The following is a 51219-nucleotide window of genomic DNA, read 5'->3' as shown; positions in this document are numbered from 1 at the left end:
GGCGGCCATCGACCCCGATGAGCTGACCCCGAAGCAGGCACTGGAGGCGTTGTACCGCCTGAAGGCGCTGCTCTAGGACTGCCGCGCCCGGCTCCGGCTCCCGCCACGGCGCGGGCGGCCGTCCGAAAGGCTCTGCAAATCCTACTTCACGTTTCAATTGACAGAAACTATCGGCCTGAACGGATCATTCGATTATTCATTTCATCTGGCCCTAGCTAAAGTCGAGTGAAGATGTTCCACCCCCGTCTTCACCCGCAGGAGCCAGCCATGAGCCAGTCCGATAACACCAGTCCCAAGTGCCCGTATCACACCGCTCCGTCGCCGGCAGAAGGCGCCCAGCAGCAGGGTGAACTGAGCACCACGCCGAAGCAGAAGCACGGCGACGATCCGGTCACGCCGATGACCACGGCCTTCGGCGCACCGGTGGTGGACAACCAGAACAGCAGGACCGCTGGCCCGCGCGGCCCGCTGCTGATGGAAGACGTGTGGCTGCTGGAAAAGCTGGCCAACCTCAACCGCGAGATCATTCCCGAGCGCCGCATGCACGCCAAGGGCTCGGGCGCGTTCGGTACCTTCACCGTCACCCACGACATCACCCGGTACACGCGCGCCAAGCTGTTCGAGAAGGTGGGCAAGCAGACCGAGATGTTCGCGCGCTTCACCACGGTGGCCGGCGAGCGTGGTGCCGCCGACGCCGAGCGTGACATCCGCGGCTTCGCACTGAAGTTCTACACCGAAGAAGGCAACTGGGACCTGGTCGGCAACAACACGCCGGTGTTCTTCCTGCGCGACCCGCGCAAGTTCGCCGACCTCAACAAGGCCGTGAAGCGCGACCCGCATACCAACCTGCGCAGCGCGCGCAACAACTGGGATTTCTGGACGCTGCTGCCCGAGGCCCTGCTGCAGGTGACCGTGGTGATGAGCGACCGCGGCATCCCGCGCAGCTTCCGCCACATGCACGGTTTCGGCTCGCATACCTACAGCTTCACCAACGCCGACAGCGAACGCTTCTGGGTCAAGTTCCACTTCGTCAGCCAGCAGGGCATCGAATCGCTGACCGACGCACAGGCGCAGATCCTGGTCGGCCATGACCGCGAAAGCCACGGCCGCGACCTGTTTGCCGCGATCGAGAAGGGCGACTTCCCGAAGTGGAAGCTGTTCATCCAGGTCATGCCGGAGCTGGAAGCGGAAACCTACCGCATCCATCCGTTCGACCTGACCAAGGTGTGGCCGAAGAGCGATTACCCGCTGATCGAAGTGGGCCAGTTCGAACTGAACCGCAACCCGGTCAACTGGTACCAGGACGTGGAGCAGTCGGCGTTCGCGCCGAGCAACCTGGTGCCGGGCATCGGCCCGTCGCCGGACAAGATGCTGCAGGCGCGCCTGTTCGCCTACTCCGATGCGCAGCGCTACCGGCTGGGCGTGAACCATCACCAGATTCCGGTCAACGCCGCGCGCTGTCCGGTGCACAGCAACCACCGCGACGGTGCGATGCGCGTGGACGGCAACTACGGCGGCCTGCCGCACTACGAGCCCAACAGCTACGGCCAGTGGCAGGAGCAGCCGCAGTATCGCGAACCGCCGATGAAGATCCGGGGCGACGCCGACTTCTGGAACTTCCGTGAGGACGACGCCGACTACTTCAGCCAGCCCGGTGCGCTGTTCCGCAGCTACAACCAGGCACAGAAGGACCGCCTGTTCGCCAACACCGCCCGCGCCCTGGGCGATGCGCCGGACTTCATCAAGCAGCGCCACATCGACAACTGCAGCAAGGCCGACCCGGCCTACGGTGCCGGCGTCGCTGCGGCGCTGAAGGCGCTGGCCAGCCAGCCGTCGGATCCGTTCAAGCCGGCGCAGCCGGAAGCGGACTTCCCCACTGCCACCCCGGGCGCCGAAGACATCGAGCTCTGATCGCCCTGCCCCGTGTACGGCACGCCGCCTCCGTGTGGGGCGGCGTCGCCGTTTTAACGGTCCGCGTCGTACCTTCTGCACGCCCAACCCCAATCAAGGATTCCGCAGATGAGCCTGACCGATGAACTTCTCGCCAAACTGCAGGGCGCCCCGCTGCAGCAGGTGTCGCAGCAGCTCGGCATCAGCGACACCCAGGCCTCCGGTGCGATCAGTGCCGCACTGCCGGTGCTGATGGGCGCGCTGGGCAACAACGCCTCGCAGCCGCAGGGCGCGCAGGCGCTGCTCGGCGCACTGCAGAACAACCACAGTGGGCTGGACCTGGGCAGTGTGCTCGGTTCAGTGCTGGGCGGCGGTGGCGGTGGTGCCGCCAGCGACGGCGCCGGCATCCTCGGCCACATCTTCGGCGGCAGCCAGCAGAAGGTGGAAACCGGCCTGGCCCAGGCCACCCAGCTCGACAGCGGCCGCACCAGCCAGCTGCTGCAGATCCTGGCACCGATCGTGATGGCCTTCCTCGCCCAGCGCCTCGGCGGCGGACAAGCCGATGCAGGCGCGCTCAGCCAGGCCCTCGGCCAGGAAAAACAGCAGGTGCAGCAGCAGGGTGGCATCGCCGGTGGCCTGCTCGGCAGCGTGCTGGACCAGGACGGTGACGGCCAGCTCGGTGTCGGCGACCTGCTGAAGATCGGCGGCAGCCTGCTGGGCAGCAAACGCTGAGGCTTGTGTGCGCCGGGCAATGACCCGGCGCACGCCTACAACGCGTCGATATCACCCAGCGCGCGGATCAACCGGCGTGCGCGCTTGTCCGGCTTGTGCTCCGGCGGCTGGAAACCATCGCGTGCGGCGATGCGCAGCGCACGCTGTTCGGCACGGCGCGCCTTGGAGGCCTCGCTCTCGGCATACAGCTGCTGCGCCGCCGGCGCCGGCCCGCGCTGGTCGCTCAGGCCCAGCACCTGGATCTCGAAATGCTCCTCACCACGGTTGACCTGCAAGTGCTCGCCGACGCGCACCGCGCGTGAGGATTTCGGGCGCTGCCCGGCCACGCTCACCTTGCCGGTTTCGATCGCCTGCTTGGCCAGGCTGCGGGTCTTGAAGAAACGGGCCGCCCACAGCCAGATGTCCAGGCGGACACTGGGCGACAGCGGGGAAAGCTCGGTCATCGGCAGGGACTACTCCGTTCGCTTGTTCAGGGGACGCGGGTTGTCGGGGTCGGTGCGGCAGCCGCTGCCGCCGATCAACGTGGGTACGCCAGCAGACAGATCCTGGCGCTGGCTGCCGACCAGGCACTCGGGGCGGTCGGTCGGCCGCACCTGGGTATCGCCCAGCCGGTCACCCGTCGAACATGCGGCCAGGGCGGCGCCGATCAAGGCCAGCGCCACGCTCCGCTTCACCTGCAGTCGTTGATGCATTGCCACATCCCGCAAACCGGCTTGGTGCTAGTGTGCGCCTCCCGGGATTCGATCACCACTCCATGGCCAAAGCGCCGCTTGACCTGACCTCCGGCCCGATCGGGCGCAATCTCCTGTTGTTTTCGCTGCCGATCCTGGCCGGCAACATCGCGCAGTCGCTGAACGGGTCGGTGAACGCGGTCTGGGTCGGGCGATTCCTCGGCGAGGCGGCGTTGACCGCCACCGCGAACGCCAACAACATCATGTTTTTCCTGATCGGCTCGGTGTTCGGCTTCGGCATGGCCTCGACCATCCTGATCGGACAGGCGATCGGCGCGCGCGACATCGCGCAGGCGCGGCGCGTGGTCGGCACCAGTGCCACCTTCTTCATCGGCCTGTCGGTGATCATCGCCATCGCCGGCTGGTTCATGGCCCACCCGCTGCTGGCGGCGATGGGCACGCCGGCCGCCTCGCTGCCGTTGGCCGAGGCCTACCTGCAGATCATCTTCCTGGCGATGCCGACGCTGTACGCGTTCGCCTTCCTTACCGCGGCGCTGCGCGGCGCCGGTGATTCGCGTACGCCGTTCCGTTTCCTGTTGGTGTCGGTGGCCTTGGACATCGTGCTGAACCCGGTGCTGATCTTCGGCATGGGGCCGCTCCCCGCGCTCGGCATCGCCGGCTCGGCGTGGGCCACGCTGATCGCGCAGACGCTGTCGCTGGCCGGCCTGCTGTTGTACATGCGGCACAAGCGCCACACCCTGTGGCTGGGCCGCGCCGACATGCGCCTGTTCAGGCTCGACCTGACCATCCTCAAGGCGCTGGTGATCAAGGGCGTACCGATGGGCCTGCAGATGGTGCTGATCTCGCTGTCGGTGATCCTGCTGATGACCATGGTCAACCAGTACGGCACCGACACCGCCGCGGGCTACGGCGCGTCCCTGCAGCTGTGGAACTACCTGCAGATGCCGGCGATGGCGATCGGCGCGGCGTGCTCTTCGATGGCGGCGCAGAACGTCGGTGCGCAGCGCTGGGACCGCGTACGCGGCACCGCACGCCAGGGCGTGCTGTTCAATTTCCTGCTGACCGGCGCGCTGATCCTGCCGCTGGTGGTGTTCGATCGCCAGCTGCTGGCGCTGTTCCTGCCACCGGCCAGCCAGGCACTGGACATCGCGCGCCACCTCAACCACGTAGTGATCGGCTCGTTCCTGTTCTTCGGCGTCAGCTTCGTGATCTCCGGCGTAGTGCGCTCCACCGGCGCGGTGATTCCGCCGCTGCTGATCCTGGCCGGCTCGCTGTGGGGCGTGCGCGTGCCGTTTGCCGAACTGCTGCAACCGTACTGGGGCGCCGACGCGATCTGGTGGAGCTTCCCGGTCAGCTCGTTCGTGTCCATGCTGCTGTCGCTGGCGTATTACCGCTGGGGCGGCTGGCGCAAGGCGAAGATGATCGGCAAGCCTTCGCACGCTGAGGAACTGGCCACGCCGTCGGAGATTCCGGCCTGTCCGCCGTCGCCGGTGGCCGACCCGGATGCCGCGCTGGAGTCAGCCCCGCCACGGTGAGGTGGGTGCGGACCGTTGGTCCGCACAGGCCTGTCAGCCGAGCATGGGCTCGGCGCTACAGAAGACGGTCAGCGCTTCTTCTTCTTCGCCGCATTGAACGCCGCCGCCGCGCGCAGCAGTGCCTTCAACGCCGCGGAATCGGGCATCGCACCTTCATGGATGTCGATCGCACGCCGCGTGTTGCCCTCCAGGCTGGCGTTGAACAGGCCCTTCGGGTCCGCCAGCGCGGCACCGTTGGCGAAGGTCAGTTTCACTGCCTGCTTGTAGGTTTCGCCGGTGCACAGGATGCCGTTGTGCTCCCACACCGGTGTACCGCGCCACTTCCAGGCTTCCTGCACGTCCGGCAGCGCTTCATGGATCAATGCACGCACGCGTGCCAGCGTTTCGCCGCGCCAGTCCCCCAGCGCGGCGATGCGTGCATCGATCAGTTCGGCCGCCGGTGTTCCGGCATCGTCAGGGTTGGGAGCATGCGTGGCCATCAGGGACTCTCGTCGGGAAGGGAAACGGAATGCCGGGCTTACATGCGCTCGCCGGGCAGCGCAGCGGCCTGGCGCACCCAGTCCAGGAACTGCGCTTCATCCAACAGGCCGGATTCGTGGATGTGCAGGTAGCGCGTGTCGGCGCTCCTGGAGGGCTCCGGTGGCACCGGCGTCAAGGCCGCGCCGCGGAAAAAGGCCACCTTGATGTAGCGCGTGAAGCAATGGAAGCTGAGAAACCAGCCTGCGCCCGCAGCCACCGCATACATCGGCGAGTTCCACTTCACCGCCTTGTGCACCCCGGGTACGGCCCGTTCGATCAGGGCATCCAGCCGTGCGCCGATCGGACGTTTCCAATCCGGCATTGCGGCGATGTACGCCTGCACCGGAGCATCGCCCTCGCCCTTGGCGATCTGCGGGTTGCCACCGGTGAGCAGCGCGGGCACAGCGGTGGGTGCGGTTCGCTTGGCAGGCATCGCACGGTACGACCATCGGAATGACGCTGCAGCCTAGCGCGGCCTGTGCCGGGCGTCACGGCGCAGTGCGCCATCGGCTCAGTCCGCCTGCCGCGCGCGGAACCGGCGCCACTCCGGCAGCTGGCGGTGGCGGCGCAGCGAGCGCATCAGCACCGCCATCACAAGGCCGAACAGCGCTCCGGCCGACAGGCCTGCCACCAGCAACAGCACCAGCGGGCGCTCGCTGCCCTGCCAGAGCATCAGCCACATCAGCGCGGTCCAGAACAGCCCGAACAGCAGGCCCTGCACCAGCGCATTGGTACCGAAACCAGCCAGGATCGGGGGCGGCAGTGCGATGCCTGCGCGCCACAGCAGCCGATGCAACAGCGGCGCCGACTGCGCGCGTGCCAGCCCCTTGTCATCAAGAAAGCGCAGCGCCGATTGGATCACGACGGGATAGTGCGGATTGACGTCATTCATCACCCGATCGTGGCCGATGCAATGCCGGAAACGCAAACGGCCACCCGAAGGTGGCCGTCGCGGCAACAACCGAAGTTGTTTATCAGGCCTTCTCGGCCAGACGGGCAGCCTTGGCGGCAGCAGCGGCAGCCAGGTCTTCCTTGATGCGGGCAGCCTTGCCTTCCAGGCCACGCAGGTAGTACAGCTTGCCGGCGCGGACCTTACCACGACGCTTCACTTCGACCGAGTCGATGATGGCGCTGTGGGTCTGGAAAACGCGCTCGACGCCGTAGCCGTGCGAGATCTTGCGCACGGTGAACGAGGAGTTCAGGCCGGCGTTCTTGGTGGCGATGACGACGCCTTCGTAGGCCTGCACGCGCTCGCGGCTGCCTTCCTTCACCTTCACGTTGACGACAACGGTGTCGCCCTGGCTGAACTTCGGCAGTTCACGGGTGATCTGGGCGGATTCGAATTCCGCGACGATGGACTTGTTCAGCTTGCTCATGGGTTACACCGATTCTTGTTCGGGTGGGCGTGTCGTATCGACAACGTGGGCTCATGCAGTCACCGGACTGTGCTGCACGTTTGTTTTGGGTACTGCGCGCGCCAACCGGGGCTGGCGGGAATTGGCCATGATAGCCGATAAAGCCAGCCCTGCGCTAGGGGCTGGCCTTGGGTTTCCGGGCCTGGCGGGCCTGGTCCAGCAGTTTGCGGTCGGCCTTGCCCAGCGCCTGTTCATCCAGCAGGTCCGGGCGTCGCTGGGCAGTCCGGAGCAGCGACTGCTGGCGGCGCCAGGCGGCGATGGCTGCGTGGTTGCCCGAGCGCAGCACCTCCGGCACGTCTCCCAGCGGGTGCTGGGCCGGCTGGCTGTAATGCGGGCAGTCGAGCAGGCCGAGGTCGCCCTCGAAGCTGTCCTGCGCCGCCGACTCCGCATCGTTGAGGGCCCCCTCCTGCAGGCGGGCCACGGCGTCGATGATCACCGCCGCGCCCAGCTCGCCCCCGGACAGCACGTAGTCGCCGAGGGAGATTTCCTCGTCGACATTGGCCTCCAGGAAACGCTCGTCGATGCCCTCGTAGCGGCCACAGAGCAGGACCATGCGCGGCAGCGCCGCCAGCTCCCGCACCTTGGCCTGGGTCAACCGCGCGCCCTGCGGGCTGAGGTAGATCACCCGCGCCGGGGTTGGATCGGCATCGCGGATCGCCTGCAGGCAGGCCTGCAGCGGCTCGATCAGCATCACCATGCCCGGGCCACCGCCGAACGGACGGTCGTCCACCCGGCGATAGTTGCCTTCGGCGTAATCACGGGGGTTCCAGCCATGCAGGCTGAACAGCCCCTTCTCCCGCGCGCGCCCGACCACGCCCAATCCAGCGGACTGGGCGAGGAACTCGGGGAACAGGGTGATGACGTCGAAACGCATGCGTCTGCTCAGAACTCGGGATCCCAGTCGACCACGACCAGATTGGCCTCGAAATCGACCGATTTGACGAAGTCCGGCAGCACGAACGGGATCATCCGCTCGCGGTCACCACGGACCACCACCACATCATTGGCGCCGGTGCTGAACAGGTGCGAGACCTGGCCCAGGGCGACGCCCTCGGTGGTCGTCACGTCCAGGCCTTCCAGGTCCACCCAGTAGTACTCATCGGGCTTCGGTGGCGGCAATGCACTGCGGGCCACGTAGATTTCGGTGCCGCGCATCGCTTCGACCACGTCGCGGTCCTCGACGCCCGGGAAACGGGCGACCAGGTGCTTGCCGCTGTCACGGCCACGCACACCTTCTATCGTGGTTTCCACGCCGGACGGGCTGCGCACGATCCACGGCTGGTAACGGAAAATGGCGGAACGTGGCTCGGTCCAGGACTCGAGCTTGATCTCGCCGCGCACACCAAAAGCGCCGACAACCCTGCCCAGCAGGATGCGGCGCTCGATATCTTTCATCTGCTTCAACCAAGAGGGCCACGCCGAAGCGTGGCCCGTCAGGATCAGGCCGCAGCGGCCTGGGACTTGGTCGCTTCCTTGATCAGGTTGCGGACCTTGTCGGTCGGCTGGGCGCCGTTCTTGACCCAATGGTCAACACGGGCCAGGTCCAGTTCGATGCGCTTCTCGGCGCCCTGGGCGACCGGGTTGTAGAAGCCAACGCGCTCGATGTTGCGGCCGTCGCGCGCGCTGCGCACGTCGGTGACGATGATGTGGTAGAACGGACGCTTCTTGGCGCCGCCGCGGGTCAGTCGGATCTTGACCATGGTGTTTTTCCTATTGCCCAGTCGCCAGGATGGCGAGGTAAGCGGGCGATTATAGCGGCAGACCCCGGCCTAGCCAACCCCATATGACGCCGCGCCCTCACGGTAGCGCCGGGCCATGCCCGGCGGCTTTTGTTCAGCAATGTGATCAACTTCTGACTTACCCCGCCGACGTCCCCATGGCGATAACGTCAACGTGCTCCAGCGACAGGCGCCCGATGCATGTCCAGCACATCTACCTCGTGCCGCTGCAGCAGGTCGTCAAATGCATCGCCGCCAATCCGCTCGACAAGTTGCCGCTCGGATTCGTGGATGGCGATGCACTGCAGCCAATTGATCGCCACGGGCGGAACCTCCAACCCTGGAAAACTTGCGTCATTCCAGAAGAAGGGCAGCACCAGATAGACGTGCGGCATCCGGGTCGATGGGAAGTAGTCCTGCAGGATGTCGGGAATCACGCAGCCCGGCCACACCGCCGCACGATCACGCATGATTGCAAAGGCGGTCGAGGCGACCACGTTGTCCCAGTGCTGCGTGTCATCTTCCGCACACGCGCACAGCTCGACGCGGGTTTCCAGCTCGTGCCCCTCTGAATGACGTAAAGCAAAATCCGATAGTCCGATAGTCCGATGGACGAGATGGACTTCAGCCCTGCTTCCGGCGAGTTGGACGTCGTAAGGATATCGACCGAACGCAGGCGATGATCATCGTGAAAGGTCTGGACCTTGGGCCGCGCCTCACCGCCCATGATCTTGATTGCGTGCATCGCTACCGCGCGATGCTGCTCGGTGACCGTACTCATATCGGATTGGAACCCCGGTGCGTTGTTCGCTGCGGCGGCATCCGCCGGGCATGGCCCGGCGCTACCAGCTGCAACGCTTCAAGGTAGCGTGCGGCCATGCTTGGCGACCGGCAGCCCGCGCGCCTCGTTCAGGAGAGCGGCTGCCAGGCCACCGCCGCCAGCACCGCCCTGCCCTGTTCAGCCAGCGTCTGCGAGCCGGGCAGGACATGTCCGTCGATGGCCTCCAGTGCCCACAGGCCGCTGGCGTTGCAGGCAAAAGCGGCCTTCACACTGCCTAGTTCAGCCAGCGCCAACGGCCGCGTCAACTGCGCATCGGGCCAGTGCCGCTTCAGCAGCGCCTCAGCCGTACCGCGCAGGGCCGGCGCCTGCGGCCAGAGCAGCCGTTCACCATCGTGCACGGCCAGGTTCCAGGTACTGCCTTCACTCACTTCGCCATCGGCGGTCACGAACAGCACGTCGTCGAATCCTTCGGCCATCGCCGCGCGGCGCTCGGCGAACAGGCCGAAGGTGCCCACATGCTTGAGCTGCGGCAGCTCGCGCTGCCAGGTCACGCTGCGCACACGCTTGGAGGCGGTCAGCGTCACCGGCGCTGAAACCGCCACCAGCACGTCCACCGGCACCGCCGCCAGCGGATTGCGGAAATCGAAGCGGCGCGAGTACACCGTCACCCGCAGCGAGGCATCGGCCAGGCCGGCCTGCCGCAGCGCCTGCGCCATCCAGCCCCGCACCTGCGCCGTATCCAGTTTGCTGCCGAACAGTTCGCGCGTGGCCTGCGACAGCCGCGCCAGATGCAGGTCCAAGCCCTGCGCTGCGCTGTCGCGCACTTGCAGCGAAGTGAAGTGGCCGTAGTTCACCAGCGCCGGCAGCAGATCCTCCACCTGCGCCGCCCGGCCGTTGCAGCTCACCATCATGGCAACAGTGCCTGCGCCTGCTCCCACATGCCGCGCAGCACGTCGGCGGCCGGCTGCGCCGGCGCCATCCACGCCGACTGCCCGGCCCAGGCCTGCATCGCCGCCAGGCGGTTTTCCTGCGCGGCCTGCTTGCGCATCGGCGCGGTCAGCCCACGCTGCACCGGGTATGGACGCGGCGCGGGGGCTCCTTCTGCGGCAGCGGCGCGCACATAGGGTGTCGCCAGGCCACGACCCAGGCGACCGCTGAAGGCACGGGTCGGCCAAGTGTCTTCCGGTTCGCTGGCGGCCAGCCCATCAGCCCACGCCGAAGCGATCGCCGCTTCGGGCGTGCGCAGGAAGGCGGTGCCGATCTGCACGGCGCTGGCCCCCAGCGTGAGTGCGGCAGCGATGCCACGGCCGTCGGCGATGCCGCCTGCGGCAATCACCGGAATCTGCAGGTGATCGGCCAGGCGCGGCAGCAGTGCGAACAACCCGACCAACTGGCGCTCGGCCATCGCCGGATCGAACGCGCCACGATGGCCGCCGGCCTCCGCGCCCTGCGCCACCACCGCATCGGCACCGGCGTCCTGTGCCGCGCGCGCTTCGGACAAGGTGGTGGCACAGGCGATCCAGGCGATGCCGGCGTCCTTCAGCTGCTGCACGTGATGCGGCAACAGCACGCCCATGATGGTCGAGGCGACCGCCGGGCGCGCGGCCAGCAGTGCGGCGAACTGTTCTTCGAAGTCGGCGGGCGTGGCGTCGGCGGCACTGGCGGGCACGTCCGGGCCCCACTGCGCGAGGAAGGCGCGGCTGGCGGCTTCGGCGGCAACATCACGGGTCGGTGCGGGATCGGGCACCCACAGGTTCACCTGAGCCGGGCCGGTCGAAGCGGTGCGGAATTCGTCCATCCAGCGACCGATATCGGCCGAAGAGGACAACACCGCGCCCATCGCGCCCATGCTGCCGGCGTTGGCCAGCGCGGCCGACAACGGCACCGGGCAGGCGCCGGCCATCGGTGCCAGCAGGATTGGAACGGAAACGCCAAAGCGCCGGCAGAACGCCTCGGCGCGGGAAGCTACAGCGGAACTCTGCATGACGGCCCATCATTTTGGACAGGCCCTCATGGTGCGCGCAGGACAGGGGAAGAGTCGAGCCTGCTGCCTGACGGCCTGCTGCGGCGACTGTGCGCCGCCGCCCGAGCGTGGGCTCGGGCGCTACATCAGACTGCGACCGGGGCCGTCATCAACGGAACGGCATGCCGCGGCCACCCATGGCGCCCATCATGCCCTTCATGCTGCGCAACATGCCCTTCATGCCGCCGCCGGCCATCTTGCTCATCATCTTTTCCATCTGCATGTACTGCTTCATCAGCTTGTTGACGTCGGCCGGTGTCACGCCCGAGCCCTTGGCAATGCGCGCGCGACGCGAGCCGTTGAGCAGGTTCGGGTTGCGCCGTTCCTTCTTGGTCATCGAGTTGATGATGGCGATCATGCGCGGCACTTCCTTGCCCTGGCTGACCTGCTGCTTCAGATGATCGGGGATGTTGCCCAGGCCCGGCAGCTTGTCCATCAGGCCACCGATGCCACCCATGTTCTGCATCTGCTCCAGCTGGTCGCGCATGTCGTTCAGGTCGAACTTCTTGCCCTTGGCGACCTTCTCGGCCAGCTTGGCCGCCTTGTCCTTGTCGACCTGCTGCTCGACCTGCTCGACCAGCGACAGCACGTCGCCCATGTCGAGGATGCGGCTGGCGATACGGTCGGGATGGAACACGTCCAGGCCTTCCGGCTTCTCGCTAACACCGACGAACTTGATCGGCTTGCCGGTGATGTAGCGCACGCTCAGCGCGGCGCCGCCGCGGGCATCACCGTCAGTCTTGGTCAGCACCACGCCGGTCAGCGGCAGCGCATCGCCGAAGGCCTTGGCGGTGTTGGCCGCGTCCTGGCCGGTCATGGCGTCGACCACGAACAGCGTTTCAGCCGGATTCACCGCCGCGTGCAGGGCCTTGATCTCGGCCATCATCGCTTCGTCGATGGCCAGGCGGCCGGCGGTATCGACCAGCAGCACGTCCACGAACGACTTGCGCGCATCGTCGATGGCCGCGCGCACGATGGCTTCCGGCTTCTGGTCGGCGCTGGACGGGAAGAACAGCACGCCCACCTGCTCGGCCAGGGTCTTGAGCTGCTCGATCGCGGCCGGGCGGTAGACGTCGGCCGACACCACCATCACCTTCTTCTTGCGCTTTTCCTTCAGGTGCTTGGCCAGCTTGCCGACCGTGGTGGTCTTGCCGGCACCCTGCAGGCCTGCCATCAGGATGATGGCCGGAGCGGGAACGTTGAGGTTCAGGTCGCTGGCTTCGGCGCCCATCACGGCGGTCAGCTCGTCGCGCACGACCTTGATCAGGGCCTGGCCCGGGGTCAGCGACTTCAGCACTTCCTGGCCGACTGCGCGTACCTTGATGCGCTCGATCAGCGCCTGCACCACCGGCAGCGCGACGTCGGCTTCGAGCAGTGCGATGCGCACTTCACGGGTCGCCTCGCGGATGTTCTCCTCGGTCAGGCGGCCACGGCCACGCAGGCGCTCGATGGTGCCGGAAAGGCGCTGGGTCAGGGACTCGAACATGCGGCGCAACCTGTCTGAAAGCGGGGGACAATAAGGCAGACAGTATAACGGGTCCGGCCGTCGCCCCGGACTGCGACCACAGGGCCGTCGCCAGCATCACAGGGGTATGCGAAACTGCAACGATGACAATCGTTCTCATCGCCGTCCTGCTCTACCTGGCTGCCAGTGCCCTGCTGGTGCGCGCGCTCGGCCGCGATGAAACCACCGGCTCGCCCACCTGGCTGTGGCCCGCCCTGCCGGCGATGCTGCTGCATGGCGGTTACCACGTGATGGTGGCGATGCGTACCACCGGCGGGCCAGACATGCACTTCTTCGCCGCGCTGTCGCTGGTCGGTCTGGGCATGGCCTGGCTGACCTCGCTGGTCGGCGCGCGCGGGCGGATGTCGGCGCTGGGCGTGGTGGTGTTCCCACTGGCTGCCGTGCTGCTGCTGGCCTACCACGGCTACGGCCACGAGCCGAGCAAGGTGCTGGGCTGGCGCCTGGCCAGCCACGCCTGGCTGGCCCTGCTGGCCTATGCCACGCTGAGCATCGCCGCCCTGCTGGCGATCATGCTGTGGCTGCAGGAGCGCGCGCTGCGCCGCCGCGAGTTCCGGCCATGGCTGCGCGCGCTGCCACCGCTGGCTGACCTGGAGTCGCTGCTGTTCCGGGTGATCACCGTCGGCTTCGCGCTGCTGACCCTGACCCTGGTCACCGGCGTACTGTTCGTCGATGACCTGCTGGCGCAGAAGCTGGTGCACAAGACCGTGCTGAGCGTGCTGTCGTGGATCGTGTTCGGCGTGCTGCTGATCGGCCGCCGCCGCTACGGCTGGCGCGGCATGAAGGCGGTGCACTGGACGCTGGCGGCGATGCTGTTGCTGCTGCTGGCGTTCTTCGGCAGCCAGTTCGTGATCGAGCTGGTGTTCGGGCATACGCGATAGGCCGTGTGCCGACCAACGATCGGCAGCCACCCCGGTACTGCAGGCCACCGGCCGTTCCCACCCACCCCGGTACTGCAGGCCACCGGCCGCCCCCACCCACCCTGGTAGTGCCGGCCGCTGGCCGGCAGCCACGCAATGCGCGGACGCTGCCGCCGGTCAGGGAATCGGCTGCGCCAGGATTTTCCGGACCGAACGACCGCTGTTGGTGAGGATGTCATCAACCTGCCAGCACCCCTGCCCGTGGCGCACCATCGGCAGGCGGGTCAGGTAGTCCTTCTTCCACACCGAATAGCGCATCTCGACCTGGCCGGCGGAGGCCGAAGCCTCCTTCCAGCTGTAGCGCACCGGGGTTTCGATGTCACCGTCCTGCGCATCCAGCCACGGATCCGAATCGATGGTGCAGATGCCCTCTTCGCGCTGCTGGCAGGCGCGCTCTCCACGCAGTGCCTTGCCGAAGGCAGGGCTGACCAGGGCCGAGGGTGGCTCCAGCAGATCACCATCGCCCGTCGTTGCCGCGTAGAAGGCGCGGGCCACCGCCTCTGGTTCCTGGCAGGCGGGTGACGCCTGCACGGCAGGGGCCAGCAGCAGCCCGGCGATCATCAACATCCCTGTCTTTCGCATGTATTTTTCCCTGAGGTAGTGCCGGCCGCTGGCCGGCAATACAGGATCTCCCGGTGCTGCCGGCCAGCGGCCGGCACTACCCGATATCCGGCCTACAACCCGTAACGCTCGATCACGTCCAGATGCGGCTGGCGATCCTGGTCACAGGCTTCAGCCAGGCGCAGCCAGCAATGCGGATGCGGCCACGTCGCGGTGTGCTGCTGCAGGAAGCGGTGCAGTGCCAGCGGTGCGTGGTCCTGCGGCTGGGCCACGGTGAACAGCAGGCCGGGCAACGTACCCTCTTCCACATCGGGGTCGGTGACGGTGTAGTCCGGCCGGCTGTGTGACCACACCTTCCAGCCCTGTGCTTCGGCCGCCTCGACGAAGGCATTCCAGGCCTCTTCGCCCGGGTGCGCGCCATCGATCATCCAGCTGCGGGCGAAGCCGCCGCGCTCCAGCACATGCACCTGCGCATAGGTCGGGATGAAATGCTCGCGTGCTTCCTCCTCCTCTGGTGCCGGATGCACCAGCGCGGCATCGAACACCACCCAGTCGCCCACCTGCTGGGCGCGGTTGGACGGTGCGTTCTCGACGATGCGCGCGGTCACCGGACCGCTGCGACGGGCGTAGTACTCCATCGGCTCGCCGTTTTCTTCGCTGCGGATGATCACCCAGCCCCACGGCTCCTCTACCACGCCGTCCTGGCTGGACAATTCCATGCCAAGCGCCGCCGCCGAGCGGCGCACGGCGTCCCAGTCGCGCGCGGCGCTGGCTGCGCTCATGTGGTCCCAATGCGCGGCATTGGGCTCGTCCAGCAGCTCCACCAGCTGTGCATAACAGGCCTGGGCCTCGCTGAAACGGCCGGTTTCCATGTACATGCGCGCCAGCGTGCCGCGCGCGCCGTGCGAGCCCGGAGACAGCTCCAGAAGCGATCGGGCCGCCTGCTCCAGCGCCGGCCAGTCGGACACGCGGCGTGCACGCTGCACCTCGCACCAGTGCGCGAACACCGGCACGCTGCCGCGATAGAGATCGGCCAGCTGGCGCAGTCCGTCGTCGTCGCCCTGTTCGGCCAGCCAACGCATCAGCGTGTAGGCCGCGGGGCCATCGTGCTGGGTGTGGCCGCGCACGAACCGCCACAGCAGCGACCGCGCCTCGGCCTGCGCGCCGCAGGCATTCAGTGCCGAGGCGGCCATGTCGGCCAGCGCCTCGTCATCGGGCAGCTCGGCATGCGCCTGCAGCAACCACTGCGCTTCGCGCTCGGGATCGCGCGACTGGTTCTGTTCGCCCTGCGCGTCCAGCCATGCCAGCAGCTCGCCCGCCGGCACCGGCAGCGGCGCGACGTCCGGCAATGCCTCGATGCGCGCGGCCAGGCCTGCCACGAGCGCCGCAGCACCCCGATCCTGGCGCAGCTGCGCCAGATGGGTGCGGGCCAGTTCCAGCTGCCGAAGTGCGACCCAGCGCGCGCCACGCTGCAGCGCCAGCTCAAGGCTCAACGCCGCGACTTCGATCAGCAGGCGGTGCGAACCGACCCGTGCGAAGTGCTCGATGATGGTGTTGAAGCGCGTGCCCAGATCCCACGTATTGCGCGCGGCATCACGCTGGCACAGTGCTGCGGCGGTGTTTGCCCACAGCCGCCAGTAGTTCGGGGTCAGCTCGCTCCACGGCACCAGCTGCTGCAGCGCCTCTTCGTCGCGGCCCAGCTGGGCCAGCGCCCAGGCCTTGGACAGGCGACGCGGCACCGTGCAGTTGGCCGGCTCGTACTCTCCGGACGCAGCAACTTCGGCCTCCCGTTTCTCGATCAGCGCCAGTGCCTCATCGGCACGGCCCATGCCCAGCAGGATCTTGATCTGCATCTCCGGGAAGCTGTCGAACACTTCCTTGCCACAGGCTTCCACGGCATCGGCCTGCACCTGCAGGTAATCCAGCGCCGCCTGGCCACGGCCATCATCGAGCAGCGCATCGGCCTTCTCGCAGCTCAGGCACTGGAAACAGGCCCAGCTCGGATCGATGCGGCCAAGGGTTTCGTCGCAGACCTCGATGCGCTCGGGCACCCAGCCCGGGCCGTCGATATTGCCGTAGCAGGCGGCCAGGTCCTGGGTCACGCAGATCGACTGCGGGCATTCCAGGGTGTCCTCGCGGTGCGCGCGCTCGAACAGCGCTACGGCTTCGCCGAGTGCGCTCTCGCCTTCCACGCGGTTGCCGACGCGGTTGCGCAGCGCCCAGTGGCCGACGTAGACGTCGACCCACGGGTTGTCCAGCGCCTTGCCCAGGGCGCGTGCTTCGGGCAGCAGCGCATCGACGCGGTCGATCTGCAGTTCACTGACCTCGTCGGCGAGACGATTCAGCAGGTGCGCGTTCTGCGCCTGGCCGGCCTGGCGCAGGTCACCCTGCAGCTTTTCGACCCAGTTCCAGATGTCCATGGGGGTAATTGCTCCTGTCTAGCGAAGGCTGGATGAGAAGGTGCGGTGCTCAGCGCAGCATCTGCTGCAGGGCGCCGGCGATGTCGGTGAAGGCGCCGTTGAGGTCCGGGCCGGGCGTAGCGTTCGTTCGTGCCAGCGGGCGGCCCTGCGCGGCGACGATGATTTTCAGCGAGCGCAGCAGGCGCGCCGCAGCCTCAGCCTGTGGGTGGCCCTCGTGCTGGGCGCGCAGCAGTGCCTGCACCGCCGGGTTGTCGAGATTGAGATACAGCCGCGACGGTGCGCGCGATTCGATGCGCGCGGTGAACTGGCGCGCCAGGCGCAGCGCGGCCATCGAGACGCGCTTGTCGTTCTCGTCGTCTTCCAGCCGCTGCTTCAGCTCGGCCTCGCGATCGGGCACCACCACCACCGGCAGCGCCTCCGGGCTGAAACGCGCGGGCAGCAGCTGCTCGCCGTCGCCCAGTTGTTCGCGCAGCCACGCCAGCTGCGCCTCGTCGAGGCTGTCATCACTGCGGAACAGTGCGCGGTTGCCCTGCTCGGTGCCGAGCTCGACCAGGCGCAGGCCCTTGGCCTGGGCCCAGCGCCGCAGGAACGGCACCACCGCGTAGCGATGGCCATGCGCGACCGGTACGCCCATCGCGCGGAACAGCATCTCTTCAAAGCCACCGCCGTTGTCGAGGATGACATGCACGGCACCGCGCGCCGGCAGCGCACTGGCCGGCAGGTCGCCCTGCGAAGTCGGCACCCGCACATGCTCCATCAGCAGTTCGAACAGGCGCTCATCGCACAGTGCCGCACCCAGCAGCGCCTCGTTGTGGCGGGTCAGCACGCGCCGCCAGGCTTCCGGTTGCTGCTTCGCAACGTCGGCCAGGCCGTCGATCAGCGCCTCCAGAAGTGCATGCTGCACCGCGCGGTACTGGTCATCGCGCTGCAGGTCTTCGCGGCTGGCGGTGGGCGTCAACCGCGAGGATTCGATCACCCCGCCGATGAAACCGGCCCACGGCGGCAGCAGGTCGCGCGCGTCGTCATCCAGCAGCATCCCACGCACGAACACCGACAGGTTACGGTTGTCGCTGGTGCCATAGGTGGCGCCGTCCTGCACCCACAGCAGGCCAGTGGCATCGCTGTTGCCATCGGCACGCAACGGCACGGTGACGATCGGCTCGAAATCATGCTCGAACCGCGCGGCGAACTGCAGCGCCTGGCGGCGGGCCTGCACCGGATGCACGGCAACATCCCCCTGACCGCGCCACGGTGGCGGCTCGGGATTGATCGCCTCGGTCGCAGCGCCAATGAAGATCGGCTCGGACAGCAGCGCGCAGTAGCGGCCCAGCACCTCGTGCAGGCGCGCCTCGTTGGCCAGCGGCAGGAAATCCGGATGCAGCTCCAGTTCCACCTCGGTGCCGACCGCACGTGCCGGCACTTCGCTTACCGTGTACTGCTCGGCATTGCTGGACACGTATAGATGGCCCAGGTCCGGGGTCTGGTACGAGGTGGTGCGCACGCTGACCCGGCGCGCCAGCACGAAGGCCGACAGGAACCCGAGGCCGAACATGCCGATCAGGCCCTCATCGTCCTCGCCGCCCTGGCGCAGGCCACGGGTATAGCCGACGCCGACGGTGGCCAGGTAATCGTGGATCTCCTGGCGGGTCAGGCCGGCACCGGTATCGGAGATGCGCAGCACGCCGGCACCGGCATCGACCTGCACCGAGATGCGCGACGGCACTGCGACGCCGGGCTGCTCGATGCGGCGGCGGATGATCGAGTCGTGCGCGTTCTGCACCAGTTCGCGCAGCGCCACCACCGGGGTGGAATACAGGTGCTTGCCCAGCACCGTCATCAGTCCATTGAGATCGACCCCGGCGCGACGGATCTCGGCGTTGGGGGCGGTGAGCGCGGTGTCCTGCATGTAATCGTTTACTCCTGGGCACGGAAAGACGCCAGAGGGCGTCTTCGTCGAGCGGGAAAAACTAGCACAGTGAAGCTGACCGTTACTGCATTGGACACTTGTAGAGCCGAGCCCATGCTCGGCTGCTGTTCGACCACCAGTCGAGCATGGCTCGACTCCACAGAAAGCAGCCGAGCGTGGGCTCGGCTCTACAGGGCCGGCCTCACGCCGCGTCGATGGCCTCGGACAGGCGTTCCACCGCGATCACCTCCATGCCTTTCACCGAACCGCCCTTGGGCGCATTGGCCTTGGGCACGATGGCGCGCTTGAAGCCATGGGTGGCGGCCTCGCGCAGGCGGTCCTCGCCATTGGGCACCGGGCGGATCTCGCCGGACAGGCCAACCTCGCCAAAGGCAATCGTCTTTTCCGCCAGCGGCCGATCCTGCAGCGACGACAGCACCGCCAGCAGCACCGGCAGGTCGGCGGCGGTCTCCTGCACGCGGATGCCGCCGACCACGTTGACGAACACGTCCTGGTCGCCGACCAGCACGCCGCCGTGCCGATGCAGCACCGCCAGCAGCATCGCCAGGCGGTTCTGCTCCAGGCCGACCGCGACACGGCGCGGGTTCGACAGCGGCGATGCATCGACCAGCGCCTGCACCTCCACCAGCAGGGGCCTCGTGCCCTCGCGGGTGACCATCACGCAGCTGCCCGGCTGATGGGTGCTGCCGCCGGACAGGAAGATGGCCGATGGATTGGAGACTTCCTTCAGGCCCTTGTCCCCCATCGCGAACACGCCCAGTTCGTTCACCGCACCAAACCGGTTCTTGAAGGCGCGCAACAGGCGGAAGCGGCTGCCGCTCTCGCCTTCGAAGTACAGCACCGCATCAACCATGTGCTCCAGCACGCGCGGGCCGGCGATGCCGCCCTCCTTGGTGACGTGGCCGACCAGGAACACCGCAGTGCCGGTTTCCTTGGCAAAGCGCACCAGCCGTGCCGCGCTCTCGCGCACCTGGCTTACGGAGCCGGGCGCCGCGGTCAGCGTTTCGGTCCACAGGGTCTGCACCGAGTCGGCCACGATCAGCCGCGGGCCGGCCTTGGCCGCGTGCTGCAGGATCGACTCGACGCCGGTCTCGGCCAGCGCATTGACGCCGTCCAGCGGCAGCTCCAGGCGATGCGCACGGCCAGCCACCTGGGCCAGCGACTCCTCGCCGGTGACGTACAGCACTGGCAGTTCAGCGGCCATCTTCGCCACCGCCTGCAGCAGTAGCGTCGACTTGCCGATGCCCGGGTCGCCGCCCACCAGCACCACCGCGCCTTCGACCAGGCCGCCGCCCAGCACGCGGTCGAACTCGCCGATGCCGGTGGAGACCCGGCGATGCTCGGTCTGCTCCACGTCTTTCAGCGCGGTGATCTTCGGCGGGTCGATCTTCCCGGCCCAGCCGGCCCGCCGCGAGGCCGGCGCCTTGGCCGCCGCCGCGCTCTCCAGCACGATCTCCGACAACGAGTTCCAGGCGTTGCACTCGGTGCACTGCCCCTGCCACTTGCTGAATTCGGCGCCGCATTCATTGCAGACGTAGGCGGTGCGGGCTTTTGCCATCGGATGATTTCCAGCAATGGGAACAGGCGTGGCAGGATAGCCGAGCCGGGTCGCAGGTGCTGCGACCGCTCAAGTCCCGTCCACCCGCGCCGATAGCTGTCGCGGGCGTGCGCCTTGCGGGCGCCCCTCCCTCTCCCTCTGGATTCAACATGACTGGCAGTTACAGTCAGAGCCTGGTCGCCATCTCGCTGCTGGTGGCCATTCTTGCTTCGTACACGGCGCTGGACATGGCCGGCCGCCTGGCCACGGCCGAGGGGCGCGTGGCACGCTGGTGGCTGGCGGGTGGCGCGGCGGCCATGGGCCTGGGGATCTGGTCGATGCATTTCATCGGCATGCTTGCCTTCGACCTGCCGATTCCGGTCGGCTACGACCTGGGCATCACTCTGTACTCGCTGGCCGTCTCGATCGGCGCTTCGGCCTATGCGCTGTGGCTGGTGTCGCGCCCCAGCCTGCCGTGGCGGCAGCTGCTGGCCGGTGCGGTACTGATGGGCCTGGGCATTGCCACCATGCACTACCTGGGCATGGCCGCGATGCGCATGCAGCCGGGCATCGACTATCACCCCGGCTGGTTCGCCGCCTCCATTGCGGTGGCCATCGGTGCCGCAGGTGCGGCGTTGTGGATCGCCTTCCGGCTGCGCGCCGAGCAGCGCAACACCCTGCTGCTGCGCGCGCTCGCATCGCTGGTGATGGGCCTGGCCATCGTCGGCATGCATTACACCGGCATGGCGGCGGCGCGCTTCCCCGAAGGCAGCATCTGTGGCGCCGTCGGCAGCGGCGGCATCGACACGCGCTGGCTGGCGGTGCTGGTGATCGTCACCACCGTGGCCACGCTGGGCATCGCCCTGGTGGCCTCGCTGTTCGACCGGCAGATGCGCGTGCGCACCGGGCTGCTGGCCGATTCGCTGGCGCACGCCAACGACAAGCTGATCCAGGCGGCACTGCACGACCCGTTGACCCAGCTGCCCAACCGCATGCTGCTGCAGGACCGCATCGAGCAGGCCATCGAGAAGGCGCGGCGACGCAATCATGCGGTGGCGGTGATGTTCTGCGACCTGGACGGCTTCAAGGCGGTCAATGATGCCTTTGGCCACCAGCTTGGCGACCGCCTGCTGGTGGCGGTGGCGCAGCGCATCGGCGGCCTGCTGCGCCCGCAGGACACGTTCGCCCGCCTCGGCGGCGACGAGTTCGTGATCGTGCTGGCCATCGATATTCCCGACGATGCGGTGGTGGTGGCCGAGCGCATCATTGCCGCCGCCGGTGAGCCGTTCACGCTGGATGCGGCCGAACTGCAGGTCAGCGCCAGCCTGGGCATCGCCCTGTACCCGGACGACGCCAGCAATGAGCGCGAACTGATGGCGCACGCCGATGCGGCGATGTACCACACCAAGGAAACCGGGCGGAACGGCTATACCTTCTTCACTCCCTCGATGCAGCTCAGTGCCAATCGCCAGCTGCGCCTGCTGCAGGACCTGCGCAAGGCCATCGCCCGCAACGAACTGATCCTGCATTACCAGCCCAAATTCCCGGCCGCGGGCGCACCGGCCACCGGCGCCGAAGCGCTGCTGCGCTGGCAGCACCCGGAGCTGGGGCTGCTGGCGCCGGATGTGTTCATTCCGATCGCCGAACGCAGCGGCCTGATCCTGCCGATCGGTGACTGGGTACTGGACCAGGCCTGCGCGCAGCTGCGGGCATGGCACGATGCCGGGCATGCGGAATGGACAATGGCGGTGAACCTGTCGCCGCTGCAGTTCGCCTCGCCGGCGCTTCTGGACAGCGTGCGCGAAGTACTGCAGCGGCATCGGATCGAACCGGCCCGGCTGACCCTGGAGATCACCGAGACCACCGCGATGAAGGACGTCGATGCCAGCCTGGCCATCCTCAACGACCTGACCACGATGGGCGTGCACATCGCCATCGACGACTTCGGCACCGGCTATTCCAGCCTGCTGTACCTCAAGCGCATGCCGGCCACCGAACTGAAGATCGACCGCGCGTTCGTTCGTGATCTGGAATGCAACGACGAAGATGCCGCCATCGTGTCGTCGATCATTGCGCTGGGCCGCACCCTGCAGTTGCAGGTGGTGGCCGAAGGCGTGGAAACGCAGGCGCAGCGCGAGTACCTGAGCGAGCTGGGCTGCGACCAGCTGCAGGGCTACCACCTGGGCCGGCCGATGGAGGCAGAGGAGTTCCTGCGCCGGGTGGCGGGGTAAAGCCGGCCGCTGGCCGGCTTCCCGCGATTGCCGGCCAGCGGCCGGCACTACCGGACAACGGAAAACCAGAAAGGCCGCCCGAGGGCGGCCTTTCTGCGTGGCAACGTCGCGAGGACGTCAGTGCATCATGTGCACGTTCATGTTGTGCATGACCCACAGGGTGCCGATCACGATGATGCCGATCACCACGACGGTGAAGGCCGCCGCGTTGACGTTCCAGCGGCTTTCCGAAGAGCGGTCCAGGTGCAGGAAGAACACCAGGTGGACCAGCATCTGCAGCACCGCGGTGACCGCGATCACCACACCGTTGACGGTGCGCGAGAAATCGCCCGACATCACCATCCAGAACGGGATGACGGTCAGCACCACCGCCAGCACGAAGCCGATCAGGTACGACTTCACGCTGCCGTGGCTTTCGCCGCCGGTGCCGTGGTCGTGTGCATGGTTGTCATGTGCCATTACAGCGCTCCATTGAGGTAGACGACGGAGAACACGCCGATCCAGATCAGGTCCAGGAAGTGCCAGAACAGGCTCAGGCACGCCATGCGGGTCTTGTTGGTCGCGGTCAGGCCGTACTTTTTCAGCTGCACGAACATCACCAGCAGCCACAGCAGGCCCGCGCTGACGTGCAGGCCGTGGGTACCGACCAGGGCGAAGAACGCCGACAGGAAGGCACTGCGGTCCGGACCGTAGCCCTGATGGATCAGATGCTGGAACTCCCACACTTCCATGCACATGAAGCCGAAGCCCAGCAGCCAGGTGATGCCCAGCCACAGGTACATCTGGCCCATCTGCTTGCGGTGCATGGCAATCATGCCCAGGCCGAAGGTCAGCGACGAGGTCAGCAGCAGCGCGGTTTCCCACGCCACGAACGGCAGCTCGAACAGGTCCTTCGCGGTGGGGCCACCATCGGTACCGCCTGCCAGCACCACGTAGGTGGCGAACAGCGAGGCGAAGATGAGGCAGTCGCTCATCAGGTACACCCAGAAACCGAAGACGGTGTTGCCGCCGGTGTCGTGGTGCTCGTGGTCGTCATGGCCATGGGCCGCCGCGTGTGCGGCGTGCCCGTGGCTCAGGGTCGAGGTATTGGTGCTCATGCCTTCAGCTCCGACTTCACCAGGCCCTGGGCTTCCAGGTGCTTGCGGTGTGCGTTCTCGATGCGTTCCACCTCGGCGGCCGGGACCCAGTAGTCCACGTCCTGGTCAAAGGTGCGGTAGATGAACGTGGCGATCATGCCGACGAAGCCGACGATGGCCAGCCACCAGATGTGCCAGATCATCGCGAAGCCGAACACCAGGCTGAAGGCACCGATGACAACGCCCGTGCCGGTGTTGCGCGGCATGTGGATGTCGGTGTACTTGGCCGGCTTCGGCCAGGCTTCACCACGCTGCTTGCGTTCCCAGAAATCGTCCAGCTCGGTGACGTCCGGCAGGGTCGCGAAGTTGTAGAAGGCCGGCGGCGAGGAGGTTTCCCACTCCAGCGTACGGGCATCCCACGGGTCACCGGTCAGGTCCACGGTCTTCTTGCGGTCGCGGATCGACACGGCCACCTGGATGATCTGGCACAGGATGCCGGCGCCGACGATGAACGCACCGCAGGCAGCAACCAGCAGCAGCGGCTCGTAGGCCGGGTTGACGGTGCTCTGCAGGCGACGGGTCATGCCCATGAAGCCCAGCACGTACATCGGCATGAAGGTCACGTAGAAGCCGATGAACCAGCACCAGAACGCGCACTTGCCCCAGAACTCATTGAGGCGGAAGCCGAACATCTTCGGCCACCAGTAAGTGATGCCGGCGAACATGCCGAACACCACGCCGCCGATGATGACGTTGTGGAAGTGGGCGATCAGGAACAGGCTGTTGTGCAGCACGAAGTCGATGGCCGGGATCGCCAGCATCACGCCGGTCATGCCGCCGATGACGAAGGTGACCATGAAGCCGATGGTCCACAGCACCGGGGTGGTGAAGTGCACGCGACCGCGGAACATGGTGAACAGCCAGTTGAAGATCTTCACGCCGGTCGGGATCGAGATGATCATCGTCGTGATGCCGAAGAAGGCATTGACGTTGGCACCCGAGCCCATGGTGAAGAAGTGGTGCAGCCACACGATGAACGACAGCACGCCGATGCAGGCGGTGGCGTAGACCATGCCCTTGTAGCCGAACAGCGCCTTGCGCGAGAACGTGGCGATGACTTCGGAGAACACACCGAACGCCGGCAGGACCAGGATGTACACCTCCGGGTGACCCCAGATCCAGATCAGGTTGATGTACAGCATGGCGTTGCCGCCACCATCATTGGTGAAGAAGTGCGTACCCAGGTAACGATCCAGGGTCAGCAGCACCAGGGTGATGGTCAGCACCGGGAAGGCAGCGACGATCAGCACGTTGGTCACCAGGGCAGTCCAGGTGAACACCGGCATCTGCATCAGCTTCATGCTGGGGGTACGCATCTTCAGGATGGTGATGAAGAAGTTGATACCACTCAGCGTGGTACCCAAACCCGCCACCTGCAGGCCCCAGATGTAGTAGTCCATGCCGACGCTTGGACTGTATTCGATACCCGACAACGGCGGGAACGCCAGCCAGCCGGTGGCGGCGAACTCACCGATCCACAGCGACAGCATGATCAGCACCGCGCCCGCCACGAACAGCCAGAAGCTGAGCGAGTTGACGAACGGGAACGCAACGTCACGCGCACCGATCTGCAGCGGCACGGCCAGGTTCATCAGGCCGGTGATCAGCGGCATCGCCACGAAGAAGATCATGATCACGCCGTGGGCGGTGAAGATCTGGTCGTAGTGGTGCGGCGGCAGGTAGCCCTCGGACCCGCCGACGGCGAGCGCCTGCTGGGTGCGCATCATGATGGCGTCGGAGAAGCCGCGCAGCAGCATGACGAAGGCGACGATGAGGTACATCACGCCGATCTTCTTGTGGTCCACCGAGGTGAACCACTCCTTCCACAGATAGCCCCACAGCTTGAACTTGGTGATCAGGGCGACGACGCCCAGGCCACCCAGCACCGCGCCGACCAGGGTGGTCAGCACGATCGGATCGTGGGGGATCGACTCAAGAGAGAGTTTTCCCAACATGTTCATTCTCCCGAACCCGCGTGGCCGGCATGGCCTGCGTGTTCGTGTTCGTTGGCATCCAGGTTTTCACCCGATTCCTTGGAATCATGCGCATCACTGGGGGCGTGGCCCTCGTGCGCTTCATGGGTGGCGGCGTCGGCAGCGGCGGCACCGGCATGCGAGTGCTTCATGCCGTAATGCTTGTTGTCGCCCATGTGCTTGGCGATGACCCAGTCGAACAGGCCTTCTTCGGTCTTGCCGAAGTAGGTGACCGGATACCACTCGGCGTTGCGTGCTTCGCCCAGGGCCTTGAACGAGGCCTTGTCCAGGGTCTGCTCGCCGGCGCGGACCTGGTCCAGCCACTGGCGGTATTCGGCATCGGTGACCGAGTAGGCGGTGAAGTGCATCTTGGCGAAGCCCGCGCCGCTGTAGTGCGAAGACATGCCCGGGAATTCACCGGTCTCGTTGGCGATCAGGTGGAGCTTGGTCTCCATCGCAGCCATCGAGTAGATCATGCTGCCCAGGTGCGGGATGAAGAACGCATTCATCACCGAATCGGACGTGATCTTGAAGTTCAGCGGCGTGTTGACCGGGAACTTGATTTCGTTGACGACCGCCACCTTCTCTTCCGGATAGATGAACAGCCACTTCCAGTCCAGCGAGATCGCCTCGATGGTGACCGGCTTGACGTCCGAATCCAGCGGACGGTACGGATCCAGTGCGTGCGACGAGCGCCAGGTCAGGACCGCCAGGACCAGCACGATCATGCACGGGATCGACCACACCACCACCTCGATCGCCGTCGAGTGGGACCACTTCGGCTCGTAGCGGGCCTTGGTGTTGGAGGCGCGATACTTCCACGCGAACGTCAGGGTCATGATGATGACCGGGATGACGACCAGCAGCATGAGCACGGTGGCCGTGATCAGCAGGGTCTTCTCATCCTGGCCGATCTGGCCCTTCGGACTGAGGATGGCCACGGCATCGCAGCCGGTGAGCATCACCAGCAACGACAGCAGCAGGCCCGGGCGCAACCAGCGCCCAAGGGTTTTCAACGGAATCATCGGTCGATCCAATTGCGAGGGAATGCCGTTCCCCGTCCCTGCCTGTTCCGGCCAAAGCCGGTCCCACCGGTCCGGAAGACAGGCAGGCAGGTGGGGTCGAGTCAGCCTTTCAATTTTAGGCCGTCACCCATCATTTAAGAAAGGCATTGACATTGATCGAGCGCAGGAAAGGCCCGATTCTGGCTGCGACACGTTGTCGCACCGCGCACGCACGATGGCATCGGCCGGTGATCCGCCGCGCTCGGCAAAGTCGCCTGAACAGATTCAGGTGCGCGGACAGACAGGAACATGGGATGCTCCAGGCAGGAGGGACGCCATGGACAATATCGACTTCAAGAAGCGCGACCGGGCGCTGTACCAGCCCCCGGCAGGCCGGTTCGTCCAAGTGGAGGTGCCACCGTTGCCCTACCTGATGATCGACGGCCGCGGCGACCCGAATACCGCCCCGGCTTACCTGCAGTCGGTGCAGTGGCTGTATGCAGTGAGCTATGCACTGAAGTTCGCGCTGAAGGCCGAGGGCCGTGACTACGTAGTGCCGCCGCTGGAAGCGCTTTGGACCGCCGACGACCCGGCGAGCTTTGTGGCACGCCGCAAGGACGAGTGGTCGTGGACGGTGATGATCCGTACGCCGGATGGGATCAGCCCAGGGCAACTGGAGACCGCCATCGCCAAGGCGACGAAGAAGCTGGGCGAGACACCGGCTGGCCTTCGTCATAGGCTGCTTGAGGAAGGCCTCTGCCTGCAGACCCTGCATGTGGGCGCCTACGATGACGAAGGCCCGATCCTGGCTCATCTGCACGACGAACTGATGCCTTCGCTGGGCTACACCTTTGCCGGCCCCCACCATGAGATCTACCTGAGTGATCCGCGAAAGACCGACGCGGCGAGATTGAAGACCGTGCTGCGGCAACCGGTGCGGGCGGTTGGGCCTGACGAGGGTTCTCGCGCATGACCCGAGGAACGTCATGCGCATGATCGAACGACTGCTGCGCTGGACCACCCTGCCCGCCGGGCGCCGGCTGATGGCCGTGCTTGGGGCTACGCTGGTGATCGTGCTGGCCTGCAATCCGGATCTGCTGCCGTTGTTGCCGCTGGTGGATGCGTCGGGACTGGACGTACTGATGCTGTTGCTGGGTGCGCAGGTGGTCGCGGTGCTGCCATGGGTACGCGAGCGGGCCAGCCGCGGGACCAGAGTGCTCGCACGCCTGCTGATCGGCGCATTGGCGGGAGCAGCGGGTGGTTATCTCCAGCAGCTGGCGTGGTGGCTGGCGAAGGATGCGGGGATGGCGCGGCGTTGATGGCGTCGCGCCGCCAATCGGCCAAACAAAAAGCCCCGGCCAAAGGCCGGGGCTTTTCATTGCAACTGGTGCCGGAAACAGGAGTCGAACCTGCGACCTACGCATTACGAATGCGCCGCTCTACCAACTGAGCTATTCCGGCGGAGCCCGCGATTTTACGGGCTGGGCGCCCCGGCGGTCAATCCACCCGGCTCAGCCCGCTACACCCGGTTCGCACACACCCGCCCCTCGGCAAAGTCCCGCAGGTTCCCCAGCGTGATCGCCGAGATCTCCTGCAGCGCCTCCACGGTGAAGAAGCCCTGGTGGCCGGTCACCAGCACGTTGGGGAAGGTCATCAGGCGCTGGAAGGCCTCGTCGTCGATGATCTCGCCGGACAGGTCCTGGAAAAACAGCGCGCTTTCCTGCTCGTACACGTCGATGGCCAGATGACCCAGCCGGCGCGCCTTCAGCGCGCGGATCACCGCATGGGTATCGACCAGTGCGCCGCGCGAGGTATTGACCAGCATCGCGCCCGGCTTCATCCGCGCCAGCGACGCGTCATTGATCAGGTGGTGGGTCTCAGGCGTCAGCGGGCAATGCAGCGACACGATGTCGGCACGTGCCAGCAGTTCATCCAGCCCGACCCTATCGCCGATTCCGCCGAACGCAGCCGACGGATACGGGTCGTGTCCCAGCACGATGCAGCCCATGCCCTTGAAGATGCGCGCAGTGGCCAGGCCGATCTTGCCGGTACCGACGATGCCCACGGTGCGGCCATGCAGGGTGCGCCCAAGCAGGCCATCGAGCATGAAGTTGCCTTCGCGCACCCGGTTGTAGGCGCGATGGGTCTGCCGATTGAGGGTCATCACCAGCGCCAGCGCATGCTCGGCCACGGCTTCAGGCGAATAGGCCGGTACGCGTGCGACGAACAGATCCAGCGCTTTTGCAACCGCCAGATCCACGTTGTTGAAACCTGCGCATCGCAGCAGCACGGCCCGCACCCCCACCGCATGCAGGGCGTGCAGTACCGGCGCATCCAGGCGGTCGTTGACGAACACGCATACGGCTGCGCAATCCTGCGCCAGCGCCGCCGTGTGCACGTCCAGCGCCACATCGAAGTACACGAACACAAAGCCGTCCCCAGCTGCATCGCGCTGGTTCGCCTCATCAAGGAAGCGGCGGTCGTAGGGACGGGCACTGAAGACGGCGATCTGCATGGACGGGCCTGGCGGGAATTCCCTGCCGACCATACCGCAGCACCTGCCCTGATGGGATGGCCCCGGCGATACGGATATCGCCGGGGCCGAGTGCCCTTTAGAACCGGTAGCCCAGGCCCAGCATCACGCCGTTCTGGATCTGCCCATCGCGGCGTTCGCCCACGTAGTCGGCCATGATCGACAGGCGCTCGCTGGCACGGCTGGTCACACCCAGGTTCCAGGCCAGCACCTGCTCGCCCACCGCCTGGCTGCTGGCGCCGAACACCAGATCCGGAGCTGCGGCGAAGCCGGTGCTGTAGCGGGCCTGCGAATCGCCCAGCTCCTTCTGCCAGACCACCCGGGCGCGCGGGGTGATGCGCTCACCGTTGTTGCCTTCGAAGGTCTTGAACAGCTGCAGGCCCGCACCCACGCGGATGCTCTCCAGGCTGCCACTGCGGCCAACCAGCGCACCGGCGCCCTGCCCTTCGTTGAAGCGGGTGGCCGAAGTGCGCGCGTAGTCCACCACCGGCAGCAACGGCTGGATCACCAGGCCCTTGCCGGTGGTGAACGAGAACGCATGTTCAACACGTGCGGAGATCGCATCGTTGCTGTACTTCGCGCGCAGGGGCTGCTGCAGGCCATCGATACCGCCGATGCTGCGACGGGCGTCATGCCGCAGATCGGTGTAGCGCACGGCCGCCGACAGATAGCCGCGCGCGTACGTCGCATCGAGGTAACCGCCCACGTCCAGCGCGCGCACATCACCGGTGAAACCAGAGCCATCGCTGGCCTTGGCGTTGTCCAGCGTGGAGACATCCAGATCAGCCAGCCGCAGCTTGGACAGCAACAGGTCCTGGATGTCCGGGTCACTGAGGTAACCCTGCACCGAGAGCGCACCGATGCCTTGCGGGCCGCGGCTGGATGCGGTGTAGATGCTCTGTGCGACATTGATGTAGGTGGATCGCCAGTCGGTATTCCAGCGCGCGAAATCATCATCGACGAACGCCTGCAGCTGGCGTCCGGTGCGCAGGTAGCCGGGATTGATGTCACCGGTCACGTTGGCGGTGACGTTCAGGGTGTCGCCCGGATCGCGGTACCCGTATGCGGTGATGATCCTGTTGCTGTAGATGTCCTGGCCGGGGAACGACTCCAGCTTGCTGCCACTGCCATCGGGGTCGAAGGTGACCGAGGGACCGGTGCCGCGTGCCGGAACGCGCAACACCAGCAGGCCGTTCGGCTTCACCACTTCATACATGGCCTTGTGCAGCAGCCCGGCATCCATGCCACCACCGTAGTTGCCGCTATAGATCTGGGTCATGCGCGGCGACGGCGTGTAGATCACCTTGCCGCCGCTGCTGGCTGCGTGGATCTGCACCGAGTCGATGAGCGGCAGATCGCCGGCCAGATAGCGCTCGACGCCGCCGGACTGCATGATCGAGCAGGATGAGATGCAATTGCCGGACACGATGGTGTTCAGCCCGGAGGTGCGGATGATGCCCTGCAGCCACTCCCCGGCGATCAACGCGCCACCATTGGACGTACGCAGCACCACCTCACGGACCGGCCGGCCTTCGGCCTGTGCCTTGGCCAGCAATGCCGGCAGGGACACCGCGTCGGCGTAGGTCACATCTCCACTCAGGAAGATGCGATCGCTCTGCACGTGATTAATTCGTTGCCATGACGTCATCCACCACGGCTATGGCGGCAACGCCCATCAGCCCGGCCAGGGCCAGGCTCAACGTCGAGTACTTCATGTGTTCTCTCTCCACCCGCAACACGCGGATGGAGCGATCAACGCCGCAGCGGGATGATCTCCCCCAGTGGAACGGATCCTGGAAAATGAATACATTCACAATGGGAATTCGATCGATGCACACTCTTCCCCATCCGGTCATCGTCGCGTAAAACTCGACGACGCATTCGCCACCCACCGTCGAGGCCAGCCCTGTCCACCCCGTCTCCCCTGCTCCATCGCGCGCCGGAGCTACCCGCACCTGCGGATGCCTTCATCGCGTTCGTGCGCGAAGAGCGCGCACCGCTGTGCGCGTTCCTGCGCACGCGGGGGGTTGGGCCTGAGGATGCGGAGGATATCGCGCAGGACTGCATGGAGCGGCTGATCCGCTACCGCGCACAGGGCCCGGACGAACTGCGCCTGCTGCTGTATCGTATCGCCCGCAACCGCCTGGCAGACCGCGGCCGCTCACCGCTGTCGCGGCCGCATCTGCCGCTGGCCGAACACGATGGCAGCGACGAACCGTCCAGTTCCTCGCCCGATCCATTGCGCCAGGCCGAGTCAGGGCAGATGCTGTCCCTGCTGCGGCAGGCCCTGTTCAAGCTGCCCGAACGCGCACGCGAGGTCTATCTGCTCAACCGCATCACCGGCATGAGCTACACGCAGATCGCGCGGCATTGTGGAATTACTGCCAAGACCGTGGAAAAACATATCGCCCGCGCCCTGCAGGGCCTGCGTCAGGAGTTGGGATCGGATCCGCTGCACAACGACAGGGACGGCCAATGAGTGGCACCCCGCACAGGGATGATGCACAGCTGTTTGAACGCGCCAGCGCCTGGGTAGCCCGCCTGGAAGCCCCGGACTGCACGTCGGCCGAACGCGAAGCGTTCGAGGACTGGCTGGCCGAAGATCCGGCCCACGTCAAAGCCTGGGTGCAGGCCGAAACCCTGTTCCAGCAGGGTGCTGGGCTTGCGGCTGACCCTTGGCTGCGGACCGCTGCGGCACGCGCGGCGCGTCCGCCGCGCCGGCGCTGGTTGCCGGGCGTGGCCGCTGCTGCCGGTGTCTGCATGGCGATCGGCATCGGCTGGATGGCTGCCGTCGACGGCAACCCGACGCCACAGGTCTACGCCAATGATTCGCACCAGCCACAGCAGCAGACACTGGCCGATGGCAGCGTCGCCATGCTGGATGCCGGCACCACTCTCCGCGCCCGCTTCGGCTGGCGCCATCGTGAGCTGGTGCTGGAGCAGGGCCGGCTGCAACTGCAGGTCGCACCGTCGAACAAGGCGCTGCAACTGCGCGCCGGCGACAGTACGATCCGCGACATCGGCACGACCTTCCAGGTGGAACGCCTGCGCGACGGCCTGGTCGAGGTCGCGCTGCTGGAAGGTGCCGTCGAAGTCAGCAGCGGCGCAGCGCAGCACACGCTGGCGCCCGGCCAGCAGCTGCAGGTTCTGCCTTCCGGCCGTATCCAGCCAGGCCCTGCCCTCTCCTCCACTGCCGCCGCTGAAGGCTGGCTGCAGGGGCAACTGGTGTTCGATGCCACCCCCCTGTCGATCGTGGTCGAACGCATGAACCGTTACGGCCGCACGCCGCTGGTGATCGCCGATCCTGAGATCGCCAGCCTGGCCGTGAGCGGTACCTTCCGTGCCGGCGATGCGCAGGAACTGCTGTCGGCGCTGGAACTGGGGTGGTCCGTGGCTGGCCAGACGCGTCCGGATGGCGCGCTGGAACTGCGCCGCACATACTGAGGAGACCGGCAGTGAAGGCAGGTCCGGGTGCGCTGCAGTGGGGGCTGCTCCGGGCCCTGCTATGCCTTGCCCTGGGCGTTGCCGCAGTACCGATGGCCGATGCCGGCACGCCCGCAGGCACGCTGGCGATCGACGTGGGCGCCGGCCCACTGGTACCGGCACTGCAGCAATGGGCCCGGCAGAGTGGCACCGCCCTGCTGTTCGACGCACGTGAACTGGAGGGTCTGCGCACCGATGGCACCCGTGGCCAGCGCGATACCGGGGCTTCGCTGAAGCAACTGGTTGCCGGCCTGCCGGTGAACATCCTGCGCACGTCCTCGGGTGCTTTTGTCGTGCGGCGGGTCCATGCCGAGCCTGCCAAGCCGCCGGCAGCGTTCACCGCCCCGCGTCTGCCGCGCCTGCCTCCCAGGTCCGCCGACACGCCGCACGAGGTGGAACTGGCTCCCATCCACGTCACCGGCAGCCGGCTGCCGCGCTCTTCGGTGCAGACCACGCTGCCGGTCACCACCATTGATCGTGACGATATCCTGCGCAGTGGCTACGGCAACCTGTTCGACCTGCTGCGGCACCTGCCCGGCATGAACGGCCATCCTGCCATGAGCACCTCGCGCGGCGGCGATTCGCAGTACCTGCCGGTGGGTGCAGCGGCCACCACCAGCCTCGATGGCATGGGACCGCGGGCGACGCTGTTCCTGGTCAATGGCCGGCGCCTGCCGCGCTATCCGATGGTGTCGCTGGAACAGGGTGGGCTGACCGACCTCGGCGGCATTCCGCTGAGCTTCGTCGACCGCATCGAACTGGTACGCGGCGGTGCCTCGGCCATCTATGGCGCCGATGCCATGTCCGGCGTGGTCAACATCATCCTGCGCGACCAGGCCGATGGGCCCGAAGCCATGCTACAGACCGGACTCAGCAGCCGTGGCGACGCGGGCCAGTACCGCCTGCAGGCCGCCACGGGCGGCGCACGTGGCAACGGAGACCGCTGGTTTGCCGGTCTCGATCTGCACCGTGTCGAGCATGTCGCCGGTGACCAACGTGACTGGCATGCGGAAACCTCGCTGTATCCGATCGGCGCGATCCTCGGCAACTGGTACGTGCCCGCGCGGCGCTGCGAGCCGCCCCTGGAGCGGCGCGAGGACGGCTGCTGGTTCGACAGCGCCCGGCCGCGTTCGCTGCAACCGGCCTCGGATACCGCGTCGGCCTACCTGCGCTACCGGCACGAACGGGGTGAGGGACGCTATGCCTATGCCGAGGTGCGGGCCAGTCACAACCGCCAGCGCTTCGACCTGGGCCCGACCGCCGTTGCGGTGGTGTCGCGGGGCATCACCTTCAACAGTGTGCTGCGTGAGGCCGGCAACGTGCGTCCCAAGGTCCGCGCCACCGATACGGACGTCACCTTCGGCATCGGACGTGACCAGGGCCGGCGCAGCTGGGAAGCCGGCATCAGTGCGCAGCGCAGCGAAGTCACCTTGTCCACGGCAGGCACGGTGCGCACGGCGCTGCTGCTTGAAGCAACGCAGGCACGCAGGTTCATTCCCGGCTTCGACGCACCGCCGGCAGCCGATATGGACGCGCTGTTCCCATCCATCCGCAACCGCGGCAGCACTGCACAGTGGCAGGGCTGGTGGGGCGTGCAGCGTGAGCTGATGGCGATGGCTGGGGGCAATGCGCAACTGGCGACCGGCATCGACCTGCGCCATGAGCGCTGGACCTCGCATCCGGATGCGCTGCTGAGCCAGGGCGACCTTGCATTGGGTTTGCCGCAGCAGCAACGCCGCCTGTCGCGGCAAAGCAGCGGTGTCTATACCGAGCTGGGCCTGCCACTGGCACCCACGCTGCGCGCGGACCTGGCCGCACGCTGGGACCGCGACGACGGCTTCATGGCGTTCTCGCCACGTGCCGGACTGCGCTGGACCCCGACGCCTCACTGGTCGTTCCTGCTGGCCAGCGGACGCGGCTACCGTGCGCCGAGCCTGTTCGAGCAACGGCGCCCCCCGGGCTACTTCGGGTCGATCACGCTTCCGGTGTCCAGTGCCCTTCCTGAATGTGCAATGGCCACGGCCAGTGGCGGCTGCAGCGTCACGGCCAACGTGGTTGAGAACGATGCACTGAAGGCCGAGCGATCGCGCAGCCATTCGCTGGCCGCCACATGGACACCCAACGACACGTTTTCGCTGTCGCTGACCCACAACATCGTGGAACTGCGCAACGAGATCCTCGCCCTGCAGCCAAGCGATGCGGTGTGGAATCGCAGTACCTGGGAGCTGGATGACGACGGCTACCTGAGCAGCCTGCGCCTGTCGTTCGACAACATCGGCCGCACCACCTCCCGCAACTGGGTCCTGCGTGGCGAATACCGCATCGACAGCGGCAGCAACGGCCAATGGTTGTTCTCACTCGATGCGCTGAAGCAGCAGGAACTGCGTCGGCGCCGTGACCACGGGGCCGCCGTGGACCTGCGCGGCCATGTGACACCCGAACTGGCTGCGGTGTTGAACGCGCAATGGCAGAACAGCAACTGGGACGTCGCCCTGCGCGGCAACCAGGTCGGTCGCACCCGTGCCTGGCTGCCGGGGACCGAATGCCCGCAGGATCAGGCCGAACAGAACCACTGCATGAATCCGCGCCAGTTGCGCTGGAACCTGCACCTGGCACGCCGCCTCGGCCCGCGCGTCGTCGCGGCGCTGGACGTGCACAACGTGCTCGATGCGCAACCGGTGAACTACCTGGTCGGCAATGGCGGGCAGATGCCGGGGCTGGATGATCCGCTCGGCCGCTACTACCTGCTTACCCTGCAGTTCCGCTGAGCGTAGTAACCTACGCGGCCTGTTCCACCGGTCTGCCACCTCCCCCCATGAAGGCCTATCTCTGGTTCTGGGGCGCGTTCCTGCTGTTCTTCGCGTTGCCCTTCCCCTGCATTCTCTATTTCGGCACCTCGTGGCCGGTGGCGCTGGCTGATCGCAGTGCACCGTGGCTGGCACTGTTGCTGCTGGCACTGTCGCTCGCTGCATGGCTCGCTCTGCTGTTCGCGTTCCTGCATTTCCTGCTGCTCGGCCCACCACGCGCCCTGCATCGCGTTCGCTCGATCCTCGCCGATGGCGAACCACGCGATGCGCTGATCGAAAACGCTGAACAGACCGGCGTGCAGGTGCGTGGCTTCGCGCAATGGAAACTGCAGCTGTCCTTCAAGAACCTGTCCGGCACGCCGATCCGCGAACTGCTGCTGGTAGTCGACAGCAAGCCGCAACTGCAGCGCTTCGGCGTCGGCAGGCACGTCGATGCACGCCTGAGCCGGGTGCCGGGCGCGTTCCCGAACGTGGTACTGGACGGCGCCCAGCCCGAACTGAATGTCGCCAGCCTGTGGCGGCGTGGCATCGGTGCAGCACTCGGCATCGGAACCGTTGCCGCTGCCTATGTGTTGGCCTACCGGCTGCAGAGCGAGGGCCTGGGCTGGACCTTCCTGACCTTCGGCCACCCTCTGCTGGTGTGCCCGCTGGTGTTGTGCGGCTACGCCCTGGTCCTGCGCCTGCTCGGCCGCCTGCTGCACGCCGATGCCCGCGGAGACGCGCTGAAGTACCGCGGCATCGGTGTGGAGGCCCGGGTATTGAAGGTGCGCCAGACCGGCACCTACCTCAACGAACAGCCGCAGGTGGAGTTCCAGCTGGAATACACCGACCGCGAAGGTGGCATACAGCAGGTGAGCGTGCGCCGCTTCATCCCGTTGATCGAGCTGGCCAACGTTCCACGCGAGCAGGTCACGCTGCTGTACGACCCGGATGACCGCAGCAATGTGCGCCTGGAGGCTGTATGAAGCGGCCGCCTTCCACACCCGTGGTATTTTCCGCCGTGCTGCTGGTGCTGGCCGGCGCCGCCGTTGCCGGTGGTGCGCTGCAGACGATAGGCGAAACACTGGGGCATTCGGTGCAGGCTGACCGCGCGACCGCGCCGATCACCATGCCGCCATCGCGCGAGAGGCCCGCTTCGCTCGCCCCGATTCCCGAACCGCGATCAATGCCGGTTCCCGAACGCAGCAACCGGTTGTTCGATGCGGACTACCTGCTGGCCGCCCGCCAGGCACTGGAACAGATGCCTGCACTGTCCGGGCACCGGTTGACGGTGTTCCACAGCATCCACTTCTACGACGATGGCCGCATCAACCTGGACCTGGTCGACCCGCAGCAGCCGACCCACGTCGACAGCTACCACTTCGAGCGTGGCCAATGGCGCAAGGGCAATCCAGTGAACCCGCAGCAGTTCGCGCCGACCATCAGCCTGCAGCGCAGCAGCACATCCCTGGCCAGCATCGATTTCGAGGCCGTGCCGCGCGTGGCGCAGGCATTGCAGGAACAACGCAATGCCCTGCAGAACCCCGCATCCGAAGTCGGCCACGTGTATGTGATCGTGCGCAAGGGCGGCAAGCTGGTGTGGCTGCCGGACGAAGTGGCCGGTGACCGCGAATCCGTACGCCTGCAGTTCGACGCACAGGGCAACGCCCGCGGCGTAAGCCGTCAGTAGGCAACGCGACCCATCCAGCTCTGGCAGCCGTTACTCCAGCAGGTAGAGCAAGGCCATTTGTTCGCTGACGAGAAGACTTGAACCAGCCGGCAGCCAATGCGGATACCCTCGATGGATCACAACTCCCAGTACTTGGAACCTTGGGTTTCATGCAGCCGGGATAGGAAGCCTGCAAGCGAGTCCGATGCTTCAGGCCAATCTTTTCGCTCGTCCAAAGGCAGGCAGACCAGCACCGTACCAAAGGCGTTCATCACCAGTAGATCTGAGTCGCCGTAGAAGCGGCCAAATACGACATCGCCGCTCCGGAAATCCAACGGACGCGAACCAGCGAGGAAGGTCGTCTGAACGTGTGCATCCTCGACGCTGAGCATCTCCATGCCCCATTGACCGAATTGCTCGTCCTTGAACAATTCCGCCGAAGCGTACACCTTCCAGAATGCGAGCAACTGCGCTGGGCAGCCCTGTAATCGCCGGTCTTCTGATATTGCAGCACCACGTTCTACGAAGAAGGATCGAAGCAGGAAAGGACACGCCCCATGCTGATGCATGGCGACCCGAGGCTTTGACCACTCCGCCCGGATGGCATCGATAACTGCAAACAGCGCGTTGATTCCCCTAGCCATCAGAAAATCATAACGAGGCCAGGCTAGCGATGACCAGGCAAAACTGAACGGGCTATGGCGTACTGCGCGCCATAGTACGTGGACAACACCAGCACGCTGGCCAGCGGCAGGCCGCCGGTGAAGCGGTCCCAGGCCAGCAGGGAATCGCTGGCGACGAACAGCAACGCACCTGCCGCGGCCCAGCGGGCGCTTCGGGCTTCCACGGCAGCGGGCTGCGGGCTGCGCCACTGCCGTGCCAGGGCCAGCGCTGCCATCGATGCCAGCACCACCACGTATGCCAGCACCGGCACACGCATCGGCACCGGCAGGTGCGGCCACAGGCCAAGCACATTGAGTACGGCAAAGGCCGCCAGCAGGACGCTGGCGGCGAGCAGGCCGCGTCCGGCACGCAGGCCATCGCGAAAGGCCACGATGTAGCAGAGGTGCGCCAGCAGGAACGCCACCAGCCCCGGTACGAACGCGTCCATCGGCAGCATCAGCGCGATGTCACCCACGCACGACAGCAGCATGCCGGCCAGCACCGCGCGCCGGTAGGTCGGCTGCGCAGGATCACGCACCCGCCAGGCGATGGCCGCGATCAGCAGCGTGGTCGCCGGCTTCGCCAGCCAATGCAGCCAGCGCCCGTCACCGTCCAGGAACGCACCGATGATGGCGAGGATCGCCATCAGCTGGATCACGCCATCGCCGGCGCGCGGCTTCATCGTGGCTTCCACAGCTCCGCAAGGCGGTCAGGCTTTCCGGCAATGCGCTCCAGCACCGGGTACTGCAGGCCACCGTGGTAGTCGATGTTCATCGTGTCGATCCGATCGAACTGCTTCACCAGCAGCACGATCGGCGCCTTGTCCTTCGCCGCCGCAGCCACCGCGTCCTTCAAGCGCTGGCTGCTGTACTCGCGGCCGCCAACGGCAATCACCTTCATGCCAGGCGCCAGGCCGGCGTTGAAGGCCGGGCTGTCCCAGATCACGTCGCCGACCGTACCGTTGTCGAGCACCGTCGCACCCAGCGAGTACGCCAGCAATGCGGCCTTGGCGCGCTTCTCCTGCGCCTTGTAGGCATCGTTCGGCGTATCGCGGTAGACCAGCTTCCAGCCCGCCAGCTCCAGGCCACCGGTCAACGCGCCGTGGCCGTCCAGGCGCCCGCGCAGGAACGTCGCCCAGTCGTACGGCGCGATGCCGTTCAAGGTCGCGACCACGTCGTCGAAGGTGTACGGGTTGACGTCCCAGTCGCCGTTGCCGACGCCGAAGAAGGCGCGCGCGAAGTCATCCAGGCTGCGGCGGTTGCCACTCAGTTCGCGCAGCTTGCCTTCCACTTCCAGCCACAGCATCTGGCCGCCGGAGTAATAGTCTTCGCTCATCTGGTAGTTGCGGTACGGCAACGTGCGGCGCTGGGCGATGGTCGGGTCGTTGGTGGTGTCCTGCAGCGGACGCCAGGCCAGGCCCGGGCGGCCACGGTCATAGGTCGCGGCCACATTGGCCAGCATGTCGCGCGCCTGCGCAGCCGACCACAACCCCGAGCGTGCCGCCAGCACCTGCCCCCAGAACTGGGTCTGCCCTTCGTACACCCACAGCAGGCTGTCGCCCATCGGCGTGTTGAAGTTGGCGGTGGCAAGATCCGCGCCGCGACGGTACTTGCCGTTCCAGGAATGGGTGTACTCATGCGGCAGCAGATCGCGCATCCAGGCGTTGCGGTCCCACTCGGTGAAGTAACCCGGGTCGGCGCTGTTCTCGCTGGAACGGTGGTGCTCCAGGCCGATGCCACCAAGACGGTCGGTCAAGGCCAGCAGGAATTCATAGCGGTTGTAGTGACGCGCACCGAAGAGCTTGTCGGCCTGCTGCACCAGCGCGCGGTGCATCGTGATCTGCGCGTCGGTCGGCTTCAGCGACTTGGCTTCGTCGGCAAACACATTGAGGTGCACCGGCACCTTCGCGCCCGGATCGAGATCGATGCGCTGGTAGTGCTCGCCGGCAAACAACGGCGAATCGACCAGATGGTCATACGAAATCGGCTTGAACACCACGGTATCGCCGTCGCGGCGCGCGGTTTCCAGCGCCGTGGCAAACGACCAGCCCTTGGGCAGGGTCACGCTGGCCTGCGCCTGCAGGTTGCGCGCATCTACGCCGGCCGGATACAGCGAATTGGCGTTCCACTGCAGGTTGAGCATTTCCGGGGTCATCACCACCCGCCCTTGGCTGCCGCCCTGCGAGGACAGGAAATCGAAGTGGGCGACGATCTCGCTGACGCCCTCGGGCACGTCCACCTTGAACGCATAGACGTTGTACTGGTCGCGCTGCCAGGCCAGCGGCTTGCCGTTGGCGGTGATACGCAGACCGGCCAGCTTGTCGATCGGGCCGGTGGGCGAATGGTTGCCGGGAATCCACTGCGGGTACAGCAGGGTGACCGGACCGGGCTTGACCGGCACGGTGGCGGTCACCTTGAAGATGCGACGGGCAAGGTCACGTGCATCCACATCGATGCGCAGCAGGCCTGGGGCTGCGGCATCATCCGATGGCGAGGCCTGCGCCAGCGCGGGCGTGGCGGCCAGCGCGAACAGCAACGACATCGCCAGGGCACGGGTCTTCATCGGCAACTTCCAGCATCGGACAATCCTCCGATGCTAGGCCTGTGCGATGGCGGGCCCCATGGCCAAAGGTCATGGATGTGCTTATCCACGCGTGGCGTGGATGAGGCCTTTCCCGGTCAGTCGACCAGGCGCAGGCGCAGTTCCTTCGGCAGCGCGAACACCATCGATTCCGGCTCGCCGTCCAGCTCGGACACGCCACTGGCACCCAGCTCGGCCAGGCGTGCCAGCACGCCGTCGACCAGCACCTGCGGCGCCGAGGCGCCAGCGGTCACGCCGATGTGCTGCTTGCCCGCCACCCACGCCGGGTCGATCTCGTGCGCGCCATCGATCAGGTACGACTCCACGCCTTCACGGCGGGCCAGCTCGCTCAGGCGGTTGGAGTTGGAGCTGTTCGGCGAACCGACCACCAGCACCAGGTCGCAGCGCTTGGCCAGATCGCGTACGGCGTCCTGGCGGTTCTGCGTGGCGTAGCAGATGTCGTCGTTCTTCGGGCCCTGCATCGCCGGGAAGCGCTCGCGCAGCGCATCGATGATGCCGCGCGTGTCATCCACCGACAGCGTGGTCTGGGTGGTGTAGGCGAAGTTGTCCGGCTGGTTGATCTGCAGCGTCGCAACCTGCTCGACATCCTCGACCAGGTAGATCTGCCCGGTACCGGCTTCGCGGTTCCACTGGCCCATGGTGCCCTCCACTTCCGGGTGACCGGCGTGGCCGATCAGCACCACGTCACGGCCAGCGCGGCAGTGGCGGGCAACTTCGAAGTGGACCTTGGTCACCAGCGGGCAGGTCGCATCGAACACCTTCAGGCCACGACGCTCGGCTTCCTGGCGCACGGCCTGGGACACGCCATGCGCGCTGAAGATCACCGTGTTGTTGTCCGGCACTTCATCGAGCTCCTCGACGAAGATCGCGCCGCGCTGCTTCAGGTCGTCGACCACGAAGCGGTTGTGCACCACTTCATGGCGGACGTAGATGGGCGCGCCCAGCGTTTCGATCGCGCGCTTGACGATCTCGATCGCACGATCGACACCGGCACAGAAACCACGCGGGTTGGCGAGCAGCACATCCATCAGTTCAATCTCCCGGCAGCGGCCGGCTTACGGTTTCGGATTGGCATTATCCGCCTTTTTGGCGGACTTGCCGTCGAACAGGCCAAACAGGGCGATGCCGATGGCACCCACCACGATGGCCGAATCGGCGATGTTGAACGAGGGCCAGGTGTAGCTGCCCACGTACCACTGGATGAAATCGACCACGTGACCGTGCACCTGGCGGTCGATCACGTTGCCGATGGCGCCGCCGATGATCAGTGCATACGGCACCGCGGCCTTCCAGTTGCCACGGGCGGTGCCGCGCAGCCACCAGGCCATCAGGCCGCTGATGGCGATAGCCAGTGCAGTGAAGAAGTACTTCTGCCAGCCACCGGCGTCGCTCAGGAAACTGAATGCCGCGCCGGTGTTATAGGTGCGGTACCAGTTCCAGAAGCCGTCGATGACCACCACCGGCTGGAACTCCGGGAGGCTGGACAGCACCCAGGCCTTGGACCACTGGTCCAGGCCGATGATGGCCACCGACAGCAGCAGCCAGACCAGCGCGTTCGGATGCGGACGGGGCGCGGCCATCAGAACCAGCTCCGCACTTCGCCGGCGCCGGTCACGTTATTCACGCAGCGGCCGCACAGTTCCGGATGGTCGGCGTTGCTGCCGACGTCGGCGCGGTGGTGCCAGCAGCGCACGCACTTGGCCTTGCTGGTCGGCTGGGCACTGACGAACACCTCGTCGGTGGTCGCCGGGCGCACCTGCACGTCGCCACTGATGAACAGGAAACGCAGTTCATCGGCCAGCGGCTGCCAGCGCGCGGCCTGCTCCTCGCTGGCGGCAATGGTGATCTCCGCTTCCAGTGCGGCACCGATCGCGCCGTTTGCCCGCATCGGCTCGAGCACCTTGGCCACCTGTTCGCGCACGGCCAGCAGCTGGTCGAAATCGGCGGCGTTGAGCTGGGCATCGGCCGGCAGCGGCGCCAGGCCGTCGTACCAGGTGGTGAACAGCACATGGCCAGCATGCTCGCCCGGCAGGTAGCCCCACAGCTCGTCGGCGGTGAAGGTCAGGATCGGCGCGACCCAGCGGGTGAACGCTTCGGCGATGTGGTACATCGCGCTCTGTGCCGAACGGCGACCGTGCGAATCGGTCGGCATCGTGTACAGGCGATCCTTGGTCACGTCCAGGTACAGCGAGCCCAGGTCCACGCTGCAGAAGTTCAGCAGCAGCTGCACGATCTCGGCCATGTTATAGCCGTCGTAGGCCGCCTTGATCTTCTCCTGCAGCTCCCACGCGCGATGCACGATCCAACGGTCCAGCGCGACCATCTGCTCGAGCGGCTGCAGGTGCAGCGCCGGGTCGAAGCCGTCCAGGTTGCCGAGCAGGAAGCGTGCGGTGTTGCGCAGGCGGCGGTAGGCATCGGCATTGCGCTTCAGGATCTCCTGCGACAGCGACATCTCGTTGCTGTAGTCGGCCGAGGCGATCCACAGGCGCAGGATGTCCGCGCCCAGCTTGTTCATGATGTCCTGCGGCTCGATGCCGTTGCCCAGCGACTTGGACATCTTGCGGCCGTGCTCATCCACGGTGAAGCCGTGGGTCAGGCACTGCTTGTACGGGGCGCGCTTGTCGATCGCCACGCCGGTCAGCAGCGAGGACTGGAACCAGCCGCGGTGCTGGTCAGAACCTTCCAGGTACAGGTCGGCCGGCTTGCCGAAGCCACGCGCGGCGAGCACGCCTTCATGGGTCACGCCCGAATCGAACCAGACGTCGAGGATGTCGGTGACCTTCTCGTAGTCGGCGGCTTCAGCGCCCAGCAGTTCGGCGGCATCCAGCGAGTACCACACGTCGATGCCCTCGGCTTCGACGCGGTCGGCGACCTGCTGCATCAGCTCCACCGAACGCGGATGGATCTCGCCGGTCTGCCGGTGGGTGAACAGTGCGATCGGCACGCCCCAGGTGCGCTGGCGCGAGATGGTCCAGTCCGGGCGGCCGTCGACCATGCTCTGGATGCGCGCCTTCCCCCAGGTCGGGAACCAGCCGACGGTGTCGATGGCGGCCAGCGCATCGTTGCGCAGGTTGGCCTTGTCCATCGAGATGAACCACTGCGGGGTGGCGCGGAACACCACCGGCGTCTTGTGGCGCCAGCAGTGCGGGTAGCTGTGGCGGATCGGATGGAACGCCAGCAGCGAACCGTTCTCGCGCAGCACGCCGACGATGGCCTCCTGCGCCTTCCACAGGTGCTGGCCGGCCAGCACCACGTCACCGGCCGGCGGGGTCGATTCCAGGTACACGCCACGACCGTCGATCGGGGTCACCTGGCCAGCGTTGTACTTGTCCAGCAGGCCGTACTTCTGGCTGACCACGAAGTCTTCCTGGCCGTGGCCGGGGGCGGTGTGCACCGCACCGGTACCGTCCTCGTCGGAGACGTGGTCGCCGTTGAGCACCAGGATCTCGCGCTCCGGGTAGAACGGGTGCGCCAGCAGCTGGTTCTCCAGCGCCGCACCGGTGGTTTCACCGTGCAGCACCACGTTTTCGACGCCATAGCGCTGCAGCGCGCGCTCGGCCAGCGCCGCAGCCAGCACCAGCCAACGGCGCTTGCCGTTGTGCGCCGGGCCTTCGGCCAGCACGTAGCGGATCTCCGCGCCCAGCGACACCGCCAGCGAGGCCGGCAGCGTCCACGGGGTGGTGGTCCAGATCGGTACGGCCACTTCCACGTCGGCCGGCACGCTCACGCCGAACGCCTGGCCGATGGCCTGGGCATCGCGCGCGGCGTAGGCCACGTCGATCGCCGGCGATTCCTTTTCCTGGTACTCGATCTCGGCCTCGGCCAGCGCCGAGCCACAGTCGAAGCACCAGTACACCGGCTTGGCGCCGCGCACCAGGTGACCGTTGGCCACGACCTTGGACAGCGCGCGGATCTCGTTGGCTTCGAAGTCGAAGCTCAGGGTCTTGTACGGGTTGTCCCAGTCACCGGTCACGCCCAGGCGCTTGAAGTCCACGCGCTGGATGTTGATCTGCTCTTCGGCGAACTCGCGGCACTTCTGGCGGAATTCGACGGCGTCGAGCTTGGTGCCGACCTTGCCCCACTTCTTCTCGACCGCGATCTCGATCGGCAGGCCATGGCAGTCCCAGCCCGGCACATAGGGCGCATCGAAGCCGGCCAGGTAGCGCGACTTGACGATGATGTCCTTCAGGATCTTGTTGACCGCGTGGCCGAGGTGGATGCGGCCGTTGGCGTACGGGGGGCCGTCGTGCAGCACGAACAGCGGGCGGCCGGCGGCGTTGTCGCGCAGCTGCTGGTAGAGCCCCTGCGCTTCCCACCGCGCCAGAATGCCCGGCTCGCGCTTGGGCAGGTCGCCGCGCATCGGGAATTCGGTGGCTGGCAGGTTCAGGGTGGTCTTGTAGTCCTGGCTCACGCAGTGGCTCGCAATCTATGTTCGGAAAGGATGGCGCGCGCCTGTTCGGCGTCGCGGTGCATCTGGTCGGTCAGCGCCGCCAGATCATTGAACTTCTCTTCGTCGCGCAGCTTGGCGACGAATTCCACGTCGATGTGGCGACCGTACAGGTCACCCTGGAAATCGAACAGGTGGGCTTCCAGCAGCGGCTCCACGCCCTCCACCGTCGGCCGCGTGCCGAAGCTGGACACCGATGGCCACGGTTGGTCGAACACACCATGCACCCAGGTCGCGTAGATACCCGACAGCGCCGGCGTCTTCGGGAAACGCAGGTTGGCAGTGGGGAAACCCAGCGTACGGCCAAGCTGTCGACCGCGCACCACCCGGCCGCTGATCGCGTAGGGACGGCCCAGCAGGTCGTTGGCACGGGCGAAGTCGCCCTGCTGCAGCAGCTGGCGGATGCGGGTGCTGGAAATGCGCTCGCCATGCAGATCCACCGCTTCGATCTCGCCCGCGGTGAAGCCCAGTGCAGCGCCCATCTTCTGCAGCAGGGCCAGGTCGCCACGGCGGCGGTTGCCGAAGCAGAACTCCGGGCCGATCCACACTTCGCGTGCGCCCAGGCGGTGGGCCAGCAGCCGGTGGACGAAATCCTCGGCCGGCATCGCTGCCATCGCCGCGTCGAAACGCAACAGTCCGATCGCATCCACACCGAGCTCGCGCAGGATCTCGACCTTGCTGCGCGCCAGGGTCAGCCGCGGTGGCGGCGTGCCCTGGGAAAAGAATTCACGCGGCAGCGGCTCGAATGCCACGGCCACTGCGGCCACGCCCAAGGCGCGCGCGCGGGCAACCGCGTGGCGCACCAGCGCACGATGGCCCAGGTGGAGGCCGTCAAATGCACCGATACAGACCACGCTTCCGTTGGGGAACAGCGCCCCGCCCTCCACGCTTCTGAACAGCCTGCTCATCAACTCTCGTTCCGGCCCGACCGGGGCCGCCGCTTCAATGGTGTAACCCTGAAGTATAGCCGTCACGGCGCACGATCAATGCCCACGCAGGTCGCGCGGGCGGAAGCCCATCGCCACCATGGCAACCGCGTAGGTCGCGCCACCGCCACCGACCAGCAGCGCCAGGGCGCCGATCCGCTCCCACACAGTCATCGCCGAGAAGCCTGGCAGCCAGTGCAGCAGGGCCAGCAGCACCCCGACCATGGCCGCGCAGGCCAGCAGCAGCCGCAGCAGATAGCCAGCCCAGCCCGGCCGGCGGCGGTAGACATCGGTCTTGCCCAGCCAGTACCAGAGCAGGCCCAGGTTCAGGTAACTGGACAGCGCACTGGCAATGCCCAGCGCCAGGTGCAGGCCCGGCTGCTTGCCGATGGCCGCCATCACGCCCTGCGCCTTCAGCTCGTCCGGCACCATCACCTGGTACAACACCGCCAGAAGGGCGAAGTTGAACACCATGTTGGCCACCAGCGCGGCCACACCCGCGCGCACCGGCGTCTTGGTGTCCTGGCGGGCGTAGAAAGCCGGCAGTACCACCTTCAGCAGGGCGAATGCCGGCAGGCCGAAGCTCAGGCCGTACACCGACAACGCGGTCATGCGGGTATCGAAGGCACTGAACTGGCCGTGCTGGAAGATGGTCGCGATCAGCGGCTCGGCCAGCAGCAGCAGGCCCAGCATGGCCGGCACCGAGATCAGCAGGGTCATGCGCAGGCCCCAGTCCAACGAGCGCGAGAAGCCCTCGCGGTCGGTACTGACGTGATGGCGGGCCAGCGCCGGCAGGATCACCGTGCCCAGCGCCACGCCGAACACGCCCAGCGGCAGCTCCAGGAAGCGGTCGGCCAGCGACAGCCAGGACTGCGAGCCATCGGTCAGCTTGGCCGCGATCACCGTGTCCAGCAGCAGGTTGATCTGCGCCACAGAGGAACCGAACAGGGTCGGCACCATCAGCGTCATCACCTTGCGCACGCCCGGATGGCTCCAGCCCCAGCGCGGCAGGGTCAGCAGGTTGATGCCCTTCAGCGAGGGCAGCTGGAACAGCAACTGCAGGATGCCGGCCGCCAGCACCGCCCAGCCCAGCGCCAGGATCTGCTTTTCTGGCGTGCCGCCCAGCCGCGGCGCCAGCCACAGCGCACCGGCGATCATGCACAGGTTGAGAATGACCGGGGTCAGCGCCGGCATCGCGAAGCGCTGGAAGCTGTTCAGCGCACCGCCGGCCAGTGCGGTCAGCGAGACGAACAGCAGGAACGGGAAGGTCAGGCGGAACAGGTCGACCAGCAGGCCCTGCTTGACCGGGTCGGTATCAACGCCACTGGAGAAGACCGAGGCCAGCTGCGGCGCGAAGATCAGCGCCAGTGCGGTGACCAGCATCAGCACCCCGCCCAGGGTGCCGGCGGTGCGCGCCATCAGTTCGCGCAGTTCGGCGTGGCTGCGGGTTTCCTTCACTTCCGTGAACACGGGCACGAAAGCGGTGGCAAACGAGCCCTCGGCGAACAAACGCCGCAGGAAATTGGGTACCCTGAAGGCGACCCAGAAAGCATCAGTGATGGCGTTGGTGCCGAACGTGGTGGTCACCACGAAGTCCCGGACAAGTCCGAGAACGCGCGAGACCATGGTCATGCTGCTGAACGACAGCAGGCCCCGCAACAACTTGGGTGAACTCACTCAGCGTCCCTCTTGACAATCGACTTGACGTGCATTTCTTACGCCATCATACTAGCTAGCTTGCTGTTCCCATAACACCGATTTTTCAGGAAACCACCACCGTGGCCAATATCAAGTCCGCCAAGAAGCGCGCCAAGCAGACCGTCGTGCGCAACGCGCGCAACGTGGCTCAGCGCTCGATGCTGCGCACCGCTGTCAAGAAAGTGATCAAGGCGCTGGACGCCAACGATGCCGCCGGCGCCGAAGCCGCCTTCGCCGTTGCCCAGCCGATCCTGGATCGCTTCAGCGCGCGTGGCCTGATCCACAAGAACAAGGCTGCTCGCCACAAGAGCCGCCTGAACGACCGCATCAAGGCCCTCAAGGCCGCCTGATCCGGCGTTGCCGCCCTGCCCTCCGGGGTTGGGCTGCAGGCAAAAGCCCGGCCCCGGCCGGGTTTTTTGTTGCCTGCGGTCCGGGCGATCCGCGGAGCCGCGCGGCCGGCACTACCAAATGAAAAACCCGGCCGAAGCCGGGTTTTTCGCATGGAACCACAACGGCATTACTGCGCGTTGCGGGCTTCCTGCTCTTCTTCCTTCTGGCGATCGAAGAAGGCCATGATCCGGCTCATGATCGGGAAAGTACCTTCGCGGCCCAGCGCGGAGACCAGGAACCACGGCTCCTTCCAGCCCAGTTCGGCGACGATCTGCTCGGCCGCGGCCTGCGCCTCGTCTTCGAACATCAGGTCAGCCTTGTTCAGCACCAGCCAGCGCGGCTTGTTCAGCAGCTCCGGATCGTGCTTCTCCAGCTCGCGTTCGATCGCACGCACCTGCTCCACCGGCGAAATCCCCTCCACGCCGCCTTCCATCGGCGAGATGTCCACCAGGTGCAGCAGCAGGCGGGTGCGCTGCAGGTGGCGCAGGAACTGCGCACCCAGGCCGGCACCATCCGCCGCGCCTTCGATCAGGCCCGGAATATCAGCGATCACGAAGCTGCGGTGGTTTTCCACCTTCACCACACCCAGGTTCGGGTACAGCGTGGTGAACGGGTAATCGGCCACCTTCGGCGTTGCAGCCGAAACGGCACGGATCAGGGTGCTCTTGCCGGCATTGGGGAAGCCCAGCAGGCCGACGTCGGCCAGCAGCTTCAGCTCCAGCTTCAGCGTGCGCTCCTCACCCGGCTCGCCCGGCAGCGCCTGGCGCGGCGAGCGATTGGTCGAGCTCTTGAAGTGCATGTTGCCCAGGCCACCGCGGCCGCCCTTGGCCACCAGCAGGCGGTCGCCGTGCCGGGTCAGGTCGCCGATGACTTCATCGGTGGCAACGTTGATGACCACGGTGCCGACCGGCACGGTGATGGTCAGGTCTTCGCCGCCCTTGCCGTAGGCCTGGCGGCCCATGCCGTTCTCGCCACGCTGCGCCTTGAAGATGCGCTCATGGCGGAAGTCGACCAGGGTGTTCAGGTTTTCGTCGGCGCGGATGTAAACGCTGCCGCCCGCACCGCCGTCGCCGCCGTCCGGGCCGCCGAGCGGAATGAACTTCTCGCGACGGAAGCCAATGCAGCCGTTGCCGCCGTTGCCGGCGAACACTTCGATTTCTGCTTCGTCTACCAGTTTCATTGTTTCGATGCCTGCGATGGGCGCGGCCTGCTGGCCGCCACCTTGAATGTCATGCCGGCCGCGGGCCGGTAACCCGGCCCAGCCGGTCTTGCTTCAACTCTAACGAAAAGCCCCGCCGAAGCGGGGCTCTTCATGCAGCACTCCCATGCCGGGGCACGGGTGCCGGCGATGCCTGGATCAGGCGTCGGCCGAGACGATGCTGACGGTGCGGCGCTTCTTGGCGCCCTTGACCGAGAACTCCACCTTGCCGTCCACGAGGGCGAACAGGGTGTGGTCACGGCCCAGGCCAACGCCGGTGCCCGGGTGGAACTGGGTGCCGCGCTGACGCACGATGATGTTGCCGGCTTCGATGGCCTGGCCGCCAAAGATCTTGACGCCCAGGTACTTCGGGTTGGAGTCGCGACCGTTGCGCGAGGAGCCTACGCCCTTTTTATGTGCCATGACTGCTTCTCCTGATACTTAGCCGGCGATGCCGGTGATCTCGATTTCGGTGTAGTACTGACGGTGACCCTGACGCTTCATGTGGTGCTTGCGGCGACGGAACTTGATGATCCGCACCTTGTCAGCACGACCCTGGGACAGGACCTTGGCGGTGACGGCAGCGCCCTTCAGCGCATCGCCCAGCTTCACGCCATCGCTGTCACCCAGCATCAGGATGTTGTCGAACTTGATCTCGCTGCCGACTTCGACTTCGAGCTTTTCAATGCGGAGCTTTTCGCCCTGCGCCACGCGGTATTGCTTACCGCCGGTGACCAGTACTGCGTACATGACCAGGCCTTCCTCTGTAGTTATTGTGGTCTGAACTGCCGCCATCGAGGGCGGACAGGAGCGGGATTGTACGCAGATCAGCGGGCGCGGGTCAAGTCAACCCCTGAACGACCCACGGGCCCGGGCCTGCAGGCCGAGCCATGCACGGCTGAACGGTTCGCGGTCCAGGCCGCTGCACATGGCCCGACCCTACACAAAGCTGTCGGCCGGTCTCACAACGTGAGACGCCGGGGTGGCATTGTCGCCCATTGCCCCCATCTGGTCACCTCGGTAGGCTGACCGATTGCCGTTCCCTGCTGGCCCGGCACCCAGCCAACGCCCCCACAACCGGATCCCCCATGGCGATGGATTTCATCCGCATCCGCGGCGCGCGGACGCACAACCTGAAGAACCTCGACCTCGACCTGCCCCGCGACAAGCTGATCGTGATCACCGGCCTGTCCGGTTCGGGCAAGTCCTCGCTGGCGTTCGACACCATCTATGCAGAAGGCCAGCGCCGCTACGTCGAGTCGCTGTCGGCCTATGCGCGCCAGTTCCTGAGCGTGATGGAAAAGCCGGACCTGGACCACATCGAAGGCCTGTCCCCGGCCATCTCGATCGAGCAGAAGTCGACCTCGCACAACCCGCGTTCGACGGTCGGCACCATCACCGAGATCTACGACTACCTGCGCCTGCTGTACGCACGCGTGGGCACCCCGCGCTGCCCGGACCACGGCTACCCACTGGAGGCGCAGACGGTCAGCCAGATGGTCGACCAGGTGCTGACCCTGGACCCGGAGCAGCGCTACATGCTGCTGGCCCCGGTCATCCGTGACCGCAAGGGCGAACACGCACAGGTCTTCGACCAGCTGCGCGCGCAGGGCTTCGTGCGTGTGCGCGTGGACGGCGAGCTGCACGAAATCGATGCGGTGCCGCCGCTGGCGCTGCGCCAGAAACACACCATCGAGGCGGTGATCGACCGCTTCCGCCCGCGCGAGGACATCAAGCAGCGCCTGGCCGAGAGCTTTGAAACGGCGCTCAAGCTGGGCGATGGCATGGCCTCGGTGCAGAGCCTGGACAGCGCCGATGCTTCGCCCACGCTGTTCTCCTCCAAGTACTCCTGCCCGGTCTGCGACTACTCGCTGCCGGAGCTGGAACCGCGCCTGTTCTCGTTCAATGCACCGATGGGTGCGTGCCCCGGCTGCGATGGCCTGGGCATGGCCGAGTTCTTCGATCCGTCGCGGGTGGTGGTGCATCCGGAGCTGTCGCTGGCCGCCGGTGCGGTGCGCGGCTGGGACCGTCGCAACGCCTACTACTTCCAGCTGATCGCCTCGCTGGCCAAGCACTACAGGTTCGACGTGGACGCTGCGTGGAACTCCCTGTCAGCCAAGGTGCAGCAGGCCGTGCTGTACGGCAGCGGCGATGAAACGATCACCTTCACCTACTTCACCGAAGCCGGCGGCCGCACCCAGCGCAAGCACCGCTTCGAAGGCATCATTCCCAACCTCGAACGCCGCTACAAGGAGACCGAATCGCCGGCGGTACGCGAGGAGCTGTCCA

Annotated in this window: 46 protein-coding genes, 1 tRNA gene and 2 pseudogenes; 14 read left to right on the top strand and 35 right to left on the bottom strand. The window is 66.5% G+C overall.

All coding sequences use genetic code 11. The features are described from left to right. The first annotated feature begins 267 nt into the window (after positions 1-267). Both ACTXG9_RS18080 and ACTXG9_RS18075 read left to right on the top strand, forming a co-directional pair. Positions 268-1911 carry a catalase gene (locus tag ACTXG9_RS18080; protein WP_425605084.1) on the top strand — a complete coding sequence of 548 codons (1644 nt, stop codon included), beginning with the start codon at positions 268-270 and terminating at the stop codon, positions 1909-1911. A gap of 108 nt (positions 1912-2019) precedes the next feature. After that, a complete protein-coding gene (locus ACTXG9_RS18075; protein ID WP_206621923.1) occupies positions 2020-2622 on the top strand; it encodes a DUF937 domain-containing protein in 603 nt (200 codons plus the stop codon). A gap of 35 nt (positions 2623-2657) precedes the next feature. Here ACTXG9_RS18075 and ACTXG9_RS18070 read toward each other — a convergent pair whose 3' ends face one another. Next, a complete protein-coding gene (locus tag ACTXG9_RS18070; protein ID WP_021202477.1) occupies positions 2658-3065 on the bottom strand; it encodes an RNA-binding S4 domain-containing protein in 408 nt (135 codons plus the stop codon). 9 nt (positions 3066-3074) lie between these two features. Beyond that, entirely contained in the window at positions 3075-3314 is a 240-nt protein-coding gene (locus ACTXG9_RS18065) for a hypothetical protein (protein ID WP_021202476.1), read from the bottom strand. Between the two features lie 62 nt (positions 3315-3376). On the opposite strand from ACTXG9_RS18065, the gene ACTXG9_RS18060 reads away from it, so the two are divergent. Then, positions 3377-4849, top strand: coding sequence for an MATE family efflux transporter (locus tag ACTXG9_RS18060; protein ID WP_021202475.1), 1473 nt, complete (start codon positions 3377-3379; stop codon positions 4847-4849). A 68-nt stretch (positions 4850-4917) separates the two neighbouring features. On the opposite strand, the gene ACTXG9_RS18055 is transcribed toward ACTXG9_RS18060, so the two are convergent. The 11 genes from ACTXG9_RS18055 to ffh all read right to left on the bottom strand — a co-directional run bounded on the left by ACTXG9_RS18055 (position 4918) and on the right by ffh (position 12791). Further along, entirely contained in the window at positions 4918-5328 is a 411-nt protein-coding gene (locus tag ACTXG9_RS18055) for a DUF1801 domain-containing protein (protein ID WP_019659260.1), read from the bottom strand. Positions 5329-5366: 38 nt separating this feature from the next. Further along, positions 5367-5801, bottom strand: coding sequence for a DUF1801 domain-containing protein (locus ACTXG9_RS18050; protein WP_021202473.1), 435 nt, complete (start codon positions 5799-5801; stop codon positions 5367-5369). A gap of 78 nt (positions 5802-5879) precedes the next feature. Then, positions 5880-6260, bottom strand: coding sequence for a DUF6404 family protein (locus ACTXG9_RS18045; protein WP_021202472.1), 381 nt, complete (start codon positions 6258-6260; stop codon positions 5880-5882). Positions 6261-6342: 82 nt separating this feature from the next. Further along, on the bottom strand, positions 6343-6744 hold the full coding sequence (gene rplS / locus ACTXG9_RS18040) for a 50S ribosomal protein L19 (protein ID WP_005408597.1): 402 nt from the start codon (positions 6742-6744) through the stop codon (positions 6343-6345). Between the two features lie 154 nt (positions 6745-6898). Further along, positions 6899-7657 (bottom strand): tRNA (guanosine(37)-N1)-methyltransferase TrmD, encoded by a 759-nt coding sequence (gene trmD / locus ACTXG9_RS18035; RefSeq protein WP_021202471.1) that lies wholly within the window; start codon positions 7655-7657, stop codon positions 6899-6901. An 8-nt stretch (positions 7658-7665) separates the two neighbouring features. Then, a complete protein-coding gene (gene rimM / locus ACTXG9_RS18030) occupies positions 7666-8178 on the bottom strand; it encodes a ribosome maturation factor RimM (RefSeq protein ID WP_019659264.1) in 513 nt (170 codons plus the stop codon). A gap of 44 nt (positions 8179-8222) precedes the next feature. Then, positions 8223-8483 carry a 30S ribosomal protein S16 gene (rpsP, locus tag ACTXG9_RS18025; protein WP_005415733.1) on the bottom strand — a complete coding sequence of 87 codons (261 nt, stop codon included), beginning with the start codon at positions 8481-8483 and terminating at the stop codon, positions 8223-8225. Between the two features lie 188 nt (positions 8484-8671). Beyond that, complete coding sequence (locus ACTXG9_RS18020; protein ID WP_258391450.1) at positions 8672-9103, bottom strand: suppressor of fused domain protein; 432 nt, start codon at positions 9101-9103, stop codon at positions 8672-8674. A gap of 307 nt (positions 9104-9410) precedes the next feature. Then, on the bottom strand, positions 9411-10193 hold the full coding sequence (locus tag ACTXG9_RS18015; protein ID WP_111099004.1) for an aminotransferase class IV family protein: 783 nt from the start codon (positions 10191-10193) through the stop codon (positions 9411-9413). Continuing rightward, the gene (locus ACTXG9_RS18010; protein WP_206621924.1) at positions 10190-11266 is read right to left on the bottom strand and encodes an NAD(P)H-dependent flavin oxidoreductase; all 1077 of its coding nucleotides are present in this window, start codon (positions 11264-11266) and stop codon (positions 10190-10192) included. The genes ACTXG9_RS18015 and ACTXG9_RS18010 overlap by 4 nt, the downstream gene beginning before the upstream one ends. 148 nt (positions 11267-11414) lie before the next feature. After that, positions 11415-12791 (bottom strand): signal recognition particle protein, encoded by a 1377-nt coding sequence (gene ffh, locus ACTXG9_RS18005; protein WP_010483267.1) that lies wholly within the window; start codon positions 12789-12791, stop codon positions 11415-11417. A gap of 122 nt (positions 12792-12913) precedes the next feature. On the opposite strand from ffh, the gene ACTXG9_RS18000 reads away from it, so the two are divergent. After that, complete coding sequence (locus ACTXG9_RS18000) at positions 12914-13708, top strand: cytochrome C assembly family protein (protein ID WP_019659268.1); 795 nt, start codon at positions 12914-12916, stop codon at positions 13706-13708. A gap of 156 nt (positions 13709-13864) precedes the next feature. Here ACTXG9_RS18000 and ACTXG9_RS17995 read toward each other — a convergent pair whose 3' ends face one another. From ACTXG9_RS17995 to radA, 4 genes are all read right to left on the bottom strand, one after another. Then, complete coding sequence (locus ACTXG9_RS17995; protein WP_456115401.1) at positions 13865-14329, bottom strand: hypothetical protein; 465 nt, start codon at positions 14327-14329, stop codon at positions 13865-13867. Between the two features lie 92 nt (positions 14330-14421). Then, positions 14422-16728 carry a hypothetical protein gene (locus tag ACTXG9_RS17990; RefSeq protein WP_456115400.1) on the bottom strand — a complete coding sequence of 769 codons (2307 nt, stop codon included), beginning with the start codon at positions 16726-16728 and terminating at the stop codon, positions 14422-14424. A gap of 49 nt (positions 16729-16777) precedes the next feature. Beyond that, complete coding sequence (locus tag ACTXG9_RS17985; protein WP_456115399.1) at positions 16778-18634, bottom strand: ATP-binding protein; 1857 nt, start codon at positions 18632-18634, stop codon at positions 16778-16780. Positions 18635-18836: 202 nt separating this feature from the next. Next, positions 18837-20213 carry a DNA repair protein RadA gene (gene radA / locus ACTXG9_RS17980; protein ID WP_019659272.1) on the bottom strand — a complete coding sequence of 459 codons (1377 nt, stop codon included), beginning with the start codon at positions 20211-20213 and terminating at the stop codon, positions 18837-18839. Between the two features lie 149 nt (positions 20214-20362). Between radA and ACTXG9_RS17975 the strand changes: the two genes are divergently transcribed. Beyond that, the gene (locus ACTXG9_RS17975) at positions 20363-22423 is read left to right on the top strand and encodes a putative bifunctional diguanylate cyclase/phosphodiesterase (RefSeq protein WP_111099008.1); all 2061 of its coding nucleotides are present in this window, start codon (positions 20363-20365) and stop codon (positions 22421-22423) included. A 117-nt stretch (positions 22424-22540) separates the two neighbouring features. Here ACTXG9_RS17975 and cyoD read toward each other — a convergent pair whose 3' ends face one another. From cyoD to cyoA, 4 genes are read right to left on the bottom strand one after another with little or no spacing between them, the layout of a single operon-like run. Beyond that, positions 22541-22882, bottom strand: coding sequence for a cytochrome o ubiquinol oxidase subunit IV (gene cyoD, locus ACTXG9_RS17970; protein WP_005415725.1), 342 nt, complete (start codon positions 22880-22882; stop codon positions 22541-22543). Further along, positions 22882-23520, bottom strand: a complete 639-nt coding sequence (gene cyoC, locus ACTXG9_RS17965) for a cytochrome o ubiquinol oxidase subunit III (protein ID WP_019659274.1) — start codon at positions 23518-23520, stop codon at positions 22882-22884. The genes cyoD and cyoC overlap by 1 nt, the downstream gene beginning before the upstream one ends. Next, the gene (gene cyoB, locus ACTXG9_RS17960; RefSeq protein ID WP_019659275.1) at positions 23517-25514 is read right to left on the bottom strand and encodes a cytochrome o ubiquinol oxidase subunit I; all 1998 of its coding nucleotides are present in this window, start codon (positions 25512-25514) and stop codon (positions 23517-23519) included. The genes cyoC and cyoB overlap by 4 nt, the downstream gene beginning before the upstream one ends. Before the next feature lie 2 nt (positions 25515-25516). Continuing rightward, the gene (gene cyoA, locus ACTXG9_RS17955; protein WP_014646391.1) at positions 25517-26557 is read right to left on the bottom strand and encodes a ubiquinol oxidase subunit II; all 1041 of its coding nucleotides are present in this window, start codon (positions 26555-26557) and stop codon (positions 25517-25519) included. Between the two features lie 316 nt (positions 26558-26873). Between cyoA and ACTXG9_RS17950 the strand changes: the two genes are divergently transcribed. Both ACTXG9_RS17950 and ACTXG9_RS17945 read left to right on the top strand, forming a co-directional pair. Then, positions 26874-27509, top strand: a complete 636-nt coding sequence (locus tag ACTXG9_RS17950; protein WP_456115398.1) for a GyrI-like domain-containing protein — start codon at positions 26874-26876, stop codon at positions 27507-27509. Positions 27510-27522: 13 nt separating this feature from the next. Then, complete coding sequence (locus tag ACTXG9_RS17945) at positions 27523-27855, top strand: hypothetical protein (protein ID WP_019659277.1); 333 nt, start codon at positions 27523-27525, stop codon at positions 27853-27855. A 66-nt stretch (positions 27856-27921) separates the two neighbouring features. On the opposite strand, the gene ACTXG9_RS17940 is transcribed toward ACTXG9_RS17945, so the two are convergent. The 3 genes and pseudogenes from ACTXG9_RS17940 to ACTXG9_RS17930 all read right to left on the bottom strand — a co-directional run bounded on the left by ACTXG9_RS17940 (position 27922) and on the right by ACTXG9_RS17930 (position 30784). After that, positions 27922-27997 (bottom strand) — tRNA-Thr (locus ACTXG9_RS17940). 58 nt (positions 27998-28055) lie between these two features. Further along, the gene (locus ACTXG9_RS17935) at positions 28056-29051 is read right to left on the bottom strand and encodes a 2-hydroxyacid dehydrogenase (protein WP_456115397.1); all 996 of its coding nucleotides are present in this window, start codon (positions 29049-29051) and stop codon (positions 28056-28058) included. Positions 29052-29148: 97 nt separating this feature from the next. Next, positions 29149-30784: pseudogene (locus tag ACTXG9_RS17930) on the bottom strand (autotransporter domain-containing protein). 254 nt (positions 30785-31038) lie between these two features. Here ACTXG9_RS17930 and ACTXG9_RS17925 point away from each other — a divergent pair. The 5 genes from ACTXG9_RS17925 to ACTXG9_RS17905 are packed head-to-tail and all read left to right on the top strand — an operon-like array spanning position 31039 to position 37028. Next, entirely contained in the window at positions 31039-31548 is a 510-nt protein-coding gene (locus ACTXG9_RS17925) for an RNA polymerase sigma factor (protein WP_111099011.1), read from the top strand. Continuing rightward, a complete protein-coding gene (locus ACTXG9_RS17920) occupies positions 31545-32513 on the top strand; it encodes a FecR family protein (protein ID WP_021202458.1) in 969 nt (322 codons plus the stop codon). The genes ACTXG9_RS17925 and ACTXG9_RS17920 overlap by 4 nt, the downstream gene beginning before the upstream one ends. A gap of 11 nt (positions 32514-32524) precedes the next feature. Then, positions 32525-35320 (top strand): TonB-dependent receptor plug domain-containing protein, encoded by a 2796-nt coding sequence (locus tag ACTXG9_RS17915; protein ID WP_456115396.1) that lies wholly within the window; start codon positions 32525-32527, stop codon positions 35318-35320. Positions 35321-35367: 47 nt separating this feature from the next. Next, complete coding sequence (locus tag ACTXG9_RS17910) at positions 35368-36324, top strand: hypothetical protein (RefSeq protein ID WP_021202456.1); 957 nt, start codon at positions 35368-35370, stop codon at positions 36322-36324. Next, positions 36321-37028, top strand: coding sequence for a hypothetical protein (locus ACTXG9_RS17905; protein WP_021202455.1), 708 nt, complete (start codon positions 36321-36323; stop codon positions 37026-37028). The genes ACTXG9_RS17910 and ACTXG9_RS17905 overlap by 4 nt, the downstream gene beginning before the upstream one ends. A 116-nt stretch (positions 37029-37144) precedes the next feature. Here ACTXG9_RS17905 and ACTXG9_RS17900 read toward each other — a convergent pair whose 3' ends face one another. The 8 genes from ACTXG9_RS17900 to murJ form a co-directional block, all read right to left on the bottom strand. Beyond that, complete coding sequence (locus tag ACTXG9_RS17900) at positions 37145-37651, bottom strand: hypothetical protein (protein WP_019337508.1); 507 nt, start codon at positions 37649-37651, stop codon at positions 37145-37147. A gap of 23 nt (positions 37652-37674) precedes the next feature. Beyond that, the gene (locus tag ACTXG9_RS17895; protein ID WP_288041248.1) at positions 37675-38352 is read right to left on the bottom strand and encodes a lysoplasmalogenase; all 678 of its coding nucleotides are present in this window, start codon (positions 38350-38352) and stop codon (positions 37675-37677) included. Continuing rightward, positions 38349-40232 carry a M61 family metallopeptidase gene (locus ACTXG9_RS17890; RefSeq protein ID WP_288041246.1) on the bottom strand — a complete coding sequence of 628 codons (1884 nt, stop codon included), beginning with the start codon at positions 40230-40232 and terminating at the stop codon, positions 38349-38351. Before ACTXG9_RS17890 ends, ACTXG9_RS17895 begins: the two co-directional genes overlap by 4 nt. A gap of 116 nt (positions 40233-40348) precedes the next feature. Then, entirely contained in the window at positions 40349-41299 is a 951-nt protein-coding gene (gene ispH, locus ACTXG9_RS17885; protein ID WP_019659291.1) for a 4-hydroxy-3-methylbut-2-enyl diphosphate reductase, read from the bottom strand. 27 nt (positions 41300-41326) lie between these two features. Beyond that, complete coding sequence (gene lspA, locus ACTXG9_RS17880) at positions 41327-41851, bottom strand: signal peptidase II (protein WP_014646377.1); 525 nt, start codon at positions 41849-41851, stop codon at positions 41327-41329. Then, on the bottom strand, positions 41851-44682 hold the full coding sequence (gene ileS, locus ACTXG9_RS17875) for an isoleucine--tRNA ligase (RefSeq protein WP_197575894.1): 2832 nt from the start codon (positions 44680-44682) through the stop codon (positions 41851-41853). Before ileS ends, lspA begins: the two co-directional genes overlap by 1 nt. Beyond that, a complete protein-coding gene (locus tag ACTXG9_RS17870; RefSeq protein ID WP_019659293.1) occupies positions 44679-45626 on the bottom strand; it encodes a bifunctional riboflavin kinase/FAD synthetase in 948 nt (315 codons plus the stop codon). Before ACTXG9_RS17870 ends, ileS begins: the two co-directional genes overlap by 4 nt. 75 nt (positions 45627-45701) lie before the next feature. Beyond that, a complete protein-coding gene (murJ, locus tag ACTXG9_RS17865; protein ID WP_032955127.1) occupies positions 45702-47306 on the bottom strand; it encodes a murein biosynthesis integral membrane protein MurJ in 1605 nt (534 codons plus the stop codon). A gap of 116 nt (positions 47307-47422) precedes the next feature. On the opposite strand from murJ, the gene rpsT reads away from it, so the two are divergent. Beyond that, entirely contained in the window at positions 47423-47692 is a 270-nt protein-coding gene (rpsT, locus tag ACTXG9_RS17860) for a 30S ribosomal protein S20 (protein ID WP_005408560.1), read from the top strand. 167 nt (positions 47693-47859) lie between these two features. On the opposite strand, the gene cgtA is transcribed toward rpsT, so the two are convergent. From cgtA to rplU, 3 genes are all read right to left on the bottom strand, one after another. After that, positions 47860-48912, bottom strand: a complete 1053-nt coding sequence (gene cgtA / locus ACTXG9_RS17855; RefSeq protein ID WP_021202450.1) for an Obg family GTPase CgtA — start codon at positions 48910-48912, stop codon at positions 47860-47862. Between the two features lie 177 nt (positions 48913-49089). After that, entirely contained in the window at positions 49090-49353 is a 264-nt protein-coding gene (gene rpmA / locus ACTXG9_RS17850; RefSeq protein ID WP_005408558.1) for a 50S ribosomal protein L27, read from the bottom strand. An 18-nt stretch (positions 49354-49371) separates the two neighbouring features. Continuing rightward, complete coding sequence (gene rplU, locus ACTXG9_RS17845) at positions 49372-49680, bottom strand: 50S ribosomal protein L21 (protein WP_005408557.1); 309 nt, start codon at positions 49678-49680, stop codon at positions 49372-49374. Between the two features lie 338 nt (positions 49681-50018). Between rplU and ACTXG9_RS17840 the strand changes: the two are divergent. Then, a pseudogene (locus tag ACTXG9_RS17840) lies at positions 50019-51219 on the top strand (excinuclease ABC subunit UvrA); the annotation flags it as partial.

It is taken from the genome of Stenotrophomonas maltophilia group sp. LNF247 (genome assembly GCF_054083135.1).
This window is presented reverse-complemented; position numbering and strand designations above follow the sequence as displayed.

What these genes read in the sequence shown, in the direction of transcription:
- ACTXG9_RS18080 (WP_425605084.1), top strand. Translation starts at nt 268, where the DNA reads ATGAGCCAGTCCGATAACACCAGTCCCAAGTGCCCGTATCACACCGCT.
- ACTXG9_RS18075 (WP_206621923.1), top strand. Translation starts at nt 2,020, where the DNA reads ATGAGCCTGACCGATGAACTTCTCGCCAAACTGCAGGGCGCCCCGCTG.
- ACTXG9_RS18070 (WP_021202477.1), bottom strand. Translation starts at nt 3,065, where the DNA reads ATGACCGAGCTTTCCCCGCTGTCGCCCAGTGTCCGCCTGGACATCTGG.
- ACTXG9_RS18065 (WP_021202476.1), bottom strand. Translation starts at nt 3,314, where the DNA reads ATGCATCAACGACTGCAGGTGAAGCGGAGCGTGGCGCTGGCCTTGATC.
- ACTXG9_RS18060 (WP_021202475.1), top strand. Translation starts at nt 3,377, where the DNA reads ATGGCCAAAGCGCCGCTTGACCTGACCTCCGGCCCGATCGGGCGCAAT.
- ACTXG9_RS18055 (WP_019659260.1), bottom strand. Translation starts at nt 5,328, where the DNA reads ATGGCCACGCATGCTCCCAACCCTGACGATGCCGGAACACCGGCGGCC.
- ACTXG9_RS18050 (WP_021202473.1), bottom strand. Translation starts at nt 5,801, where the DNA reads ATGCCTGCCAAGCGAACCGCACCCACCGCTGTGCCCGCGCTGCTCACC.
- ACTXG9_RS18045 (WP_021202472.1), bottom strand. Translation starts at nt 6,260, where the DNA reads ATGAATGACGTCAATCCGCACTATCCCGTCGTGATCCAATCGGCGCTG.
- rplS (WP_005408597.1), bottom strand. Translation starts at nt 6,744, where the DNA reads ATGAGCAAGCTGAACAAGTCCATCGTCGCGGAATTCGAATCCGCCCAG.
- trmD (WP_021202471.1), bottom strand. Translation starts at nt 7,657, where the DNA reads ATGCGTTTCGACGTCATCACCCTGTTCCCCGAGTTCCTCGCCCAGTCC.
- rimM (WP_019659264.1), bottom strand. Translation starts at nt 8,178, where the DNA reads ATGAAAGATATCGAGCGCCGCATCCTGCTGGGCAGGGTTGTCGGCGCT.
- rpsP (WP_005415733.1), bottom strand. Translation starts at nt 8,483, where the DNA reads ATGGTCAAGATCCGACTGACCCGCGGCGGCGCCAAGAAGCGTCCGTTC.
- ACTXG9_RS18015 (WP_111099004.1), bottom strand. Translation starts at nt 10,193, where the DNA reads ATGATGGTGAGCTGCAACGGCCGGGCGGCGCAGGTGGAGGATCTGCTG.
- ACTXG9_RS18010 (WP_206621924.1), bottom strand. Translation starts at nt 11,266, where the DNA reads ATGCAGAGTTCCGCTGTAGCTTCCCGCGCCGAGGCGTTCTGCCGGCGC.
- ffh (WP_010483267.1), bottom strand. Translation starts at nt 12,791, where the DNA reads ATGTTCGAGTCCCTGACCCAGCGCCTTTCCGGCACCATCGAGCGCCTG.
- ACTXG9_RS18000 (WP_019659268.1), top strand. Translation starts at nt 12,914, where the DNA reads ATGACAATCGTTCTCATCGCCGTCCTGCTCTACCTGGCTGCCAGTGCC.
- ACTXG9_RS17995 (WP_456115401.1), bottom strand. Translation starts at nt 14,329, where the DNA reads ATGCGAAAGACAGGGATGTTGATGATCGCCGGGCTGCTGCTGGCCCCT.
- ACTXG9_RS17990 (WP_456115400.1), bottom strand. Translation starts at nt 16,728, where the DNA reads ATGGACATCTGGAACTGGGTCGAAAAGCTGCAGGGTGACCTGCGCCAG.
- ACTXG9_RS17985 (WP_456115399.1), bottom strand. Translation starts at nt 18,634, where the DNA reads ATGCAGGACACCGCGCTCACCGCCCCCAACGCCGAGATCCGTCGCGCC.
- radA (WP_019659272.1), bottom strand. Translation starts at nt 20,213, where the DNA reads ATGGCAAAAGCCCGCACCGCCTACGTCTGCAATGAATGCGGCGCCGAA.
- ACTXG9_RS17975 (WP_111099008.1), top strand. Translation starts at nt 20,363, where the DNA reads ATGACTGGCAGTTACAGTCAGAGCCTGGTCGCCATCTCGCTGCTGGTG.
- cyoD (WP_005415725.1), bottom strand. Translation starts at nt 22,882, where the DNA reads ATGGCACATGACAACCATGCACACGACCACGGCACCGGCGGCGAAAGC.
- cyoC (WP_019659274.1), bottom strand. Translation starts at nt 23,520, where the DNA reads ATGAGCACCAATACCTCGACCCTGAGCCACGGGCACGCCGCACACGCG.
- cyoB (WP_019659275.1), bottom strand. Translation starts at nt 25,514, where the DNA reads ATGTTGGGAAAACTCTCTCTTGAGTCGATCCCCCACGATCCGATCGTG.
- cyoA (WP_014646391.1), bottom strand. Translation starts at nt 26,557, where the DNA reads ATGATTCCGTTGAAAACCCTTGGGCGCTGGTTGCGCCCGGGCCTGCTG.
- ACTXG9_RS17950 (WP_456115398.1), top strand. Translation starts at nt 26,874, where the DNA reads ATGGACAATATCGACTTCAAGAAGCGCGACCGGGCGCTGTACCAGCCC.
- ACTXG9_RS17945 (WP_019659277.1), top strand. Translation starts at nt 27,523, where the DNA reads ATGCGCATGATCGAACGACTGCTGCGCTGGACCACCCTGCCCGCCGGG.
- ACTXG9_RS17935 (WP_456115397.1), bottom strand. Translation starts at nt 29,051, where the DNA reads ATGCAGATCGCCGTCTTCAGTGCCCGTCCCTACGACCGCCGCTTCCTT.
- ACTXG9_RS17920 (WP_021202458.1), top strand. Translation starts at nt 31,545, where the DNA reads ATGAGTGGCACCCCGCACAGGGATGATGCACAGCTGTTTGAACGCGCC.
- ACTXG9_RS17910 (WP_021202456.1), top strand. Translation starts at nt 35,368, where the DNA reads ATGAAGGCCTATCTCTGGTTCTGGGGCGCGTTCCTGCTGTTCTTCGCG.
- ACTXG9_RS17905 (WP_021202455.1), top strand. Translation starts at nt 36,321, where the DNA reads ATGAAGCGGCCGCCTTCCACACCCGTGGTATTTTCCGCCGTGCTGCTG.
- ACTXG9_RS17900 (WP_019337508.1), bottom strand. Translation starts at nt 37,651, where the DNA reads ATGGCTAGGGGAATCAACGCGCTGTTTGCAGTTATCGATGCCATCCGG.
- ACTXG9_RS17895 (WP_288041248.1), bottom strand. Translation starts at nt 38,352, where the DNA reads ATGAAGCCGCGCGCCGGCGATGGCGTGATCCAGCTGATGGCGATCCTC.
- ACTXG9_RS17890 (WP_288041246.1), bottom strand. Translation starts at nt 40,232, where the DNA reads ATGAAGACCCGTGCCCTGGCGATGTCGTTGCTGTTCGCGCTGGCCGCC.
- ispH (WP_019659291.1), bottom strand. Translation starts at nt 41,299, where the DNA reads ATGGATGTGCTGCTCGCCAACCCGCGTGGTTTCTGTGCCGGTGTCGAT.
- lspA (WP_014646377.1), bottom strand. Translation starts at nt 41,851, where the DNA reads ATGGCCGCGCCCCGTCCGCATCCGAACGCGCTGGTCTGGCTGCTGCTG.
- ACTXG9_RS17870 (WP_019659293.1), bottom strand. Translation starts at nt 45,626, where the DNA reads ATGAGCAGGCTGTTCAGAAGCGTGGAGGGCGGGGCGCTGTTCCCCAAC.
- cgtA (WP_021202450.1), bottom strand. Translation starts at nt 48,912, where the DNA reads ATGAAACTGGTAGACGAAGCAGAAATCGAAGTGTTCGCCGGCAACGGC.
- rpmA (WP_005408558.1), bottom strand. Translation starts at nt 49,353, where the DNA reads ATGGCACATAAAAAGGGCGTAGGCTCCTCGCGCAACGGTCGCGACTCC.
- rplU (WP_005408557.1), bottom strand. Translation starts at nt 49,680, where the DNA reads ATGTACGCAGTACTGGTCACCGGCGGTAAGCAATACCGCGTGGCGCAG.